The organism is Streptomyces sp. NPDC039462, assembly GCF_055639375.1.
Window position 1 is genome coordinate 2,559,634 of record NZ_JBVKAO010000001.1, and the last position, 56,086, is coordinate 2,615,719.

The following is a 56,086-nucleotide window of genomic DNA, read 5'->3' on the forward strand; positions in this document are numbered from 1 at the left end:
CGACAGGACCATGACCACCACATCCGAGCCGGAGCACGAGCACGCCGACGAGAGCCTGAACGCGCTCATCAGCGAGCGGCGACAGGTGACGAACCTCGCCTACCGGCTGCTGGGCTCCCTGACCGACGCCGAGGACGTCGTGCAAGAGACCTACGTACGCTGGTACGCCATGTCCCAGCAGCAGCGGGACGAGGTCGAGTCGGTCGGCGGCTGGCTGACGACGGTCGCCAGCCGCATCTGCCTGGACATCCTCCGCTCGGCCCGGGTCCGGCGTGAGCGCTACACGGGCGACTGGCTACCCGAGCCGCTGCCCGACCTCACCGAGAGGGGCACGGGGCTGACCGAGGGGGCGACCGTCGACCCTGCCGATCGCGTCACGCTCGACGAGTCGGTCAGCATGGCCTTCCTGGTCGTCCTGGACTCGATGACCCCGGCCGAACGGGTCGCGTTCGTCCTCCACGACGTCTTCCGCTACCCCTTCGCCGACATAGCCGAGATCCTCGGCCGCACGCCGGTGGCCTGCCGTCACCTGGCCTCCTCGGCCCGCCGCCGGATCCGAGCCGCGCAGCCTCCCGCCGCCCCGGTCACCCAACAGGCAGGCCTGGTCCGGGCGTTCAAGCAGGCATGGCAGGCGCAGGACATCAAAGCGCTCGTCGCCCTGCTCGACCCCGACGTCAAGGCGATCGCCGACACCGGCGGCCTGGCCAGCACCTCCGGCCCCGCCGAGGACGCCGAGCACATCGCGCTCGGCTTCATCGACGTCGCCCGCAGGCTGTCCGGCCTGACGATCCTGGAGCGCATGGTCAACGGCAGGCCCGGCCTGGTGGCGCAGCGGGACGGAGTCACCGTGACGGTGGTGGCGTTCGACGGCACGGGTGACCGGATCACGCACATCTGGGCGATACGCAACCCGCACAAGCTGCGTCTGTGGGCGGCTCAGTCGCCGCAGGATTGACTGAGGTCCGGCTCCGCCACACCCCGCGGACTGGCTCCGCCGCACCCCGCGGACTAGAGCCAGCCGGCCCGCACGCTGGTCACCGCTCCCGAATCCATGCCGCCCCCCGGAAGGCCGAGGTCACCGGCCCATACCCGCTCCAGCATCCGGCGGACGGTGTCCACGATCTCAGGGGCAGCGGTGCGGAGGCCGTCTGCATCGACCGGCGAGATCTCGTCCGGGGAGATGCCGGCCTCATCCAGCAGGCTGGAGAGGTCGGTGAGCTTCCCGGTCAGCCACGCCAGCGGTTCGTCGGACAGCTCCTCGACGAAGGTCCGCGGGCCGGGTTCCCAGCCGACGATGTCGGGGTGGTGGTGTGTGCGGTCGAATGTGTTCGGGGCGGCGTTCGCGTCTTGGAGGAGATCCACCCGCCACAGGGGGCGACCGATCGTGATGGGGCGTGCCGAGTACATGGAACCCGGCAACTCACCACTCTCGAAGACTCTCAACTCCAGCCGCACCCCGCGCTCGGGGGACTCCTGTCCGCGCAGCGGGTTGGGGTTCAGAAAGTAGAGGTCACTCACCACGACGCCGACCCGCTCAAAGGCCAATGCGTACAGCACGCCAACCCCCAGGGCTCCTCGTGTGACAGGCGAGTCCTGTCCTGCCGAGCCTACGGAAGCCCAACCCCGCCACACGCTCCAGAACCGGCCAACGACACGACGGGGTCACGGGGCGTCACGTAGTGCCCGTTTGAGGTCGATCTGCCTTATGTCTTCCTTCCACAAAGCGTGCCGTCGCTGCGCCGGGACAGCGAGAAGAATCTCCTCGTGGTCCCATAGGCGGAGCATTGCCTCTTTCCTGAGGAGGGAGCGCCGTTCCGACGAGAGGTTGCCGAGGCGGGCGATGAAGCGGTTGAGATCATCGACGAGCCGCAAGGCCTCCACCGCCTCGTGTGCCTCGAAGTTCTCCGCCACCTCACTCTGCACTTTCGCGACATGCTTCGTGATGCTGTCCGCAGGCAGGTCGATGACCTTGTCCGGGTCGTGATAGTCGGGCCCGCCGAACGTCCAGCCCGCCGTCCCGGTGCCGCTCGGACGGGCATGGATATCTCGTTTCCACTGCAGGACAGTCCGATTCCCTTTACTGCTGTTGCAACTCCGGCACGCCGGAACGATGTTGCTGACGTCGTCCCGCCCGCCACTGTCCATGGGAATCACGTGGTCTATACCTTCGGCCAACCCCCAGGAGCAGTAGGTGCAGCCTCCTGCGTTGGCTTCAAGGGCAGCTGCCCGGGCGGCACGGGAGAGCGATCCGCTTGCGCTGGGTTCCATGGCGCGCAGTATGACCGCTACCACTGACAGTCACTGTCGGCCTTCACGCTCTGCGTGGCGGACAGGAACGGCACGGACGGGATCAGTAGTGGCCTTCGCAGGGTTCGCTCAGCGTTCCGTCTTCTCCCACGGTTTGACCCCGAGCTTTCCGGTGGTTCCGAGGTCGAGGTTCGGGGTCACCGTCACCGGGGCGGCACCCGTCTTGGCTCGAACCCGGACATGGGGCACGTTCACCGGTGTGCCGAGCTCGGTGGTGTTGCGCCAGACCAGGCTCGCGGTCGCCGACTCGCCGGGCTTGAGCGTGACGGGGCGAGGCTCCTTGTCGGGCCCCGCGCCGGTGGTGATCTCGCTGCTGCCGTCGAGGATCTCGATGCCGTCGACGGGCTTGAGGCTGTCGTCCAGGAGCTCCAGCAGCGGGTAGCCCTCGACGGTGTAGTCGCGCGTGCCGCAGTTGTCGAGGTGCAGGCCCACGACGCGCAGTCCCATGGCCGCGTCGCCCTTGTCGGCGGTGACCCGGATCCCGGAGGTGGGGCACGTGCCCGATTCGGGCGGCGCCTCGCTCGCGGGGATCTTGGCGACTTCGAGCACCTTGGCCTGCGCCACTCGCGGCGTGGTGGGCGGCAGTTCCCCGGCCTGGACCGTGCCCCGCACGGTCTTCCCGGGGCGGACATCGCGCACGGTCACGGTCTGGTTGGTCACGGCCCCGCCATCACTGCTCAGGAAGGTGAAGGTGACCGAGTAGGTCAGAGTTTCGACGCTCTTGTTGGTGACCTCGTAACCGGCGCTGACCCCCGAGTCCGTCGCGAGGCTGTCGGCGGAGACCGAGTAGCTGCGGGTGGGCGAGGGGGAAGCCGACGGGAGGGTCAGCGAGGTGATACGTACGCCGTCCTTGCCCGGATCGTCGACCTGCGTACGGGACGGAGGCTCGGCCTCGACCGCGCCGCCGTCCGCGTGCTCCGTTCCGCAGGCCGTGAGCAGCAGAGCGGTCGCGGCGAGAGCCGACAGGAGGGCGGGGGTGCGGGTGCGAGCCGGGCGGAGGGGGGCGGGTATGGGCATCCGGTCATCTGATCAGGGTGCGAATGCTACGCATGTGATGGAGGCCATAGTTCCAGTCACAGGGGTGTCACAAGTTCGGCCTCGCCCACGCCATGCCCCACGACGGGATCAGACGGTGAGGACGAGCTTGCCCTGGAGGTGACCGCTGTCGAGCAGCCGGTGCGCGTCGGCGACGCGCTCGAACGGGAACGTCTCCTGCACGTGGACGCGGAGCCCGCCTTGTTCGACGAGTCGCACGAGACCTCGCAGGGCGACCGGATCCTGGTCGACCGCGATGCCGCTGAAGCGCATGCCGGCCGCCTCGTACCTGGCGATGAGCGCCGAGTCCTCCTCGGCCACCGCCGTCACCAGGTGACCGCCCGGGCGGAGCACCGCGAGTGACCGCTCGACGGTGTCGCCCCCGATCGTGTCGAGCACGAGGTCGACGTCGCGAACCGCCTCGGTGAAGTCGACCGCCGTGTAGTCGATCACCTCGTCGGCGCCGAGCCCCTCGACGAACCTCCGCTTGCTCCGACCGGCGGTGGTGACCACATGCGCGCCGAGCGCCTTCGCGATCTGGATCGCGACGTGGCCGACCCCGCCGCCACCGCCGTGGACCAGGACGCGGTCGCCCTCCCCCACGCCGCCGAGGTCGACGAGACCCTGCCACGCCGTCAGCCCGACGATCGGCAGCGCCGCCGCCTCGACGTGCGAGAGCGACGCCGGCTTGCGTGCCAGGTGCAGCGCCGGCGCCGACACGGCCTCGGCGTACCCGCTCGCCGCCCGCGGGAACAACGGCATCCCGAACACCTCGTCGCCGGGTTTGAACCGCCAGGTCTGCGGCGCCTGATCGACCACGCCGCTGATGTCCCAGCCGAGGATGAACGGCGGCCGGCCGATCAGCGGAAACTCGCCGGCGCGCAGGCGTGCCTCCAGCGGGTTCAGTCCGATCGCCTTGACGCGGACGAGAACCTCGGTCGGGAGGGGCCGGGGCTCGGGCGCGTCCACGACGGTGAGCACCTCGGGACCGCCGAGCGACTGCTGGGTGATGACGCGCATGGTTCGCATGACTCTCCTGGCTCGCATGACTCTGCTGGCTGTGGAAGGGGGGAGAGACTCAGGCTAGATTTCCGAAAGGAACCAGCAGGTACCTTTGGCGCCATGAGCGGTTTCCGTCCCGGTGACCCCTTTCTCGCCGACTGCCCGGCGCGTCTGGCGGTCGAGCTGATCGCCGACAAGTGGACGGTGGTCGTGCTCGCGGGCCTCAGCAGGGGGCCGGTGCGCCATGGCGAGTTGATCGAGTTGATCGGCGGCATCTCCCGCAAGGTGCTCACCCAGACGCTCCGACGGCTCGAGGCGCACGGACTCGTCCGCCGCCAGGCCTACGCCGAGGCGCCGCCCCGCGTCGAGTACGAACTCACCCCGCTTGGCGCGACGTTGATCGAACCGATCCACGTGCTGACCGAGTGGGCGAGGGCGAACGGCGACGCGGTGCTCGACGCGCTCGACACCGATCCCGGGCCGGTCACCCACAGCGACTGAGGCAGGCCCCCGCCCTTCATGACAGGGCGCCCCAGCGAGGCCTCGCAGCCCGTTTCGGCCCGAGCATGGGCGGCGTAGGATGATCGAACTGCCGCGCGGTTGATCACCGTGTGCGCGGCGTCCACGCGGCCGCCGCCCCTCTGCCGTGGAAGGTGTACGGACCCCGATACCCCTGCGGCTCGGAGCATGTGACGGAGGCGAATGTGCTGATCACTGTCGCGGACGTGGAAGCCGCAGCCGAGCAGATCACCGGGCACGTCATACGGACCCCGACGGTGCCGAGCCCCGGCCTTTCCGCTCTCCTGGGCGCGCATGTCACCGTGAAACTGGAACTCCTGCAGCGCACCGGCTCCTTCAAGGCACGCGGCGCGACGGCAAAGCTCCTCACCCTCACCGAGGCTGAGCGCGCCGCCGGGGTCGTAGCCGTGAGCGGGGGCAACCACGCCATCGCGACCGCGGTCATGGCCGGAGCGTTGGACATCAAGGCGACCGTCGTCATGCCACGGTCCGCCCCCGGCCACGCCGTGGACGTCGCCGAGGCTGCCGGGGCGAGCGTCATCCTCGCCGACACCATGGACGGCGCGTTCTCCCTCGTGGACGAGCTCCAGGCCAAGGGGCTCACCCTGGTCCATCCCTTCGACGACCCCGTCGTCATCGCTGCCCAGGGCACGGTCGGCCTGGAGTTCGCGGAGGATGCCGGGGAGATCACCGACGTACTCGTCAGCATCGGCGGCGGGGGACTGATCTCCGGGGTCGCCACCGCGCTGCACGCGCGCCGCCCCGGTGTACGGATCTGGGGCGTGGAGACCGAAGGCGCGGGGGCCATGTCGGAGGCCCTGGCCTTCGGCGGGCCGGTGCGGGCCGAACTGTCCTCGATCGTCTCGACGTTGAGTGCCCCCAGCGCCTCACAGCTCACCTACGAACACGTCTCGGCGCTGGTCACCGACGTCCTCACGGTGACCGACGCCGAGGCAGTGCAGGGCACCCTCGACCTGGCCGACCACGCGAAGGTCTGGGCCGAGCCGGCCGCCGGATGTCTGCTGCCCGCGGCACGCCAGGTCCTGGAGCGCGTCGGTGAGGGTGCCGGGCTAGGCTTGGTGGTCTGCGGCGGCAATGCGACGACCGCCGATGTGACCGCCTGGGCCGACCGATTCGGACTGCGCTGACCCGCTGTCGGGCTCCCCTTGAAGGTGTGTCCTTCGTCCTTCCTTCACGTGGCCCTATGGGGTGATCTCGGGGTTTCTGGCCAGGATGTCCTCGGTGGTCTGCCAGAGCCGGGGCAGAAAGCGGCTGACTTCTTCGGCCCGGCGGAGGATGTCCTGGGTGGAGCTGATGCCGAGGTCGGCGACGGCTGCCTGGAACGGTGGCGCGAGGGACGCGTGGAGTCGGGGAGCGTCGGCGGCCAGGACGGTGTGGCAGCGGGCGAAGGTTGCGATGATCCAGAAGACCGCCTCGCGGTGGTCACCGGCATCGATGAGGGCCTGACTTCCGTCGATGGCGATCGGCCGTGCGGCGGGGGTGATGTCGCTGCTGAAGAAGAACGGCGTCTTCGCCACCCGGGCGGTGGCGTCGAACGTCGCGGCGAGTTCGTGCAGATGGTGCTGGACGCGATGGGGGGACAGGTGTGAACAGCCGAGGAGGTCCAGGAGAGCCGGGTAGAGGTCGAGGTGGCCGTACGCGGCGAGGACCTCGCGCGCGGCCGGGTAGCGCAGGCGGACGGTGGGGTTCCGCAGGGCAGCGGTGAGAAGCACGTGGCAGGTCACGCCCGTGGGGAACAACCAGGCGGCCACCTGCTCGTGGAACGGTGCCGAGGTGTCGATCGCCGCGAGCCGGGATTCGACCCGGTGGCGGGCACCCTGGCACCGGCGGCGAACCCAGGGCAGGGCGGCGAACCGGGGCGAGATGTGTGCGTGCAGCCTCTGCAAATGGCCTGTGGGGTCATCGATGACCGTGTCGGTGCGGAAGCTGCCGGCCAGATAGTAGGACGCGAGGACCGCGTCGGGTGAGGCGAGCTCGGCCCAGGGCAGGTAACTGACTTCCAGCAGGGCACCCTGGTGGCGCAGCTTCCCCGGCTTGACCGGCGGTCTGTCGGCGGCGGTGACGACCGAGATGTCGACGTCGGACGAGGGCGCCAACTCGGCATCGTCCGGTAGCCCGACGGTCGAGCCGCTGAAGTACGCGCCCCGATAACCGGCATCGGTCCGGGCATACCGGGCGACCCACTGACCTGCGGCGAAACGTGCCGCCCCGACGTTCACAGACACATTCCCCCTACCGGCGAGGCCACGACCACATCCGGCCAACCTAACAACGGCGTGGCGTCGGTTTCCGGGCAATCGAAATGCCCCGTTGAACGCACTACCGCACCCCGCCGTATGAACTCAGTGACACCCGGCGGCCTAGGTCAGGCCGCCCTCGCTGCGCGTTCCGGCTCGTCGAGTGAAGGGAATCCGAGGACCCATGCCTCCTGAGATCGTCAGTCGTCAAGGCGCCCTGGCCGGAGAGCGGTTCCGGATCGGCACGAAGCCCCTCACGTTCGGCCGCAAGCCGGCGAACGACGTGGTGATCCGCGACGTGAGCATCTCGCGGTTCCACGCCGAGGTGCGCCGTGAAGGGCACGGCTTCATGCTGTACGACCTGGGAAGCAGCAACGGCACGTACGTCAACGGAGAACGCGCCACCTCCCACGTGCTGCAGCCCGGCGACCTGATCACCATCGGCAAGGAAACGTTCCGCTTCGAGGCGGCGGATCCGATGGAAACCATCATCGACCTCTCCGTGCTCCAGGCGCTCACACCTCCCCCTGCCGAGCAGCCGGTGCCGGTGCTCAAGGTCACGGTGTCGGGCGGCGGCCCCGTCGGGCTGGCCTTCGCCCTGCTGCTCGAATCCCTTATGGGCCCCCGGGTCGCCATCACGGTCTACGACGGTCGCTGGACCCGGGCCGGAGACAGGGTCGTATGGAAGGACGCGAAGCAGGGCAACGTCCGGCGGCAGCAGGTCGTCACGGTCCAGAGCCGCCAGTATCTGGGCCTTCCCCAAGAGGTCCGGACGAGGCTGTTCAGGGACGGCGCGTACAGCGAGATGTGGCCGGCGGGCCCGGACTCGATCGATGGGCACAACCCGAGGAACATCCGTATCGCCTACGTCGAGGACACCCTCCTCGAAATGGCCAACGAGAAGCCGGACCGCATCCGCCTCGTCCCGGAGCGGTTCGACGCGCTCCAGCACGAGCAGACCGCGTCCGCAGATCACGTGCTCGCCATCTGCGAAGGCGGCCGTTCCCGGACACGCGAGCACTTCGCCGAGAAGTTCGGGCAGGCCGACAAGTCCATCTACTCCCTGGAAGGCGCACATCTCCAGGACGTCGTGCTCGGCCTGAAGGTGAAGTCGCGGCTTCCGGATCCGATGTCCGTGCTGCTGACCGTGGCGCAGAACCGCTTCCTCCTCAACTCCCTGCGCGGTGAGGGCTTTCTCAACATGCGGCTGACCGACGAGGAGGCGAAGGAAGTCGTGGGGATCGACCCCGTCCGGCGGGTGTTCGAGGAGTGCGTCGCCTCACGCCCGTGCGTGATGAACCGGAGCGAGGACGGCGACTTCTGCTGCGACACCCACAGCACCCTCTTCCTGCCCGCCCTGGTCAAAGGCTCGGCGCTGTGGAAGAGGGTCAAGGAGGGCTTGGCACTCTTCGCCGTCCCCGAGTCGGACCTGACCGCCGTCACCGCGTTCCGGCTCGACATGGTCCAGCGGCCCCGGTTCACCGCACGGCTGTATCCCAGGACATCCACCGGCCCCGGCACCTACGGGTTCCTGCTCGGGGACGCCGCCAACGCCATCCACTTCTGGCCGGGACGCGGCCTCAACAGCGGCTGGGGATCGGTCATCTCGCTCGCCCGGTCCCTCAGCGGCACCTGGCGGGGGCGCCCGTTCCGCGACGCGGACTTCGTCCGCCACGAGGCGGCCATGTCGATGCTCCAGTACCGGCACAAGAGCCGCGCCTGGAACTCCATGATCACCACGGATGAGCACGGAGTGACGCGGGCCATCAAGGACAAGATCCAGGAGAGCATCTCGGAGTCCCTGGAGCAGGGGCGTGACCTGGACCGGGAGGCCGACCTCGGAGCACTCATGACGCAACTCCGCACGATTCGCGCCCGCTTGGCGCCCCGGGTCCCCGGCATGCCGGACGACGCGACACTCCTGAAGCACCTGGACACGTTGCACAGCCGGACCCTGTACACCTTGGTCCGCAGCGGTGCGTGGGACACACAGATCGTGGGCGGCGAGGAGGTCGACATCGACATCTTCTACCCGGCGGAGCGGCTGGACTCGTCCCCGGAGCGGTCGGTCTCTCCCTCCGGATGCGCCCACGATTCCGAACGTATGGCCGAGCCGGGCCCGCCGGAACCCGGCCCGCCGCTCCGGATCAGCACCCAGAGGGTGTGAACGTGAGCCGCATGCGTACCCGGCCAGGCGCGTCCGATCAGGGCCACGCCGTGGTGAGTGGTTCAGGGCGTGAGCAGAGTGCGCAGGTCGATGACGCGATAGTCCCGGGCGGTGATCGCGTCGAGGATACGGGGCAGGGCCTGGGCGTCGATGACCTCGGTGCGGCCCTGCGACGCGCCGACGTGCATCTGCAGGATCGCTCCCGGCCGCAGGGCGTCCAGCGCCCTTTTCACCGCGCGGTCCACCGTCATCCCGCCTTCGGTCCCCTTCCATCCGTTGGTGTCGGCGGTGTACTCGATGTCTGCGAACCCGAGAGCGTTGACTTCCCTGATGTGAGCGGGACTGGTCTCGCCGTACGGGAACCGGAAGAACGGCGTCACCGCCCGGCCCGCCCCGGCCGCGCGAAGCGCCGCGTCCGCCGCCACCACTTCGTGCTGTCGTCCCGCCTTGCCCAGGTCCTTGAAGTAGGGGTGGCTGAAGGAGTGGTTGCCCAGCCCGTGGCCGGCCGCCGCGATCTTCCTCACCACCGTGGGGTGGCGCTCGGCGAAGTCGCCGGTCAGAAAGAACGTGGCGGCCGCGCGACGGCGGGCGAGCTCTCCGAGGATGCTGTCCAGGCCGGCGTCGTTCCAGGCCGCGTTGAACGTCACGGCGACCACCCGATCGCGCGTACGGATCACCCGGTTCTCCGAACCGAACAACGCTCGCAGTCCCTTGCCGTCCGCGGTCGCCGCCGGATGCGGCGTGACGGCCTCGGCCGGCCGGGCCGCCGGACTCTGCGCGAGGGTCGACAGCAGGACGGCGGACAGTCCGACGACTGTCCCGAGCAGGCGCCGGGCGAGAGGGCGGCGATCCCTGATCACGGATGGTGAGTGCATGTCCCAGCCATCGGCCAACCACGCCCCGCCCTTGAGCGCGTTCTCAGGCGGGGCAGCGGCTCCGGATCGGCTCCTCGTGCTCGGCGCGGTTGCTCGGCGTAGTTGCTCAGCGCAGTTGCTCGGCCAGGCCGACGATGATGCCCTCCGGGCCGCGGACGTAACAGAGCAGATGGCTGTCCTCGAACCGGGCGATCTCTCCGACGAGGTCGGCGCCGTGCGGGCGCAGGCGGGCAACGGTGTCCTCGAGGTCGTCGACGGCGAACATCACGCGGTGCGTGCCCAGGATGTTGTGCGGCTGGTTTCGCGGCCCGACGCTGATCGCCGCGGGGTTGCGGTACTTCGCCAGTTCGAGCCGGCTGTGACCGTCGGGGGTCTTCAACATCGCGATGTCACAGCGGACGCCGTCGAGTCCGGTGCACTGGTCGGCGAAGAGGCCCTCGACCTCCGTCCTGCCCTCCAGCTCCATGCCCAGTTCCCCGAAGAACGCGATGGCGGCGTCCATGTCCTCGACGACGATGCCGACGTTGTCCATCCGCTGAATCGCCATGCTGGTTTCTCCTTGTTCCTCGTACGGCCGGTGGAGAGGCGTATCGCCGGAGAGTAGCGCCTGGGAGAAGCCCCCCGGGGAGAGCGAGTCGACGACTACGCTTCCCGTGTGGGCAGCACGGAGATCTGGGACAGGTTGACGTGTCGCGGGCGTCCGACGGCGAAGGCGATGAGTTCGGCCACGTCGTCCCCGGAGGGGATGCCCTCGATGGAGCCCACGGCCTCCTGGACGGCGGCGCTGATGGCCGGGTCGTCGATGTGGTCGCGCAACTCCGTGTCGACGGCGCCGGGTTCGATGTTCGTCACGCGTACGTCGGCGGGGCTGAGCCGGGCCCGCAGATTGCGGGAGAGGTGGCTGAAGGCGGCCTTGGAGGCGGCGTACCCCGCGAAGCCGGGCAGGACGGACTGGGCGGCCGCGGAGGAGATGTTGACCAGGTCCGCGTGGCCCCGCTCGGCCGCTGCCGCGAGCAGGTCAGGGACGAACACCTCCACGACGGCGAACGCGCCGGTGACGTTCACATCGATCATCCGCCGCCAGTTGGTGCCGACGGACCCGTCCCCGTCCAGGACGTCGGGCAGGGCGAGGCCGGCGTTGTTGACGACGAGATCGACGCGGCCGAGGCGGGCGTGGATGCCGGCGGCGGCCGCGGTGAGTGAAGCGGGATCGGTCACGTCGGTCGGCAGGGCGAGGGCGGTGCCGCCCGCCGCCTCGATCCGGGCCACGTGCTCTTCCAGGCGGTCGGCGCGCCGGGCCAGCAGGGCGACGCGCGCGCCCTGCGCGGCCAGCTGGCGCGCGGTCGCCTCACCGATACCGCTGGAGGCTCCGGTCACGACGGCCACCCGGCCCGTGAGGGGGCGGGCGGGGGAGGCGGCCTGCTCGGTGGCCTCGGTGGTCTGGGCGGTGACGGTCATGGTGGTCTCCAGGAAGTGCTGAGTGCTAAGTGCTGGGTGCTGGGTGCGTGTGCACACCGCGTTCGGTGCGAGGCCCTTAGGCGCCTTGCGGTGCCTTGCAGGGCCCTGCGGTGCCTCGCGGTACCGACTCTGAAGGAGATCCACGCGCCCACCCAGGGCTCCGCTCGACCCTGGGTCTGGCAGAACCACCCTGTGACGGACACTTGATCCATGGACTTCCGCACCGAGCTCTCCGCGTTCCTCCGTTCCCGCCGCGCCCGGCTGCGACCGGATGACCTCGGCGTACGCCCGTTCGGCGGCCGCCGACGCGTCCCCGGCCTGCGTCGGGAGGAACTGGCGGACCTGGCAGGGGTGAGCGTCGACTACTACATACGGCTCGAACAGGGCCGCACCCACAACGTCTCCGACGCCGTCCTGGACGCCGTCGCCAGGGCCTTGCGCCTGGACGAAGCCGAACGCGCGCACCTGGGCCACCTCACCCGCGCCCTGCGCCACCCGGCCTCCACGCCCCCCGACCCGCAGCCGGTCAGGACAGGCGTGCAGGTGCTGCTCACGGCGCTCGGCGAGGTGCCCGCGTACGTACTGGGACGCCGACTGGACATCCTGGCCTCCAACCGGTCGGCCCGGGCGCTGTTCACCGACTTCGACGCCCTGCCGCCCGGGCAGCGCAACGCCGCCTGGCTGATCTTCCTCGACCCGGCCGTGCGCGGCCTGTACCCGGGCCGGGAGGTGTGGGAGGAGACCGCGCGCGGCACTGTCGCGGCCCTGCGCATGGACCTGGGCCGGCACTCCTGCGACGACCGGCTGTGCGACCTGCTCGGCGAACTGTCCGTGCGCAGCGAGGACTTCCGCGCTCTGTGGGCCGAGCACCACGTCGGCGAGCACGCCCACGGCATCGAGCGCCTGCGCCATCCCGCGGCCGGTGAGCTGACCCTGCGCCGCGAGACGCTGCGCCTGCCCGACGAGGGCGACCAGTGTCTGGTCACGTACGCGGCCGAACAGGACACCCCGTCCCACGCGGCCCTCGCCGCCCTCGTGGCGCCTCAGCGCTGCGGTGCCGGGAACGCCACGGGGCTGCGCAGGCCGGAGCGGCCGACCGCGCGTACGCCGAAGAAGACGTTGTCCTTGGACAGGTCGACGGTGTGACGGGTGGCGTCGCCGACGTCGATCACATGGGTCCAGTCGGTGTCGGTCGTCTCGCGCCACACGACTTCGTACCCGGTGAGATCGGCCTCGGTGCCGCGCTCCCACACCAGCTCGGTCTCGTTGGTCAGCGCGGCGGTGAGGATCTTCGCGCCGCGCGGGGTGCCGGGGGCCTGGGCGAGGCTCCACAGGGCGGCGGCGTTGACGCGGGCGACGCGCGCGACGAACGGGAAGTCGCAGAACTCCGGCAGGTCCCCGTACTGCTTGCCGTCCTCCACGCGGACGTCCTGGTGCTGGTGGGCGAAGTCCTCGGCGGGCTCGGTGAACCGGGCGGCGGGGTAGGCGCGTTCGAGGAAGGGGATGTGGTCTCCGCCGCGCAGGTAGCGGTCGCGGCGGTACACGACGCGCACCCGCATCCCGGTCGCGTCGTTCGCGGCCACGTCCTTGACGAAGCGGGCGAGCTGGCGGGCCGGCGAGTCGTTCTCGCCGCCCACCGAACGTCTGACGGCGGCCTCCTCCGGTGTCTCTGAGGAGGGCACGCCCTCCGCGAAGAGGCGGATCGTCCGCGGGTCGCGGGTGCCGTCGTCGGCGGTGGAGCTGCCGACGATGTCGTTGGTGAACATCCCCTGGACGTCGGCCTTGCGCTGCTTGAACTGCTCCGCCATGTGCGCCGCGCCGAACAGCCCCTGTTCCTCGCCCGCGACGGCCGCGAAGACGAGCGTCGCGCCGACGCGTCGGGTCGCCATGACGCGTGCGAGCTCCATGACGACCGCGACCCCGGAGGCATCGTCGTCGGCTCCGGGCGCGTCGCTCGTGAAGTCCATGACGTCACTGGCGCGCGAGTCGTAGTGCCCGGAGACGACGTACAGGCGGTCGGGGGACGCCGAACCGCGCAGGGTGGCCACGACGTTGGTGATGCGCGTCGGAGCGGGGACGCGCGGGCCCGGTTCCTGGACGTACGACTGGAGCTCGACGGTCATCCGCCCGCCTGAGCGCCGCGCGTGGCGCCGCAGCTCGGCGAGGATCCAGTCGCGGGCGGCGCCGATGCCGCGTACGGGGTCGTCCTGCGAGGACAGCGTGTGCCGGGTCCCGAACGCGGCGAGCCGCCGCACCGTCGCCTCGATGCGCCGGTGGTCGATCTCCCGCAGGATCGCGCGCAGTTCACGTGGCGGTTCCTGGGCCGTGAGTCCGCTGCCGTCACGCGCGGCGGCGGGGCCCGTCTGCAGGCCGACGGCTCCGGCCGTGGTGGCGGCCGCGGCCGCGGCCAGGACGGTACGCCGGGAAGTGCCCGTCTGCTGCGACATGCGGCCCATGGTCATGGACATTCCAACGAGCCGCAAGGGTGCGTTCTCGTCCGGCTCTTCCTCATCCGGTACGAGCCGTGTTCACCGAATCCGGTACGAGCCGTGTTCACCGATGGGCGGCCAGCACTGCCGCGAGGCCCTCTTGCAGATCCTTGACGAAATACCCGGGAACCTCCAGCGACGGGAAATGTCCCCCTTTCTCGGGCTCCCTCCATCGGACGATCTGCCGGTACCGCTCCTGCGCCCAGGGGCGCGGACACTTCTCGACGTCGCTGGGATACATGGTGAGTGCTGTCGGGACGTCGACACGGAGTTCGGGGTCCAGCGAATTGTGGCTCTCGTAATAGATGCGGGCCGCCGACGCACCGGTCCGCGTCAGCCAGTACAGGGTGACGTTGTCGAGAACGGTGTCCATGGAAATCGTCTCGAACGGACTGTCTTCGGTGTCCGTCCATTCGGCGAACTTGTCGAGGATCCAGGCCAGCAGACCGACCGGTGAGTCGACGAGTGAGTAGCCGATGGTCTGCGGCCGGGTCGCCTGCTGCTTCGCGTACGCCGCGCGATGGCGCCAGAAATCGCGGGTGTCCTCGGCCCACGCGCGCTCGACCGCCGTCAGCCCGTCCGTCGTCGCCCCGGGCGGCGCCTCCGCGAACGTACTGTGGATGCCGAGAACGTGCGCCGGGAACCTGCCGCCGAGAACCGTGGTGATATTGCCTCCCCAGTCGCCGCCGTGGGCCGCGAACCTGCTGTAGCCGAGCCTTCCCATCAGTTCCACCCAGGCGGCCGCGATCTTCTCGGTTCCCCACCCCGTGCTGGTCGGCTTGTCGCTGTAACTAAATCCTGGCAGCGACGGAACCACGACGTGGAAAGCCGGCGCGTCCGCGTCCTGCGGATCCGCCAACTCTTCCACTGCGTCGACGAAACGGACAATGCTGTCCGGCCAGCCGTGCGTCAGGAGCAGAGGAGTGGCATCCGCGCGCGCGGACCGGCGGTGCAGAAAGTGAATTCCCAGGTCGTCAATGGTCGTACGGAACTGACCGATGCGGTTGAGGCGCTCTTCGAACGGCCGCCAGTCGTATCCAGTGCGCCAGTAGTTCACGACATCGACGAGGTCGGTGAGCGGAACACCCTGTTCCCATCGGCGAGGGCCGGGCGCGGCGCCATGGACCGTCTCGGCCTCCGGTAGGCGCGCCGCGGCCAGTCGCGCGCGGAGATCGTCGAGTTCGGCGTCGGTTGCGTGGGTTTCAAATGCTTGTACGTCGCTGGTCGGACGGGGCATGAGACCTCCTGGCCATCGCGGAACCGGCTACGATCTATCGCGAACCGGCTATGACGGTTCTAGCAGGACTCCGAGCCGCGCTGCAACCGGCTAAGGTGGTTCCATGTGTGTCGCGTTCCCTGACTTCCGCCTCGGCAATGTGCTGGCGACCAGCTTCACCGGGACTCTGTCGGAGCGTCATGGCGACGCTGTGGAGCGCATTCCAACGCCAGACCGGCTCGTCGACTGGCTGGCGGTGAGCGGCCTCGCCGTGGACTCCTGCACCCCTGCCCAGCTCGACCTCGCCCGGGAGCTGAGGGAGTCGATTCACGCCGCCGCGACTGCGGCCGCGCTCCAGGACGCTCTCCCCGCTCCTGCTGTCCACGTCATCAATGACCGCAGCACCCAGGGGCGTGCCGCGGCGATCCTGACGCCCGAGGGCAAGCGGCGTTGGCAGCTCGGCTCGGCTTCCCGCGTGGAGGATGCCCTCAGCGTGATCGCCGCCGACGCGGTGAGCATCATCGCGGGCGAGCGAGACGGAAGGCTGGCTCTGTGTGCATCGCCGACCTGCCGAGCCGCCTTCTTCGACACCAGCCGAAGTCGCACCCGCAGATGGTGCGACATGAACACGTGCGGGAATCGTCAGAAGAAGGCGCGCTTCAACGCCAACCAGCGCAAGAAGCCCGGCTCGGCTGACTGATCATCATCTGCGGCGCGGGGGAGCCTCTCTGCTCGCGGCTCCAGTCTTCGGCCCGCTGACTACTGCTGTCCGCAGCGTTGGCCTGTTCGCAAGTTCGCGGTGGCGGCGGCAATCACGGTGCTCAGTCTGTCCCGCGCGTCCACCAGAGCGCCGATCCGGCCGTCGATGCGATCCCGTTCCGCCGAAAGCCGGTCGAGCAGCTCGGGCGTGGCCTCACCGTTCACGACGCACGGCAACAGATCCGCGATCGACTTGCTCGGCAGCCCGGCCGCGTACAACTGCTGGATCAGCCGGACACGGTCGACCGCGCTGTCCGGGAACTGCCGCTGGCCGCTGGGGCTGCGTCGTGAGGTGAGCAGATTCTGTTCCTCGTAGTAGCGCAGCGCCCGGACGCTGACGCCTGTTCTGGTGGCGAGTTCACCGATACGCATCATGTCTCTCCGATGTGAGCCGGGCCACTCTGCTTGCCTCTGACGTCAACGTCAGGTTTTAGCGTATCCCGTGACGGCTCACCTCCTCCGTGAAGGCGAGGAGCAAGGCCGTGCCCCCCTGCCCCGCCTGCCCCCCCTGTGCGGACAGCATCGCCATCGGAAACGCGAAGGAAGACCCGCCCATGCCGGCATCAGACGCGGTGGCCACGAACGCCGCCATCACTGCCCCCGCCCTCACCTCTGCCTCCGTACTCCTCCCCGCCCCCGTCGTCTCGGTGAAGCCAGTGATGCTGGAAGTGCCGGGCCGCGGTGAGGACTTGCGGGTAAGGATTTCCGCGCCGACAACCGGGAGCGAACTCCCGGTCGTCGTCTTCTCACACGGCTTCGGGTCGTCATCGGACGGCTACGGTCCTCTGGTCGACTTCTGGGCTGCTCACGGTTTCGTGGTGATTCAGCCCACCCATCTCGACTCCAGGACCGTGGGTCTTGCCCAGGACGATCCCCGCACACCGCGGATCTGGCGTCTCCGTGTCGAAGACGTGAAGCGCATCCTTGACCGGCTCGATCTGCTGGAGGCCGCCGTTCCCGGTCTCGGCGGACGCCTGGATCGAAGCCGCATCGCCGCGGCCGGACACTCCTTCGGCGGTCAGACGGCGGGCAACCTGCTGGGTCTGCGCGTCCTCGATCCGGTGAGCCAGAAGGTGGAAGACCTGTCCGACCCGCGGATCAAGGCGGGCGTGCTGCTCGCCACGGCCGGTAGGGGCGGAGCCGACCTGACACCCTTCGCGGCCGAGAACCTCCCGTGGTTGAAGGGGCCGGACTTCACGCGCATGACCACGCCGACCCTCGTGGTCGCGGGGGACAGGGACGACCTGCGGGTGTCCGTCCGAGGGCCGGAGTGGCTCACCGACCCCTACCACCTGAGCCCGGGACGCAAGAGCCTCCTCACTCTCTTCGGGGTGGAGCACTCCCTCGGCGGAATCACCGGCTACGAAGTCCGGGAGACGACGGACGAGAATCCCGAGCGCGTGGCCCTGATCCAACGGGTCACCTGGGCCTACCTCCGCCACGCACTCGGTATCGAGGACGCCGACTGGACGGCAGCGCAGAAGGCGTTGTCGGAGAGCGCCGCCCCCATGGGGCGCATCGAATCCAAGTGCGGACGTCCACTCAGGTGAGGAGTTGCGCGAGCCGGGCCATCTCGGCGGGCGGGTCGACCACGGGCTGGATGAGGAGTTCGTCGACGCCGGCCTGTTCCAGGGCGGTGATGCGGGTGAGGAGGTCGTCGCGGGTGCCGACCAGGGCCAGGGCGTTCATCAGCGAGGGCAGAACCAGGTCCCGGTCCTGCGGCGCGATGCGGCCGAGGTAGTCGGGGTAGAGCTTGATGTGCCGGTCCGGCGCGGTGGGGGTAGTGCCGCGCCGGTCGAGGAGCCGTCGCACCGCATCGCGTTCCTCGGGGCCGAGTTGCTCGAAGAACGGGGATGCGTCGGCGGCTGTGTCGGCGGCGAAGGCCAGCAGCGACAGGACGAGGTGACCCGTCGCGTCCCGGGCCGCGTCGCCGTCGGGATCCTCGTCCTCGTCGAGCAGGTGGAGCGAGGTGAGCACGTAGGACTTCGCCCGGGACTCCATGGGGGAGTGCGTGGGGGAGTCGGGGTCGCGGCGCGCGTCCTGGGCGGCGTGGCGGCGGGTTTCGTGCAGCGCGTGCCAGGCGGTGGGGTCCAGCATGCCGACGGAGATGAGGCCGGTGCCGCGGCGGCCGGCGACGGCGGCGGCCTTCGGACCGAGCAGCGCGGCCACGACGAACTCGATCGGGTCCGCGGTGTTCACCTGCGCCCCGGCGTGCAGGAACCGGATGTCGCGGATCCGGTCACCTTCGCGGTACTCGGTCGAACGTCCGGCGCACAGGTCCTGCAGTGCAGCGGTGAATCGCTCCAGCCTGGCCGTCGTGGTCGGCCGCATGCCCAGGGTGCGCCGGGCGGTGTTCCCGGTGCCGACGCCGCAGCTGATCCGGCCCGGTGCCAGGGCGTTGAGGCTGGCGAGCCCGCTCGCGGCGGCCGGGGCCGAGCGCAGCGCCGGTGAGGTCACGCAGATGCCGAGCCTGATGCGGCTGGTGGCCTTCGCACACAGGCTCAGGGCGACGAAGGGGTCGCCGTGGACCATCGGGGTGTCGTTGACCCAGAAACTGTGCAGGCCCAACTCCTCGGCCCGCACGGCGAGTTCCTCCACACCGGGCCGCGCGGCGACAACGACGCCTGCACGCATCAAACCTCCAAGGCATGAGGATCGACTCGAACCTGCTCAGCATGGCAGGTCCCGGCGCGGAGCCGCTGTGGAATCGCGTCATCTTGTGGCCCGGCACGCTCGCACTGGGGTATCGAAAACCGGCCAGGTCTGCCTTCACCGCTTCGACCCGGCAGGTGACCGCACCCCGAGTTCGTCGTAGGTTCAGACGTCCGGCGTCCCAGTCCCGCTCGAAAGGAACGCTGTGAACGTGCCACCGCCCTCCCGCCGCGCTGTCGGCTACCTGGTGAGCGCGGTGCTCACCATCGCCGGCGTCGGCGTCGTCTTGATCACCGTGTTCGGTGGCAGCACCACGCCCGACCCCGAGTCGTCCCGAGCGCCCACCGCCCACTCGGCCAAACCCACCAGCAAGACGGAGAGCGGCCCGAGCGCCGCCCCGACACCGGCGAAGAGCTGCCTGTTGTACGACTTCGAGTGCCAGGCCGAAGGCGGCTCCGCCGCCGTCCCCCGGCAGCCTCCGGTGCCGCCCGACAGCACGGTCGGCACCAGCGGGAACGACCGTCTGACCGGCGACACGGACTGACCCGGCTCGGCCGGCACGTCGGCTCTGGGCACCACTGCCGCCAGGACGGGTCTCTGTTACACACCTGTGCCAATTCGTCCTGCAACGAACCATGGGTCTGGCCTGTCTAGCAGGTGGAGTCCGACCCGCGGACAAATGACGCATGCCGCGTGACGAATGAGGAGTGGACAGCAGTGGGGGACATACGCAGATCAGGAGCCGTGGCTCTGGGGATCACCATGCTGGTGGCCCCGCTCACGGTGGCGGTGGGCACCGGCAGCGCTCAGGCCGCATCGTGCTCGACGCAGACCGGGCCGTACCAGAAGCAGGTCGAGAAGTTCCTCGGCCGCCCGGTGGACGGCAAGCAGTCGCCGGCCGACTGCAAGGCCATCAAGGCCTTCCAGACGAAACACAAGATCAGCCCGAACGCCGGGTACGCGGGCAGCGTCACCTGGGGCGTCATGAACCTCATGAACAAGCAGAAGGCGGTGGGCGACAACCCCAACAAGGCGGGCAAGTGCCCGACCGACAAGGGGCGCATCGCCTGTGTCGACCTGACGCTGCAGCTCAGCTGGATCCAGGACGGCAAGAACCTCAAGTACGGTCCGGTCCCGGTGCGCACCGGCCGCAACGGCCACGAGACCCGCACGGGCCTGAAGAAGGTCTACTGGCGGAACATCGACCACGTGTCGAGCATCTACCACGTGCCGATGCCCTACAGCCAGTTCTTCGACGGCGGCCAGGCATTCCACTCCGTCGGCATCAGCGTCTGGTCCCCGCCGGGCTCCCACGGCTGCGTCAACATGACGAAGAAGGACGCAGTGAAGTACTGGAACATGCTGCGCAAGGGCGACGACGTCTTCGTCTACGGTCGCAAGCCGGGCACCTGATCCGCGGCAGCGACACAGGGCTCACGGCTCAGGACGGAACGACGGCATAGCTGAGGTCCTGGGCCGTGAGCGAAGTGGGCGCCAAACGCAGCCACATCGTGCCTCGTTCGCTCGGATCGTCATACAGATAGCTCACGAACCGCGCATCCCACAGGGCTTCGTCCGCTCCCAGATAGCGGGCCAGTTTGCGACGCCCCCGCGGCACGTCGAACGGCACCAGCGCAGCCTGCCCCCGGGCGATCACCTGTTGGACACGTCCCGTCACGAGATCGCACTCGTCCACCACGAGCGCCACGCTCGGGTCGTTCTTCACGCGGTCGAACAGGCGGGTCCACGGGCCTGTCAGCACCCAGAACGCGCCGTCCTCCCACAGGAACCAGACCGGGCGCACGGTGGGGCCGTCGGTGGCGATACGAGCGGTGAGCGGCCGCTGCAGGAACGTATCCACGTCGAAGCTACGAGATGTCACGTCGCCAATCCTGGAGTGCCGCGCGCTTCTTGCCCACCGACCTGCGACCTAGGACCTCGTCAGCGGTCGGACGCGGCGTCGGCTGCTTTGGCGGCCCGCTCGATCTTCGCTCGATGCGCCTCCCAGAAGGCCATGTCGCCCTGCTGGGCCGCGTATTCGGCTGTTGTCCCTGTCGAGCCGTCGAGCTGTTCACGCAGGATGTCCGCGTGTCCGGCGTGCCGGCTGGTCTCGGTGAGCATGTGGACCAGGATGTTGAACAACCGCACATCGGGGCGCGGCCACCAGGGAACGTGACCGGGGGAGTCGATGGCGAGGCCGGTGATCGTCGCGTCCGAGTGCTCCCAAACCCGACGGTAGCGGCCGGTGATCTCCTCGCGCGTCTCGTGTTCGGTGGCCCACATGTCGGTGCCGCGCTCGGCGTCGTCGTCCCATCGGGGCAGCGGCTCGGGGAACGGCCGGTCGAGGAGCGGCGACGGGTCGATGCACGGGCGATGTAGACCGTGACGCGGCGCCGGTGACATGCCGGCGCCGCGTGCGCGTGCCGGCGCTATCGGCGAACGACCGAGCGAATCCAGGAGAGTTGCTGGGACACCTCCCCGGCCTCGGCGCTCTTCTCCCGGTCGGAGCCGTTGAAGACGCCGATGAGGGTTTCGGTGCCGCGCGGGCCGACGGTCATCACCGGGCCTCCGGAGTCGCCCCCGGCGGGAATCCCGGACACCTTCTTCATGCAGAAGTCGGGGCCGCCCGGCGCGGTGTGCCCTGCGCACAGGGGGTCGTTGGGCCGGACGACCTTCAGGTCCGACTGCTTGAGGACGGGAGACTGGCAGGCGCTCTCGTCCGTGGTGCAGGTGGCACCCCAGCCGTACACCCGCACGGCCTGCCCGCGGTGGACGCCGACCGTGGCCAGGCGCGCCGTGGGGATGTTCATCGGCGGCACCTTGACGAGCATCATGTCGGCGTGCGCGCTGCCCACGCGCTTGCCGCGGATGGGGCGCACCGTGGTGCCCCTCCGCATGTCGAGCTTGCCCACCCGGAAGGAGATCCGCTTGTCGGCGACCGGCTGGGCCTGCTCGTAGAAGCAGTGCGAGGCGGTGAGGATCCACTGGCGGGCGACCGCGGTTCCTGTGCACGCCGGTTTGCCGTCAACGAGCATGCGTACCGCCCACGGACCGTAGGTGCTCTTCGATCCGCCGATGACGGCGAAGGCCGGAGGGGACGACATGATCGAGCCCGTGACCAACACCAGGGCGGTCAGCAGCAGTACACGAAAGCGACGCATTGTGCAGAACAACTCCTCTCAGAGGGGTACAGCCGTACAGGTAGTGAGAGCCCCTCCTGAGCAAAAGCGTTCCGCGCGAGCCCTGCGACCTCAGGACATCAGGGCATCAGGGCAGCGGAGGGGTGGCCCCGGGCCCTCCCGTGCTGAGAGAGCTGTCGCAGCGCGACGCCGTCCACGTACCGGTCACCACACTGTCCACCGCTGTTCATGAGCCGCCGGGCAACTCCGTTCTCAGGCCTCCTGTCTAACCGGGTGACTAGAAGCACCACCGCACACGTACATCCTGAAAGGGTCACTTCCGCATGCGCATTCACCGGACCATCGCCGCCACCGCCACCCTCGCCCTGACTCTCGGTACGGCAGCCTTAGCGGCGTCGACCGCCCAAGCCGCTGCCCCGTCCGCCGCTCGGGCCACCGCCTCCGTCGTCGTCGCGGACGGCGAGCTCTGGTACAAGGCGGCGCCCGGTCAGCAGAACACGGTGACGGTCGACGAAGAGATCGACCACCGCGGCGAGCACGACTCCTACTACGTCCTCACCTTCCACGACCGGTACGACATCGCCATCTCCGCCGACGCGGCGGAGTGGGACGAGTGCGTGTACCCCGAGGAAGGCGACCGCACCGCCGTGCGCTGCGCGGTCAAGATCCCGGAGAACTCGGACGACTCCGACAGCTATGACATCGACCTCGGCGACATGGACGACACCGCGACCCTCGAGCCGGACAGCCAAGCCTGGGCCGGGATCTACGGCGGCAAGGGCAACGATGTCATCAAGGCGTCGGAGTCCGCGCTCCTGCACGGCGGCGACGGAGACGACCGCCTCGACGGCGGTGGCGGCCCGATGGGCTTCGGCCCGTGGGGCGACGCCGGGAACGACACCCTCACCCGCTGCAGCCAGGACTGCTTCGGCGGCCCCGGCAACGACTCCCTGACCGGCACCGGCGAGGAGAACACACTGCACGGCGAGGACGGCAACGACGTCCTGCACGGCAAGGGCGGCGCCGACGTCCTCTACGGCGGCAAGGGCAACGACAAGCTGTACGGCGAGGCGGGCGACGACACGCTGTGGGGCAACAGCGGCGACGACGTCCTGTGGGGCGGCACGGGCACCGACAAGCTGTCAGGCGGGCCGGGCCGCAACGAACTCCACCAGGACTGAACCGCACCCCGAGCCAGGATTCCGGCCACTCATAAAACGCGGGTTGCTCCTCGACCCTGACACACCACCGCCCCGGGTGAACAACTCCCCGGGGCGGTACGCGCGTTGCCGGTGCCGCTGGCGTGCACCACCTGTTCGCATTGCGTATGTCGACCATCGCTCAACGGACCATATTCAGCCAACATCCAGCCCAAATGCTGACATGTACCTGGCTCGAATGGCACGCTTCCCCGCAACACGCTGCACGTACAGCAACACGCTGCACGCCCGCATCGCGTCTTTTTCTGCCTCGGGCGGCCCTCCATGCCTCCCGGGCCCCCACAGATGGAGCCTGCGTGACCTCTCACATATCCCGTAAGCGTTCGACACTGACGATCGCCACCGCCGTCGCTGCCGGAGCGCTGCTCACCGCCGGACTGACCACCGGCGCCTCCGCTCAGCCGGACAACGACGCCGAGCCGTCCGGCTCCCCCGTCGCCTTGTCGGCCACGGCCCGCGCGGACCTCCTCCAGGACGCGAACGCCGACAGATCGGCGACCGCCGACAAGATCGGCCTGGGTGCCAAGGAGAAGCTGGTCGTCCGTGACGTCGTCAAGGACGCCGACGGTACGACCCACACCCGCTACGAGCGCACCTACGACGGCCTGCCCGTCCTCGGCGGTGACCTCGTCGTGCACGCCGCCAAGAGCGGCAAGGTGAAGAGCGTCACCAAGGCGACCGAGGCCACCGTGAAGGTCGCCTCCACGGATGCGAAGTTGGGCAAGTCCTCGGTCGCGAAATCCGCCGAGTCGACCGCCGCCAAGGCGAAGACCGCCAAGGCCGATGCGCAGGCGCCTCGCAAGGTGATCTGGGCCGCGTCCGGCAAGCCCGTCCTGGCGTACGAGACCGTCGTCACCGGCGTGCAGAAGGACGGCACGCCCAGCCGGCTGCACGTCATCACGGACGCCGCGACCGGCAAGAAGCTGTACCAGTACCAGGCCATCGAGAACGGCACCGGCAACAGCCAGTACAGCGGCAAGGTGAAGGTCGGCTCCAAGAAGGTCGCGAGCGGCTATGAGCTGACCGACAAGGCCCGCGGCGGCCACCGCACCTACGACCTGAAGCACGCGGAGAGCGGCGCCGGCAAGCTCTTCAAGGACGCCAACGACGTCTGGGGCAACGGCAAGCCCTCGAACGCGCAGACCGCCGCCGTCGACGCCGCCTACGGTGCCCAGCTCACCTGGGACTACTACAAGGCCGTGCACGGCCGCAAGGGCATCAACGGCGACGGCAAGGGCGCGAGGTCGCGGGTCCACTTCGGCAACAACTACGTCAACGCGTTCTGGGACGACAGCTGCTTCTGCATGACGTACGGCGACGGCGAGGGCAACAAGAAGCCCCTCACCTCGATCGACGTCGCGGCGCACGAGATGACGCACGGCGTCACCTCGGCGACCGGCAACATGGAGTACAGCGGTGAGTCCGGCGGCCTCAACGAGGCCACCTCCGACATCTTCGCGACCGCCGTGGAGTTCAAGGCCAAGAACCCCAAGGACGTCGGTGACTACCTCATCGGCGAGAAGATCGACATCAACGGCGACGGCACCCCGCTGCGGTACATGGACAAGCCGAGCAAGGACGGCGGCTCCCTGGACAAGTGGAGCACCAACGCCGGGAACGTCGACGTCCACTACTCCTCGGGCATCGCCAACCACTTCTTCTACCTGCTGTCCGAGGGCAGCGGCAAGAAGCGGATCAACGGCGTCGAGTACAACTCGCCGACCGCGGACGGTTCCAAGGTGCTGGGCATCGGACGCGGCAAGGCCGAGAAGATCTGGTACAAGGCCCTGACGACGTACTTCACCTCGACCACCGACTACAAGGCGGCCCGTAAGGGCACGCTGAAGGCGGCGAAGGACCTGTACGGCTCCAACTCCACGGAGTACAAGCGCGTGGCCGCCGCCTGGACCGGCGTCAACGTCAAGTAACTCCTGACTAGGTCAAGTGAGGGGCGGCGTCCGCAACGGACGCCGCCCCTTTTGGCCTGCCGTTCACGCGCCGTAGGCCGAGCCGTCGGCCGACTGTCGTTACGATCATGGCCAGGCGGGCACCGACCGATGCCCGCTCTCATGAAGCGCATCGAGCGCTCCAAAGGTGGGGGCAACACCTGATGACAAGAACCAAGTTCAGCCGTACCGCGACGGTGGCCGTGACCAGTGCGGTGTTCGCCGCGCTCGGTGCGACGACGGCCGTGGCCGAGCCCGGGAGCGGCTCGCAGACCGACCCGGCGCCGGTGCGTGCCGCCCTCGACCGCACCGTCGCCGCGGGCGCCCCCGGCGCCTTCGCCGTCGTGCACGACCGCGACGACGCGGGCCGGGACCTGCGCGTCGCCGTCGGCAAGTCGAATCTGAACGGCACGGCGATGAAGACCGACCGGCGGTTCCGGGTGGGCAGCAACACCAAGATGTTCACGTCCGTCCTCGTGCTGCGCCTCGCCGAGCAGGGACGCATCGACCTGGACAAGCCGCTGCGCGACTACCTCCCGGCCGGCACCCTGCCGGCGGACTGGGACATGACGGGACGCCAGGTCCTCCAGCACCGCTCCGGGATCTTCGACCACACGAACGACCTCCTGGAGCAGCCCGGCGAGGAGACCACCAGCGCCTTCGAGCAGCGCATCCGCAACACCGTCTACCGGCCCGCCGATCTGGTGGCGCTTTCGGTGAAGCACGGCAAGCAGTTCACGCCGGGATCGCGCTACTCGTACTCGAACACCAACTACGTCCTGCTCGGCATGGCCGTCGAGCACGTCACCGGCACGTCCTACGCGCAGGCCCTGCGCAAGCAGATCATCGAGCCGCTCGGCCTGCGCAAGACGTCCTACGTGGTTCCCCGCAAGACCATCACAGGGGCGCACGTCACCGGCTACCTGACGAACGACGACCGCACCAAGCCGCTCCTGGACTCCACCGAGCAGAACGGCTCCTGGGTGGGCTCCGCCGGTGCCGTCATCTCCTCGGCAGCCGACCTGGACACCTTCCTGTCGGCGCTGCTCGCGGGCGGCGCCGGTGGTCTGGTCTCAGACGAGTCGGTACGGCAGATGACGACCGCGCTGCCCACTCCGACGGCGAAGGTCTCCTACGGCCTCGGGCTCCGCGAGATCACCCTGTCCTGCGGGAAGGTGTACGGCCACGGCGGCATCGTCCAGGGCTACCAGACCCAGTCCTTCGCCACCCGCGACGGCCGCCGCACGGTGGTGGCCTTTGCCAACGCCTCCAACAACAGCGGAGTCACCCAGGCCCTGACCAACACCCTCGAACCGGCCTTCTGCGGCACCAAGCCCCCTGCTGCCGCGAAGTTCAAGCGCTCGCCCGCCCCGGCTCCCGCTTCCGTTCCGGTGGTCGACGACACCCGGTTCTGACCCCGGCTCGGCCGTGTGCCGAACCCGGTGACCCGTCTGGCCGGCCGCGCCGGCAAGCCGCGCGCAGCCAGCCGGACGACGAGCTGGGCCTGCAGCCGAGGACGCCCACCGCCGCCGGGGAGACCTGCCCGAAGAAGTAACCCCGGCACGCCGTCGGCTCCCAGGCCGCCCTTCCTTCTCGGAGGGGCGGCCTGTCTGACTTACTCACACCACCCGTACGCAGCGTCCGGGGTCTCGTGCGCCGTCGCCTCACTCGCGCCGCGCTCGAATCGAGCGACTGGACAGTCCGCGCGAAGGGCACCTGAGCGGCCGTTCGGATGCGCATAGTTGCACATGTTGCAACCAACCATGGCGTGACCGGCAGTTCGGACAGTTTTCTCAATGAAGCTATTGCGTCACCCCTGACCCGCTGGGCTAATGTCGTGATCGATCATCGTTCGATGCGTCTTCAACTTCCCTTGCGACAAGACCAGTTGGTGGAGTGTGGCCATGAGAAGGACAAACAAGGCAAACGGCTCGGATGGGGCGAACCAGGGCGGAGCGCTGGGTCGAAGATCCCTTCTGACCGGCGCCGCCGCGGTCGCCGGGGGAGCGGCTCTGACCGCCGCCCCGCCCGCGGCTGCCCAGACATCCGCGCGCCCCGGGGGCGTTGCCGCGGCCGCCGTCGCCACCGGCCCGCAGACCGCCCCCGGCACGCCCGACTACATCACCGTCGCCCCGGGTGACGCCCGCTTCCCCGACCTGGTGCGCGGCATCAACCAGCGCTGGGTCGCCAAGCCCGACTACGTCCGCCTGGTCACCACCACCGCCCAGGCCGTGCGGGCCGTCCAGGACGCGGTCGCCGCGGGCAAGCGGCTGACCGTGCGCAGCGGCGGCCACTGCTACGAGGACTTCGTCTTCAACAAGGACGTCCAGGTTGTCATCGACATGTCCGGGATGACCCAGGTCTACTACGACAGCGGCAGGAACGCCTTCGCCGTCGAGGGCGGTGCCTCAAACCTCCAGATATACGAGACGCTCTACAAGCTGTACGGCGTCACGCTCCCGGCGGGCTCCTGCGCCTCCGTCGGCGCCGGCGGTCACATATCCGGCGGCGGTTACGGCCTGCTCTCCCGTCTGCACGGCCTGACCGTCGACCACCTCTACGGCGTCGAGGTCGTCACGGTGGACAAGAACGGCACGGCCAAGGCCGTCGTCGCCACCCGCGACTCCACCGACACCGCGCTCAAGGACCTGTGGTGGGCCCACACCGGCGGCGGTGGCGGCAACTTCGGCCTGATCACCCGCTACTGGCTGCGCACCCCCGGCGCCACCGGCACCGACCCCACCAAACTGCTGCCGAAGCCGCCGTCCGAGGTCTTCGTGCACGCCACGGCCTTCCCCTGGAAGGACATGACCGAGGCGTCCTTCACCCGGCTCCTCCAGAACTGGGGCACCTGGCACGAGCGGAACAGCGCGCCGGACTCCAAGTACAACTCCCTGTTCGGCCTGCTGAAGCTGAACCAGCGCGCCAACGCCGAACGGTCGGAGATCGTCCTGCTCACGCAGATGGACGCCACCGTCCCCGACGCCCAGGCCCTCCTGGACGACTACCTGGCCGCGGTCTCCGCGGGCGTGGGCGTCACCCGCCGGGCGATGACCCAGCGGTCCGGTGAGCACGCGGCCATGCCGCAGTTCGCCAAGCCGCGCACGCTGCCCTGGTACATCGCCACCGACTACCTCAGCGGCGGCAACCCCACGCTGTACGGCAAGTACAAGTCGGCGTACGCCCGCAAGGGCTTCTCCGCCACCCAGATCAAGGCGATGTACAAGCACCTGACGCGCACCGACTACAGCAACGGCGACGCACTGCTCCAGGTCGACTCGTACGGCGGCCGCATCAACAGCGTCAAGCCCGGCGACACCGCGGTGCCGCAGCGCGACTCGGTGCTCAAGCTCCAGTACCAGACCTACTGGACCGACCCGGCCGACGAGGCCAAGCACCTGGCCTGGATCCGCGACTTCTACAAGGACGTGTACGCGGAGACCGGCGGCGTTCCGGTGCCGAACGACATCAACGACGGCTGCTACGTGAACTACCCCGACAAGGACCTCGGCGACGCCGCCTGGAACACCTCGTCGACCGCGTGGAACAGCCTCTACTACAAGGACAACTACGCCCGCCTGCAGAAGGCGAAGGCGGCCTGGGACCCGAAGGACATCTTCCGGCACGCCCAGTCGGTCCGCCTGCCGTAACCCGACACACGACCCTGTGACCACCGCTCCTCATCGAGGGCGGTGGTCACAGGCGGTCCGGCCGCTCCCGCAGCGCGCGGGTGCCCGGAGCGCAGCTGCTCCTCAGCTCGTCGAGTTCGGAGGCCGTCAACTGCTTCTCGGCCGAGCCGCGGCGGCCGGCGTCGAGCCGGGCACACGCGCCGTCCAGCCACTGCGGGGACGGCTCGACGCCGACGAACGCGGCGAGGCGGGTGAGTTCCTCGCGCGGCGCGTCGATGAGGTCCTCGTAGGCGAGCGTCATGCGCCGGTCGTGCGGCAGGTCGTCGAGGAATCGGACCCCTTGGGTGATGAGCTCGGACCACAGGGTGCCGAAACGGCGCAGGGGAATGTCGCGGTCTCGTACGAGCGTCGGGTCGAAGCGGTCGTCGAGCAGCGGTGCGAGTTCCGGGGGCAGGGCCCGCACCTGCTCGGCCGTCAGGTCGGCGAAGCTCTCGACCCCCGTCCGTTCGCGGATCTCACGCAGCAAGGCGATCACGCGGTACCCGGGATGGCGGCTCATGGACAGGGCGCAGTCCGGCCCGTCCCGGAAAAGGTGCACGAATTTCGCGTACGGGAAGGCCGCGCGCAGCCCCGGTGCCCAGCCCGTCGAGTAGCCGGAACGCTCCACGACGTGGGAGCGGCCGAATCGTGCGCCGAGCCACGCGAAGAGCGCCTCATGGTGTGCGGCGGCGGTGCGGTCGGGCCAGCCGAGGACTGCCGCACGGATCTCGTCGAGCAGGCCGTCGGGGTCGTCGGTGAGGTGGGGCAGAACCATGAGGGAGAGCGCAGGGATGCCCGTGGTCTCGGCCGCGTACCGCCCCGAGCGGCGGGTGTAGAGGAATTCCGGCATCAGCACCCCGCTGCGGATCATGTTCGCGAAGTACGGGGTGGGCCGGAAGAGGGCCTCCCAGAACTCCGCTCCCGACACGGAGCCCGCAGGGAAAGCCGCGTCCCCGACCGAGGCCATGTATTCGTTCAGGCTGAGCACGTCGGGGTGGCTGTTCAGGATGCCCGACAGCGCGGTGGAGCCGCTTCGGCCCGTTCCGATGACGAAGGTCAGACTGCGCAAGGTCACTTCCCGTCCGGGTCCGGTTCTTCGAATGTGTAGCCGTACAGCAGGATCAGTTTGACCGTCTCCAGGGCCAGCAGACGATCCGTCTCCTGCTCCTCGTGCGTCAGGTCGGCGTAGGGCACCAGCAGCGGATGCGTGCGTCTGCGGTCGCTGCGGCGACGGCCGTGACGCCAGCCCTCCGCCAGCCGCTGCCGCGCCCAGTTGTCGTGCGCGTGCTCCGCGAGGACCTCGACCAGCGCGTGCAGGCTCTCGGGGACCTCCACGCCGTCGGTCGTGGCCGCGCCCGGTGCCCAACTCGCGTTCTGTGAGCGGTCTTTCCTACGCCCGCGGAAGTTCATCCGGCCCTCCTCGGCGGGCTCGGCCACGCCCGTCGGATCGCTTCGACGAGCAGCGTGGCGGTGGCATCGGAAGCGTACGCCCTCCACAGTTTGTCCTGGTCCGGACGGTGCGAACCGGTCCCTGCCCCGGCCCTTTCCGTACCCGCCACCCCGCACACCAGCGAGACGGGGACATGGGTGCGACCGGCGCGACGGACGTGGGTGACGGCTCCCGCCGCGTCGGAGCCGTCGAGCTCCACCGCGGCCAGGTCGGGCCACGTGTCGAGCAGCGGACGCAGTGCCGGGTCCGCGCTCCCATCGACGGGGGAGTCACCTGAGGCGACGGCGCCGACGAGGATGCCGGGCCCGCCCTCCCGAGGTGGCGCGGCGGGCGGCTGTTCAAAAATGCGTGCGGCCCAGGAGGCGTGGTTGAGGTGCATGCTCTCACCCAGGGCCATGATCCCCTCGTGGGCCAGATGGCTGCGGTCGGTGCGCGGCAGACAGGCCTGGTCGAGTTCGTCGAGGGTGTAGCCGTGGACGCGGCTGGAGATCACGACATCGCCCGGGGCCAGGTTCGCTTCGAGGCCGCAGCAGACACCGACGAAGACCACCGCCTCCGGCCGCCACTCCTCGATCGTGGCGGCGAACGCGCCCCCCACACCGTCCGGACCGCCACAGGGCTCGGCCAGCACCAGTTCGTACGCGGTACTGCGGCCGACCGCCTCGACCCCGGCGCGCAGCCAGGTGTGGCCCGCACCACGCCGCACGGACTCCACCCGCGCACCGGTGGTCTCCACATGCCGGCGCAGCGCCTGATGCGCCTCGGGCAGGAGGCTGATGACGGCGATGTCGGCGTGCCGCCCGGCCGCAGCGCCGCCCGGTGCCGGTGAGCGCCCGGGATCCAGGCGCTCCCGGAGCCTGCGGCGCTCGACGAACTCACGGTCGACGTCCCGGCCGATGGCGGCGACCTGTTCGTCGCGCCCCAGCAGGTCGACGGACCGCCCCTGGAAGCTGACCTGCCCGGCGACCCCGGCCTCCAGGAAGTACGGCAGGATCACCAACTGGCCGTCCGCGCGCAGGCGTTCGGCGATGCGGTACTCCTCCCGGCAGTACTTGCTGTCCCAGTAACGCTGGCTGATCAGCGGGACGAAGACGCGGCACGCGGCGACGTTCGCCGACAGCTGGCTGTGCCAGTCCGCGCCGAGCTCGATGGAGTTGCGGCGCAGATAGTGGAAGTAGGGGAGGTTGTGCAGTTCGAAAGCCCGGCACACCTGTTGTGCAAGGGAGTTGTCCTCGAAGGCGTTGCTGAGGAAGACGCTGCCCTCGGCGCGGCCCAGGCTGCGGAAGTAGCCGATGCCTTCCTCGTACGTCTCGAACTCGAGGCGTGGCCGGTAGAAGCGGTCCACGAGATCCTGGAGCCGGCCGCCGAGCTGTTCGGGGCGGGACCAGTACACGGCGATGCGGTCGGCCTGCTCGACGGCTCGCAGGGCGGCGCCGCTCAGCAGTGGGGACGGGCGGGGCACGTAACTCCCGTCCGGCGGCTCGTGGATGAGCTTGAGTGTGGGGACGAACCGGCCGTGCAGCAGCGGGAAGACCCAGTCCGCAGCGCGCGGCGAGGCCACGTCGAGGATGACGAAGTCGCAGGCGTCGACCGCGAGCAGGAACTCGAACACGTCCTGGAAGTCCAGCGGGATCTCCCGTGACGCGTATCCCGCGTGGGCGATCGAGTCCCGGATGTGCGGCAGGGCGGCGCGGTACGCCGCATCGTCCGGCAGGATCAGCCCGACCGTGCCGATCAGCCCCTTGGCCGTATGCCCTTCCGGACCGCTTCGTGCGGCCAACCGCGCGATGGCGGGGCGCAGTTCCTCCGGACCCGGCAGCCGGCGCCGGTTGAAGACGACGCGCTGCTCATCGGCGACGGGGAAGAAGCCGGCCGAGACGCCGTTCTCCATGAAGACCAGGCGGGGCTTCTTCGCCTGCAGGGCCAGATCGTGCTCGTGGACCATGAACGGCGAGGCCCGGTAACGCCGCTCCTCCTCGCGGCGGGTCACCACGCCCACCAGGCAGGCGCTCTGCCGCATCAGCAGTTCGAGATGGGTCGGGGACAACGGATTCGTCTTCGGGTCGACGGCGAACGTGAAGCCCTCGTCCCAGAAGACGTCCCAGAAGTATTCGTTCAGCTCCCGGTCCTCCGCCCAGTAGCTGTGGCTGAAATAGGCGGGGATACGCGCCTGCTGGCGGATACGGCTACTGCCGGACATGTTCCTTTCCCTCCCCGTTTCCGCCGTGGAGTACACCATGGCGGACGGACATGGGCGGACGGAGCCGTGGGCGTCGCGGACCGCTCACGCCCCGCTGTCGTACGGCGCCGCACGGCGCCGCACGGCTAGACTGGAGCATGCCTTCGTCGCACGAGCCGCGTCCGCTCATTGCCGTGATCGGCAGCGTGGACCCGAGCCGTACGTTCGCCCACCCGCTCGTCGCGGCACACCTCACTCCCAAGGCCTGCCGCAGCCTGGGCGCGGAGCTCGCCCGCGCGGGATGCGACGTGGCGGTCTTCTCCAGCAGCCCGGAATACATCGAGACCGATGTCGTACGCGGCTACGCGGACGCCTGCACCGAGCGGCTCCCCGGCCGGGTGGCCGCGTACCCGCCGCGCCACCGCGACGTGGACTTCGGTCTGTCGCCGCGCGCGCATGTGCGGGTGGAGATCCTGCGGGACACCAGCGGTGAGTGGGAAGTCGCCTTCTACCGCACGCTCTTGGTGTGCGACGGAGTCCTGCTGATGGGCGGCGGCCAGTCCACCAGGGTGGCGGGGATCGTCGCCCTGTCGCAGCGGCTGCCGCTGGTGTCGGTCGCGGCCTTCGGCGGCGGGGCGGGCCAGGTGTGGGTCAACTTCGACCGGGTGCGCAACGACGCGGACGACGCCGACATCCGCCTCATGGGCGACAACTGGACCCCGGACTCCGCCGCCAGGCTCGTCGCCTGCCTGCAGCGCCAGCGCGAGCGGAAACTGCGGCGCCTCGCGGAGGCCGAGAGCGAACAGCACGCGGCCACACGGCGTGCGGCGACCGGGCTGGCCGCGGCGGCCGTGTGCCTGGTCACGGCGCTGACGGGCCTGGTCACGGCCAGCCCGCCACGCCCGGCCCGCGCACAGGACCTGGTGGTCCTGGTGGGCGCCCCGCTCGTCGCCGCGGCGGCGGGCGCGATCATCCGCAATTCCTTCGAGGGCGACGCGCGGTGGGGCCGGGCGTCGGTGCGGGGACTGGGTGCGGGCCTGGTCTCGGTCCTGCTGTACTTCGCCTCCCAGCTCCTGAGCGTGCCCACGCTCCTCGACGCCCTCGACGTACGCCGTCTGCTGTTCTTCACCATCCCGCTCGGCTTCACGGCGGGTTTCACCTTCGACCTCGTCTTCGAACGACTTCGCGAGGGCACGGTGGGCCCACCGTCTCCACCGCCCCCGGACCCGATGGCGCCGGGGACGGCGGCGCCTGGGCAGGGGGCGTCCGGGGCGAGGGAGTGAGCGGGCCCGGCTGCCCGGGACAGACCGGGGGGGCTGGGTGAGGCCTACCTCTCCCAGCCCACCGTTTCCGGCAGCGGGTTGAGGAAAATGGTCGCGCCCACGTTCGACAGGCCCTTCTTGACGCTGTACGTCGACGGGCCGCTGTACATCGGGAGCCGGGCGTAGTCCTGGAAGGCCTTCTGCTCGGCCTTGTTCGCCGCCGCTGCCTGCTTGTCCGGATCGGCGATGTCCGCCGTGGCGCGGATCTCCTCGTCCAGCGCCGGGGACCCGGCTCCCGTGAGGTTCGAGTCACGGTCGGAGCAGTACATCTCGCACAGATAGCGGGCCCCGTAGGGGTCCATGGAGCGGTTGCCCGAGAGGAACAGGTCGAACTTCCGCTCGCTGAGGATGCTGGAGAAGTCCGCGTCGTCGGCCTTCTTGACGGTGAGGCGTACGCCGACCGGCTTCAACATCGCGGTCAGGGCGCCGGCGGTGGCCTTGCCCAGCGGGTCGTCGCCCAGCAGCGTGTAGCCGACCTCCAGTTTCTTGCCGCCCTTTTCCCGGATCCCGTCGCTCCCCGGCTTCCAGCCCGCCGCGTCGAGGTCCTTCTTCGCCTGCTCGGGCCCGTACTTCAGGACGGCCGAGACGTTGTCCTCGTACCCCTTCTGGAAGCTGTAGAGCAGCCCCGAGCCGGGCAGCGGCTCCTTGTAGTCCAGCCCCTGGAACTGGATCTTCGCGATCTGGCTGCGGTCGATGCTCTCCTGGATCGCCTTGCGCACCGCCTTGTCCCCGAGAGCCGACGACTTGGTGTTGAAGTAGAGCGAGTACACGAACGGGCTGCCTCCGCTCCGGATCTCGGTGCCCTTGAGTCCCTTCACCTGCTTCAGACTCTCGGCGTCGACCGCGGAGACGTAGTCGAGCTGACCGTTCTTGAACGCGTTGACCGCCGCGGTCGACTCCAGGTTCACGTAGACACGCTTGTCGAGCTTGCCCTTCCTGCCCCACCACTTCGGGTTGCGGACGAAGGTGATGTTGCCCGAGTGGGTGTCCCACTTGCCGACCGTGTACGGGCCCGCGCCCCACTCGGGATGCGCCTTCTTCACGTACGCCTTGTTGAAGTTGTCGACCTTCGCGGCCTTCGGATGCAGGAACGTGGTGAACAGGCTCGGCCAGGAGGCGTTGACCCCCTTGAAGGTGACGACGGCCTGCTTGTCGTCCTTACCCCGCGCGACCCCGGTGATCTGGTCGTAGCCGTCCGTGGCCGAGGCCGCGTAGTCCTTGTCGGAACCGTTGTTGGCCTTCCACGTGGCTCTGATCGCGGTCCAGTCGATCGGTGTTCCGTCGTTGAAAGTGGCCTTCTTGTTGATCGTCAGGACGACCTTCTGGTTGCCGCCCTTCACGGACACCTTCACATCGCTGAAGTAGTCCGGGTTGTACCGCACTTCACCGGTCGGCGAGAAGGTGATCGCGTTCGCGTTGTACCAGGCCCACACCCGGGTCGCCGTCAGGGTGCTGTTGACGTTGAACGGGTTGCCCTGCTCGTCGAACGTCCCCGCCGTCGTGTAGGTGCCGCCGTCCTTGAGCTTGTCGTACGCCGTCGGGTTGTAGTCGGCGGCTCCCGACGCGGCGGACGGGGTGCCCTTCCCCGCCGAGCCCGCGGCGCCGTCACCGGACGAGGACTGGCACGCGGTGGCGGTGACGGAGATGGCTGCTATGAGGGCGACGGGCAGGGTCAGTCTTGCGCGCATGGGAAAGCGTCCTTGTGTTGAAGGTGGGGTGGGAGATGGAGGGGAGTAGGGGGGAGTGGGTGCCGCTCACGCGGCGTGGCAGGCGTACGCGTGGCCCGGCTGCCCCGGTACCGGCGTGGGCGCGGGGCGCTCCGTGCGGCACCGCTCCCGGACCCCGTCGTCGGCGAGGCGGTACAACGGGCAGCGGTCGATGAACACGCAGCCGCGCGGCAGGTCCGTGGCGCTGGGCTGCTCGCCCTTGAGGACGATCCGCTCGCGGGTGCGCTCGCGCTCGGGGTCGGGGACGGGGATCGCCGACAGCAGCGCCCGCGTGTAGGGGTGCTTCGGGTCGGAGAAGAGCGTCTCCGTGTCGCCGGTCTCGACGATGTGCCCCAGGTACATCACCGCGATGCGGTCGCAGATGTAGCGGACCACGGCGAGGTCGTGCGCGACCATGAGATAGGCGAGGCCCAGCTCGCGCTTGAGCCTGCCGAGCAGGTTGATCACCCCGGCCTGGACCGATACGTCCAGGGCGGAGAGCGGCTCGTCGAGGGCGAGCAGTCTCGGGTCCGTGGCCAGCGCGCGGGCGATGCCGACGCGTTGGCGCTGGCCGCCCGAGAGCGCGGCGGGGAAGCGGTCGCTCACCGCGGGGTCGAGGCCGACGAGCGTCAGCAGTTCGTGGACGCGGGAGCGGATCGCGTCGCGGTCGCGGCCGACGACCCGCAGGGGTTCGGCGAGCAGCTCGTGGACGGGCAGGCGCGGGTCCAGCGCGCCCAGCGGGTCCTGCATGACGATCTGCACGTCGTGCCGCAGGGTGCGAGCGCGCCCGGTCGCGGAAGGAGTGTCCGACGTACCGGCATCCGTTGCGGTCGTCGCGCCGACCTCCCTCCCCGCGATCTCGATCCGGCCGCCCTCCGGCCGTCTGAGCCGCAGGATCTCCATCAACGTCGTCGTCTTGCCGCTGCCCGACTCGCCCACCAGGCCCAGCGTCTCCCCGGCACGCAGTTCGAAGCTGACGCCGTTGACCGCGTGCAGCGTGCCGACCCGGCGTTTGACGAACGCGCCCTTGGTGACGGGGAAGGTCTTGACGAGGTCCTCGACGCGCAGCACCACATCGCCGAGCTCGGCGCTCGCCGTGCGCGCCCGCCGGTCGACGGGTGCGACACCTCCGGCCGGGTCCAGGGTCCCGTCGGCCACCTCGGCCGCGCGCAGGCACGCCACGTCCCCGTGCCCCGTCACGTGACGCAGCTCGGGCTCCTCGGCGCGGCAAGCGTCGAGCGCGAGTGCGCACCGGCTCGCGAAAGGGCAGCCGTGAGACAGACGCGCGAGGGCGGGCGGCTCTCCGCCGATCGGGACGAGAGGGCGGCGCACCCCGCCGTCCACGGTCGGCACCGCTGCGAGGAGCCGCGCGGTGTACGGCATCGTCGGCCGGCGGAAGAGGGAGCGCACGTCCGTCTTCTCCACGAAGCGGCCCGCGTACATGACGGCGACGTCGTCCGCGTGGCCGGCCACGACGCCGAGGTCGTGGGTGATGAGGACGAGCCCGGCGCCGGTCTCCTGCTGCGCGACCCGCAGGACGTCGAGGATCTGCGCCTGCACGGTGACGTCGAGTGCGGTGGTGGGCTCGTCGGCCACGAGGACGCTCGGCCGGTTGGCGATCGCCAGGGCGATGACCACACGCTGGCGCATGCCGCCGGAGAACTCATGGGGGAAGGCCGAGGCGCGGGTGCGGGGGTCGGGGATGCCGACGAGGTCGAGCAGTTCGACGGCTTGCTTCCAGGCCGCCTTCTTGGACAGGTCCTGGTGGACCCGGAGTGCGTCGGAGAGCAGTCTGCCCACGGAGAAGATGGGGGTGAGCGCGGACAGAGGGTCCTGGAAGACCATGCCGATGGATTTCCCCCGTACCCGAGACAGCGCCCGGTCGTCGAGGCCGACCAGGTCCTGACCGCCGAGCAGCACCTGACCGTGCAGCTCGGCGGTGGGCGGCAGCAGGCCCATGACGCCCATCGCGGTGGCCGACTTGCCCGAGCCGGACTCGCCGACGATGCCGAGGGTGCGGCCCGGCAGCAGATCGAAGCTGACGCCGCGCACCACCTCGACGGATCCCGCCTCGGAGGGGAAGGAGATGCGCAGGTCGCGCACGGAGAGTACGGGGGCGGTGCCGGTGGGGGAGGCCTTGCCGTCGCGCAGAGGGGTGGTGAGTGTCATCGTCGGCCTCCCGCCGCGCCGGTCACAGAGGTGGGGTCGAGGGCGTCGCGCAGCCCATCGCCGATGAACGTCATCGACACGGTGAGCAGGACGACGAGGGCCGCGGGGAAAGCGAAGAGCCACGGGGCGCTGGTGACGGTGGTCGCCCCGTCGGCGAGCATCGTGCCGAGGGAGACGTCCGGGGTCTGGACACCGAAGCCGAGGAACGACAGCGCGGTTTCGCTGAGTACGGTCGCGACGACGCCGAGCGTCAGGTTGACGATGAGCAGGGAGCCGAGGTTGGGGATGATGTGACGCAGGATGATGCGCAGCGGGCTCACCCCCATGAACTCCGCCGCCGTCACGTAGTCCCGCTCGCGCAGCGAGGTCGAGACGGACCAGATGACCCGCGCGGTCGACATCCAGCCGAACACGGTGAGGACGACGATGAGGACGCGCCAGTCACCGGCCAGCCGGTTGGAGACCAGGGCGAGGATGAGGAACGAGGGGACGATTAGCAGGAAGTGGATGACGGCGAGCGTCAGCCTCTCCACCCGGCCGCCGAAGTACGCGGCGCCGGAGCCGATGACCGCGGCGACGACGACCGTCAGGACGGACACGCTCACGGCGATCACGAGCGAGCGCCGCAGTCCGTGCACCGCACTGGCGTAGATGTCGTTGCCGCCCTGGTTGGTGCCGAACCAGTGCACGTCGCTCGGCGGCTGGGTGAGGGCGGTGAAGTCGGCGTCGGTGTGGGTGTAGGACGTGAACAGGCCCCCGAAGACGCTGAACAGCACGAGCAGCCCGAAGATCACGACGCCGGCGACGGCGAGGCGGTTGCGCAGGAAGCGCCGCAGATAGAGCCGGCCGCGCCCGAGCTCCGCGTGCGGCCGGGCCGTATCGGCCCGGGGCGGGACGGCATCGGTCACTGTCGCCATGTCAGTTCACCCGCACTCTCGGGTCGAGGAAGACGGTGGCGATGTCCGCGAGGATCGCGCCGATCGCGGTGAGCACCGCAGCGAAGGCGGCGGTCGCGACCGTGCCGTGCACGTCGTTCTTGCTGATGGTCTGGATGAAGTAGCGGCCCATGCCGTTCCAGCCGAAGATCGTCTCGGTGATGATGGCTCCGGTGAAGATGGCGGGCACGCTGAACGCCACGGAGGCCGCGGTCGGGATCAGCGCGGCGCGCAGCGCGTGCCTGCGGACGGCCTGGCCGCGGGTCAGGCCGGTGGCCTGGGCCGTGCGCACGAAGTCGGCATTGATCGTGTCGAGCAGCAGCGAACGCTGCGTCAGGTGGTAGCCCACGTAACCCATCAGCGTCAGGGTGAGCGTCGGCAGGATCAGATGGAGGAGACGGTCACCGATCGTCGGGATCAGTCCCTCGACGTTGGGGGAGCTCTCCCCGGCGACGTAGAGGAAGCCGAGGCCGGCGTGCTGGTTGAGCCAGATGGCGACGAAGACGACGGCGAGTGCGGCGACGGACGTCGGGACGTTGAACACCGCGATGGAGACGGCCTGTGCGACGCGGTCGGCCAGGCCGTACTGGCGTGCGGCGGTGTAGACGGCGAGCGCGACACCGATCACGACGGACAGGATGGTCGCCGTGACGACCAACTGGGCGCTGACCAGCGCGCGGTGGCCCACCTCGCCGTTGACGGAGACGCCGGTGGGCGACCTCCCCCAGTCGAAGTCGAGGGTCACGGAGGTGAGCCAGTTCCACCACCGGTGCACCAACGGCTCACCGGGGTCGAGGTTGTACGGGGCGAGGGCACGCGAGATCTGTGCCTCGCTGCGGGCGGGGCGCAGCTCTTTGAAGTTCGACCGGGGGTCCAGAAACCAACTGGACAGGAAATAGGTCGCGTTGGTCGCGACCACGATCATCAAGAGCCAGCCACCCGCCTTGCGCACTACATAGCGCATGGGGCGGCCCACCCCCTCACCACATGCGTGGGGTGCGCCGGTACGGCGTCGGAGAGACAGGTCGAGTGCATGGGTGGTGGAGCTTTCTGCGGGCGAACGGGTACGGAACGGGGCCGCGAAGGGGCGAATGTCAGCTTGGTCCGTACTAGGTGGTCACACCAGGTTGTGACCGGTCCCGCCATGAGCTCGCAACGTTGTCGTTGAGCCCGCAACATTGCTGTACGGCTCGCAATGCGGCCGCAACAAAATGATCTTCCCTTCGGGGGCTGCGCCCGGCTCCGATCGGCAGCGCAACTGCGTGGAAGTCGTGAAGAGTTCGCCCTGGATCTTCAGGATTCGGTCACGAGAGCGGAAAACTCTGAGGCTCGCTCGGATCTTTCGAACAGACCGGGCGCCGACCATGATGGGAGACCGATCAACGATGTTCAGTCTGGTACGGAGCAGAGCGCGGACGGCCGCGCTCGCCCTCTCGGCCGTCGCGGCCCTCGCCTTCGGCACGACCGCCACGACGGGCGCGGCAGCGGCCCCCGCTCCCGCCCCTGCCCCCGTCCCCGCTGCCGCGAAGCAGGGACCGACCTCGGTGGCGTACGTCGAGGTGAACAACAACAGCATGCGCAACGTCGGCAAGTACACCCTCGCCAACGGCGGTGACAACGTTTTCGACGTCGCCGTGATCTTCGCAGCGAACATCAACTACGACACGGGTACGAAGTCGGCGTACCTGCACTTCAACGAGAACGTCCAGCGCGTCCTCGACAACGCCGACACCGAGATACGGCCGCTGCAGGAGAAGGGCATCAAGGTCGTCCTCTCGGTGCTCGGCAACCACCAGGGCGCCGGCTTCGCCAACTTCCCCTCGCAGAAGGCGGCCTCCGCGTTCGCGAAGCAGCTGTCGAACGCCGTGACCAAGTACGGCCTCGACGGCATCGACTTCGACGACGAGTACGCCGAGTACGGCAAGAACGGCACCGGCCAGCCCAACGCCAGCTCGTTCGTGCACCTGGTGACGGCGCTGCGCGCGAACATGCCGGACAAGATCATCAGTCTCTACAACATCGGTCCGGCCGCCTCGCGCCTCTCTTACGGCGGCGTCGACATCTCGTCCAAGTTCGACTACGCCTGGAACCCGTACTACGGCACCTGGCAGGTTCCGCGCATCGCCCTGCCCAAGTCGAAGCTGTCGCCGGCGGCCGTAGAGATCGGCGGGACCTCGCAGAGCACATCCGCCGCCCTCGCCCGCCGCACCGTCGCGGAGGGCTACGGCGTCTACCTGACGTACAACCTTGACGGCTCCGACCGCAGTGCCGATGTATCCGCGTTCACCAGGGAGCTGTACGGCAGTAACGCCGTCTACACGCCGTAGGAGGACCGCGCGCTCCGCGCTTTAGACAACGATGTCGGGGCGCGGTCGTGCGGCCCTGGGGGGCGCCCCGCTTCACGTCGAGCGGGACGCCCCCCCGGTTTAGCCGAGGGCTCGGTGAAGTCCGGTCAGCGCAGGGTGCGTACGAAGACGTCTCCGATGAGGTTGGTGTCGTCGGGGACCAGACCGGGGTGGTAGGAGCTGAAGACGGCCGTCGACTCGTCCGTGCTCAGTGCCGCCCGGGCCACGGTGACGGGCCTGCCGTCCTGGCCGGGTGAGAGCAACTCCTCGTGGCCGGTGCGCGGATCGCGCAGGATCAGGCCCAGCGTCGTGCCGTTCACGTCGGCCGTGTTGAGGAGCAGCTTCGAGCCGTCCGCCGACAGATCCGACACCTGCGTGAGATCGGTGGGGGAGTGGCCGTCGTACCGCTGCAGTGTGCCGGTGCTCAGGTCACGGACGAACGCGTTCCAGGACGTGCCGGTGTCGCCGTTGGGGTCGGTGCCCGGGACCAGGTTGGTGGCCACCGAGTTGAAGCCCACCTTGGATCCGTCGGCGCTCAGCACCGGAGCAAGCGCCGACCTGTCGGCCGCCGCCCCGTTGTGGGTGACATCGGCCTGCACGGTCCGCCCGGTCACGCGGTCGTACACCAGAATGTCCGCCTGGTCGTCGTCGGACGGCCCCGAGTAGCCGACCCGGTAGGCCACCTTGCGGCCGTCGGCGCTCATGGAGATGTCCTGGCAATCGCGGTTCGTGGAGGGGCCGGCCCGCCACAGCTGCTGGGTCCGGCGGTCCAGGAGCAGGATCCGGCAACGGGACATGCCGTTCTCATCGGCAGCGGTCTTGGCCACGAAGGCGACATACCGCCCGTCCGCGCTGAGCGGGGCCGCGCCGAAGGTCGCGCGGTAGCCGCCGTCCAGCGCGGGCGCGACGGGCTCGATGCGCCCGGTGCGCAGGTCCATGGCATGGACGGAGTACTTCTGGGTCGTGGCCGAGTACGACGTGAACGTCAGGTGTTGCCCCGAATCGGACACCCGGGGCAACATCGTCGACTCGCCCGGCAGCTCCACGCGCTTGAGGGGCGTGTCAGGAGCCGTTCGGTAGAAGACGTTGTTGGGCATGACGGTGCCGGGCACCAGGTTGGTCGCCGACGACATGAAGGCGACGACGCGTCCGTCCGCGCTGACGGTCGGATCCACCGAATGATGGTTGCCACCGGTGCCGTCGGGCGCCACGCTGATCCGTTCGGTGCGCGGGGCCCGGTCGTCGCTCGCCGCCCCCGCGGGCCAGGCGAGACAGGTGACGGCGGCCGCCAGGGCGGCGGTCATGGAGATACGTAAAGAAGGTCTCATCAGGTGGTCCCCCTTCGGCCGAGGGGGCCGCAGCCACCCCGCGTGCCTCTCTGGTGCCTCTCCCGGCAACGCCCCGGCACGGTCTGTGCGGAGGCTCACGCGATGAAAGCGCGGAGTGCGCCGTGGGTCAATGCATGCGAGGACGACTTGCGATGGTGCGATGCCTCGGTCTGTGGCGACGACCTTCCCTCCGCGTGGCACTCAGTGCCATAGTGCAGGGATGAACTCTCCCATCGAATCCGGGACGTCGCAGGCTTGGGTGGCACTGGGTGCCGATGCATCGCTGGTCGGGCGGGTGTCCTACGGCGGCCCCTCCGGCGGACTGCCGGCGCGGTTGCCGGTCATGGAGCTGGCACGGGCCACCGTCGCGGTGTGCTCGCTCGCGGCTGCCGAGCTCGCCTCCGTACGTACAGGGCGCCCCGTGCCACGTGTGCGGGTCGATGACGAGGCGGTCGCGACGGCGTTCCTCAGCGACCGGTTGGTGCGGGTCGACGGGCGGGCGTGGTCGACCTTCTCGCCGCTGTCCCGGTTCTGGCGGGCGACCGACGGCTGGGTTCGTACGCATGCCAACTACCCGCACCACCGGGCCCGGTTGCTCGCCGCTCTCGGAGTGCGGGAGGGCACCGGCGAGGACGCGACGGACACGGTGGACGTGGTGGGCCGGACGATCGCTGGACTTTCCGCGCTGGAGGTGGAGGAGGCGGTGTACGCGGCCGGCGGCCTCGCCGTCGCGGCACGCAGCCCCGAGGAGTGGGCCAAGAGCGAGCAGGGGATCGCCGTCGCGCGGCAGCCGCTGCTGACGATGGCGCGCATCGGTGACGCTCCGGACCGGATGCTCGGTGGGGCCGCACTCCCGTGCGAGGGGCTGCGTGTCCTGGATCTGACCCGAGTGCTGGCCGGACCGGTCGCCACCCGGACGCTGGCGCTGCTCGGCGCGGACGTGCTGCGGATCGACGCCCCCCAGCTGCCGGAGAGTCAGGAAGCCCACAACGACACAGGGATGGGGAAACGCTCGGCCACCCTGGACCTGGGACAGCCCACCGACCACAGGCGCTTCGAGGAGCTGCTCGACGAGGCGGACGTGGTGGTCACCGGCTATCGGCCGGGCGCGATGGAACAGTTCGGGCTGACGCCTGAGGCGCTCGCCGAGCGCCGGCCGGGCCTCGTGATAGCCCAGCTCTCCGCGTGGGGGCGTTACGGTCCGCGGCACGAGCGGCGCGGTTTCGACAGCCTCGTCCAGGTGGCCACCGGCATCGCCGAACTGGAGGGCTCGCCGGAATCGCCCGGCGTGCTGCCCGCCCAGGCGCTCGACCACGGCACCGGCTATCTGCTCGCGGCCGGCGTACTGCGCGCGCTCACCGAGCAGCACCGCACGGGCGGCACCCGGCTGATCCGCCTGGCCCTGACACAGACCGCGCACTGGCTGGTCCACGATCTGGCGCCCGCAGCAACTGCGGCACCCACGGCACCCGCAGCGCCTGCTCCGGGCGAGGGCGATGACGGCTTCGACGCAGAACACTGGCTGACCGAGACCGACAGCCCCATGGGCAGACTGCGACACGCGCTGCCGCCGCTGTGGTACGAGGGAGGCCCGGTGAACTGGCGACGTCCGTCTGGCCTGTGGGGGACGGACGCCCCGGCCTGGAGCGCCGCCTGACGGCAGGTACGACGGCAGCGACGACGAGAGTGAGACGAGAACGAGTGTCACGTCCACGGGAACTCAGGCCTCCACAGCCGGTCGTCGCTCCGTGCCACTGTCGCCGCGCAGCCGCCGGCGCAGCGCCGCGAGCCTCGGATAGCGCTCGCTGTGCTCCGCCGAGCGGCGGTCCAGCTCCTGCAAGAGGCGCTCGGTGCGCTTGTCGAGGTCCAGCTCATCGAGGATCCGGTCGACCTCGGCGAGCAGCGCGCCGTGCAGCTGCCACTGCCTGGGATGCTCCTGCACGTCTTCCAGCAGCATCTCGGCGACCCGGTCACGGGTGACTCGGCTCGCGGCCAAGGCGGCGGTCAGCCGCTCCTCGGCCTGCTCCGCATTGGCGGCCACCTGAGTGGTGATCAGCCGGGCGAAGCTCTCGATGGCCTCGGCCAACTGCTCGAACAGCTCCTGGAGGCCGGCCGACACGTCCGGCGGGAACAGTGACTCCTCCGTACGGAACTTCGCCAGGTCGGTGAGGCTCCGGGTCAGCACCCGCAGTACCACCGCACAGATCTCCAGGGTGTCGAGCCCCGTCCGTAGCACCACTCGGGACAGCAGCCCTTCCCGTACGCGCGGGTTCATCCGCAGGCTTTCCTCCGCCTGCCGCAGCGAGGCGTCGACCTCCACGATGTCGTGGTCGAGGCGCCGCGCCTCGTGCAGCCGGGCGGCCGCGTGCGGGAAGGGGAGGTGGCCCTCGGCGATCTCCGCACCCATGGTGCGGAACATGTTGCCCATGCCGCGCGCAAGCCCGTCGATGGAAGCCCCCGCCGACTGCGTCCACACCGGAGGAGCGAACAGCAGGTTGAACATCAGGCCCACCCCGGCGCCGATCAGTGTCTCCAGCACCCGGTGCCAGGCGGCCGACGTGGCCTGGGAAACCCCCAGGACCAACATCGCGCTGATCGCCACCTCCGGCACGAACTCGTTCACTCGCACGAAACGGCCGATGATCAGCGAGGTGAAGATCGTCAGGCCCAGGCTCCACCAGGTGAGTCCCACCAGGGTGGTGAAGCCGATGGCGATGAGGACACCCACGACGACGGAGTTCACGCGCCGGATGCCGGTGGTGAGGGTCGCGTACAGGGTGACCTGGACGACCAGGAGTGCGGTGAGCGGGGCCGTCAGGGGAGCGGGTTGCGCGGGCAGAACCATCAGGGCGACGACGAAGGAGATGACGGCGGCGGCAGTGGAGCGCAGCGTCTGCACCGCGACGGGCTCGGTGGTCCGCCGCACCAGTTTGATCACAGGGGCTGATACGTCCGGCATCTCCTTCACGTGCCCGATCATGAGCCTCTCACCACACTTCAGCACCAGGAACCCCTCGGACGCCGTTCTGCACCACCAGTCACTGGCACGTCCGTGGGCCGTGTGGGCAGGGCGGGTATCGAGAGCCCGGCCGTCCTCAGGCCGTGCGGGCGCGGAGCCGGCGCAGCATGCGCGGGTCTTCGAAACCGACCGAGCGGGCGGCGGCGTCGATGGTCGCGCCGTGGCTGATCAGGTGTTGGGCGCGTTCGAGGCGGAGGGTCTGCTGGTAGCGCAGCGGGGTCAGCCCGGTGGCGCGGCTGAAGAGGCGGGTGAGGGTGCGTTCGCTGACGCCGACGGCCGATGCCAGGGCGGGGAGCGGGAGCGATTGGTCGAAGCGGGCGTCGATGAGGTCCTGGGCGCGGTGCACGGTGTCGTCGAGATGGGACCGGTGCCGGAGCATCGCGCTGGACTGCGGCTCATGGCCGTTGCGGCGAGCGTAGACGACCATGTCGCGGGCCACCTGCGCCGCGACGGCAGGGCCGTGCCGGGTGGCGACCAGGTGCAGGGCCAGATCGATGCCGCTGGCGATGCCGGCCGAGGTGATCACCCGGTCGTCGGCGGTGAACAGGACGTCGCGGACGACCACCGCCCCGGGGTGGCGCAGGGCCAGCTCGTCCTGCACGTCGTGGTGGGTGGTGCAGTGGCGGCCGTGGAGGAGGCCGGCCTGGCCGAGCGCCTCGGCTCCGCTGCAGACGCTGGCCACGGTCCCGCCCATGGCGTGGTGGTCCCGGAGGACCTGCAAGGAGGCGGCGCCGATGGCCGGTGCATCGGCCAGGGCGGCTGTCCGCCAGCCGGGCACCACGATGTGATCCTCGGGCCCGAGCTCGGGCCAGTCGAGTTCCGCCACCAGCGGCAGCCCCTGGGCGGTGGAGACCCGGGGCTGCTCGGCGACGTACGAGAGCGTGTAGGAATGCCCGAAGCCGGCGGCCGTGGAGAAGACCTGCGCGGGTCCTGCCAGGTCCAGGAGGTGGACGCCGGGCACGAGGAAGAAGACGATGTGACTCACGATTCGGTCATCATGACGGAAGTCCCGCGGCGGCCTCCAGCCGGTCGACCGTCGTGATGGTGGCGAAGCGTCCGGCGAGGGCGTACTCGGTGCGTCTGATGACCTCTTCGGCGGGCAGCGTGCGGGGATCGGCCAGCAGTTCGGCGATGCTCTGGTCGGCGGGAGCGTCGCGGTGGGGGATGGGGTTGGTCGCGGTCGCGTCGATGGCGACGGTGACCCGGTAGCCGAGGTCGCCGGCCACACGGGTGGTGGTTTCCACGCACTGCTCGGTGCGGATGCCGCACATGATGAGTTCGCGGATGCCGCGCTCGGTGAGGAGTTGCTGCAGGTTGGTGGTGGTGAAGGCGTTGTGCGAGGTCTTGTGGATCAGCGGCTCCCCGTCCGCTCTTTCCAGCTCCTCCATCAGCCGTACATGGCCGAGGGCCGGGTCGAAGACATCGCCGGTGCCGGGCTCGGAGTGCAGCACCCACACCACCAGGTCCCCGGCTCGGCGGGCGAGCCGGACCAGTCGGTTCACCTGATCGGTGATCTTCAGGTCGGAGGTGGTCGCCCAGAGTGGGCGGGCGCGGAAGGACTCCTGGACATCGATGACGATCAGTGCTCGGTTCATGCCCCAAGCCTGAGCCGCCGGACGGGGCGGCAACAGGCCGCATCGGGTCCCGAAGCGGACCGATTCGGTCAGCGTGTGCAGCCCTGCGTGTGCAGCCCCATATGCGCAGCATCCGGGCGCCCGCCACCCCTGGGGGTGACGGGCGCCCGGATGTCGTACGCGTGTCGCGGCGGTGTCAGCGGACCGTCACCGTGAAGACGGGCGACAGGGTGGAGCCGCTCTGCATGCGCAGCTCGTTCTTGCCCTTGAGGCCGAGCTTGACGCGCAGGGTGTATGCGCCGGACTTGTTGACGGTCGTGGAGGCGGGCAGCGTCTTCCACGTGCCGCGCTGCTTCTGCTGCAGGCCGACCGTGGCGCCCGCCTTGATGCCGGTGGCCTTGCCGCTGACGCGCAGCTCCTGCCATGCCTTTACGGAGGTCGCCGAGGGCTTGGCGGTCAGCGCGGGCTTCACCGCGGCGGTGGGGCTGTTCTTCTGGGTACCGAGGCTCTTGCCGGTCTTGACGTCCCAGATGGCGTACGGCGTGCCGCCGCCCTGCGTCTTGCTGTACAGGCGCTTGCCGTCGGAGCTCAGGTGCAGGTAGATGCCGTCGTTGACCGTCTGGCCCGGCTTGAGGGCCTTGCCGTTGTAGTACGGCTTGCCATCCTTGACCGGGATGGTGACGCCGGCACCGATGTCGATCTTCACGGGCTTGGCGGCGACGCTCCGCACCGCGGCGGGCCGCTCCGTGGCGGGCGCGCTCGCCAGCGCGGCTGCCGCCGGGGCCAGGAGCGCCGTACCGGCGAGGACCGAAACGGTGGCAGTACGCAGGGCGCTGCGGCGGTGGGTGGTGTTACGCATAGCGTGGTTCCCCTTCACGGTCATGGATCTGTTCGCACGCACGGCACGGCTCCGCTGGTCGGGCGGCGCCGCACCGGGAGCTGTCCTGTTTGCCCTCGCCGTCCGTGCTGTGCGGTGAGTGCTTAATCAACCTAGTTCAACCGTCATGGCGGTTATCCGCAGTTCATGTAACAGCACCCCATAGATCACCACACGGTCTGCCATCGCGGCGGCGCCGGAGCGAACAAGCGGGGTTCGGTCTCGGTGACGTGGTCCGGCGTCATCGGACGAGTGGCTTCACCCACCGGCAGGCGTTTCTGGCGCTGGTGAGGGGTGGTCCGCCGCGGTGCGCTCTCCGCGTAGGTGCGGCGCGTATGCGTTCAGTTGCGCCCAGATGGAGTCGGCGCGCAGCGGGAGGTTCGTGCAGCGGATGCCGGTGGCGTCGCGGAGGGCGTTGGCCAGGGCGGGGGCGACGGGGTTGAAGGCGGCTTCGCTCGCGGGTTTGGCCGCCTGGAGTCCGCCGGGGGAGGACGCGGGCACGAAGTGGACGTCAGTGTGGGGGACATCGGCGGCATGGGGGATCGGATAGGTGCGCAGTTCCTGTGTGATGACGCGGCCGTGCCGGTCGGTTCGCAGTTCTTCCATCAGCGTGGTGCCGATGCCCTGGGCGACGGCGCCTTCGATCTGGCCGCGCAGTTGCCGGGCATCCAGGACGGTCCCGGCATCGCTGGCGTGGACGGAGTGCAGGAGGGTGACCAGGCCGGTGTCCGGGTCGACGGCCAGGCGAATCCACTGGGCGTTGGAGGCCAGCCCGGGGGCGCCGCTGTTGGCGTGACGGGAGGCCGTGGCGGTGAGTTCTTGGCCGGCCTCGCACACAATTCGGTACAGCACGGGCAGGGGCAGGAGGCGGCCGTCGCAGTCGACAGCGTCCTGGCGGAGGCGACCGTTTTCCGGGGCGGTGTCGGTGTGGGCGGCTGCGGCTTCGAGCACGGCCGTGTGCAGGCGGTGGCAAGCGTCGTGGACGGCGCGGGCGGCGAGGGTGGAGCCGGTGGAGACGAAGCCCCCGGTGTCATGGGCGAGCAGGTCGGTGTCGCCCTGCCGGACATGGATCCGGTCGACGGTGGTGGCCAGTGCGGCGGCGGCAATCCGGCGGTGCACGGTCGTTGCCTGGCTGCCGAACTCCGGCGCGCCGGTGCACAGGTCGTAGGTGCCGTCTGCGCGGAGGGTTGCAGTGGCCTGGGCGACGTGGCCGTCGGAAGGGAGGGTGTGGGTGACGGTGACGGCCATGCCTTCCCCTACCAGCCAGGACGGGTCCGGAAGCGCAGGGGATACGGCCTTGTGTCGGGCGCGGGCGGCTTCGATGATGTCGAGGCAGCCGGTGATGCCGTGGTCGCCGACGGGGGGCGTGCCGTCGGCCGCCACAGCCGGTGCGGACTGTCCGGAGCGCAGGTAAGCCTTGCGTCGCAGGGCCAGAGGATCGAGGCCGGCGGTGCGGGCGAGTTCGTCGAGGGCGGACTCGACGGCGAAGGCGACCTGGCCGATGCCGTAGCCGCGGAAAGCGCCCGCCGGCACGCTGTGCGTGTACAGCGCCCAGCCGTCAACCACGATGTTCGCACAGTGGTAGAGGCTGAGGGTTTCGGTGCAGGCGCGGCGCAGGACGGCGGGGCCGTGGTTGCCGTAGGCGCCGGTATCGCACAGGACGTGCAGCCCCAGGGCGGTGAGTGTGCCGTCCCGACGGGCAGCGATCCTCACCCGGATCTTGAAGGGGTGACGGGTCGTGGCCGTGAACTCCTCGGCCCGGGTGTACTCCAACTGGACCGGCCGTCCTATGCGCAGAGTGGCGAGGACGGCGATGTCCTCGGTGAGCATCTCCTGCTTCCCGCCGAACGCGCCGCCCAGCCGCGCGGCCGTCACCTGCACGCGCTCCAGCGGCAGGCCGAAAACAGCGCCCAGAAGCCGACGGGTCAGGTGGGGGGCCTGGGTGGCGGTATGGACACGGAGCCGCCCCGTGCTGTCTTCCCAGGCGCGGGTGGCGTGGGTTTCCAGCGCGCAATGCTGTACCCGGTGCGTGTGGAACGTCCCCTCGTAGGAATGGTCCGCCTCGGCCAGTGCGGCATCGAAGTCGCCGGTGGCGGTGTGCAGTTCGTCGACGATGTTGCCGCCGGGGTGTACGTGGGGGGCGTCGGGCGACAGAGCGTGGTCCGTGTCGGTGACAGCGGGCAGGATCCGATAGGTGACGCGCACACGGCGGCAGCCCTCGTCGGCTGCGGCTTCGCTGTCGGCCACCACCGCGGCCACGCGCTGGCCGACATGGCGCACGACATCGTCCAGGACGCGGGTGTCGGCCGGGTCTTCGTCGGCGTGTTCGTGCAGCGCGGTGGAGAAGCGGATCGGGGGCGCGTCGTGGTGGGTCAGGACGGTGTGGACGCCCGGCACGGCGAGGGCATCGGCGGAATCGATGGCGGTGATGAGGGCGTGCTGGTGCGGGGAGCGGACCAGCTTGACGTGCAACAGCCCCACAGGGCCCGGGTGGTCGAGGGTGAAGCGGGCCTTGCCGGTGACAACGCCTTCAGTGTCGGTCAACCCGGCGGCAGAAGTGTCTCCTGCCGCGGTGGTGGCCGACTCGTCCGCGGGTTGGCCTTGCTGCGTTGACTGGATGGCTTCCTCGATACGCCGGTAGCCCGTGCAGCGACACAGGTTGCCCTTGAGGGTTTCGGATAGTCCGATGGTCTGATTGTCATCCCTGACGGCAGTGGTCATGACGAACCCCGGGGCGCAGTAACCGCACTGGAAGGCTTGGGTGGCGGCGAAGGCCTGCTGCACGAGGTGCAGGGGGCCTCCCTCGGTCAGGCCCTCCACCGTCGTCACCACCCGCCCCGAAGCACGCACAGCCGGATAGAGGCAGCTGTGTACGGCCATGCCGTCCACATGCACGGTGCAGGCGCCGCAGTCCCCGCTGTCGCACCCCTTCTTGACCCCGAAGCAGCCGCGCTCACGCAGATATGTGCGCAGGCACTGACCTGGGGCCGGGGGCTCGGATACGAGCCGGCCGTTGAGCCTGATGGGACGGTCCATGTCAGTGCTCCGCCCCGAGTTCGCGCCGCACTTCGTCGGCCAAGTGAACGATGAGGTGACGGCGCCATGCCGGGGCGCCGTGGACATCGTCCACGATCAGCGTTGGGTCGACGGCCTGCTCGATCGCCGCGTGCAGCTCGGCCGCCGTGGGCAGCCGGTGGAAGGACACTTGCACGGGGCGTGTGGTCGCCGCGGTGAGCGTGACAGTGAAACGCCCGTGTTCGAGGGCCGATGTCGCGATCACCAGCGCTGCCGAGTGCCCGCCGGGGCGCAGACTCACGCGGCGGAACGCCATCCGCTGGACCAGGCCTGTGGCCGGCAGCCGAAGACAGCGCAGCATTTCACCACGCCTCAGACGCGTCCGGCCGTAACCGGTCACGAAATCGCGCACCGGCAACTGGCGCTCGCGGCCATCGGCGGCACGCAGCACGCACACGCCGTGCAAGGCGGCCGCCATCGACACCATCGGCGCGGCCGGCAGTGCCAGACACACGTTGCCGCCCACCGTGGCCGTGTTCCACACCTTGAAAGACGAGGAGAACGCCCGGCAGCAATCCGCCATCAGGGCGCGTGCAGCAGGCCACGGCCCGTTCGGTCGTACGGCGAAGGACAGCAGTTCAGCTACCGTGCACGTCGCAGCGAGCTCCAGACCGGCCTCATCGGCCGCCAGCGGTTCCCAGCCCATCCGGCTCAGATCCCACAGACGGCGGATCCCGGGCCGAGGTGCGGAGAACAGCCAGGTGCCGCCGCCCAGCCACGCGTCCCCGGTCTCCCATCGCACGCCACTGCGCGCGTCGAGCACCGCGCCGACCTCCACAAGATCCATACCCGTCCGCTCCTCCCGCCGACCTCACAGCCGTCCGCTCCCGCCGACCAGCGAACCGGCTGCTGCACGCGCTCGCGTTTGTGCCAACTTCCAACCTGTCAGTTGCGTAACGCCGCGTCCTGGTGGAGACCGGATCGACCCGGCTCGTGGGAAATGCGCGTCGCTGGGGATGTGTGCGGCGGCCCAGCAATTGCGCGCTCGTCCCCGCGACAGCCGTGAACCACCTCCGCTCCGGCGCAGCAAGGCAACAACCCACACGGAACTCGACCAGATCCGCGGGACCGTCACCGGCAGGCAGGGTCAGCGCAACACGAACCAGCCGCTGAAAGGGTGATCTGCCGCATCGCGGCCGGGTCGTTGAACAGGCACGAGGTGATCAGGGCGTGATGATCGCTTCCCGGGGCGTCGGCTCAGAACGAAACAGGTATCGCGTGATCATCACCATCGTCGTAGCGGCCCTGGCTCTGATCGGCGGGCTGACCGCCCACTGGGTGCTGCGCCGCCGCTTGGAGGAAACGGAAACCCCCTCCCTGACGATTCGGGACTTCGTTCTACCCCTTCAGACCCTGACCGTTTTCGTCCTCGCCTTCGTACTGGTGACCGCTTCCACGTCCAACGGCAAAGCGGACGAGGCCGCCCGGAAAGAGGCGGGCGTGGTGGATCACATTTTCGAAGTCGCCGATTACGCCCCCGCTTCGCAGCGCCAGCGGTTGCAGGCCGATGTCGTCTGCTATGCCCGCGCCGTACGCGCCTATGAATGGCCGGCCATGGCCGACGGCCGCGGCGCACAGGAACCCAGTACTTGGACCACTGACTTCCGTGCAGCCCTGAAGCAGATGGGCACCGAGGCCTCCGCATTCAACATGCTGGTCTCCGCGGACAAGGAACGCTCAGAGGCCCGCCAGACCCGCATCGCCGAGTCCACTCCGGCCATCCCCAGCGCCGTGTACTGGCTCACCCTCGCCGCGCTGGCCTTCCTCGTGGTCGCCCTGGCCCTGTGCCTCCCACGCAAGAACGTCCTGCTCGTCACCAGTGGCCTGATCGTCCTCACCGCCCTGCTCACGACTGTCCTGCTCGTCATCCGGGACGTGGAGCGGCCCTTCAGCGGCGCCATCCAGATCTCTCCCACCGCCCTCAACGGCGTCGCCGAAGACATCACCGACGACTACACCACCGCCTATGGCAACGGCCGCCTGCCCTGTACCGACAAGGGCGTCAAGAAGAACGACTAGGAGTAGCTGCGCTTACAGCCGTCTTCTCAAGCAGGGTGGTGCTGGGAAGAAACGTACGACCACAGGGGTGATCATCACACCAGCCGTCTTCAGTGGTTGTCCTGGGCGGCCGATGAGGGATCTGTGCCCGTGACTTTTCCGGGCAACGGACTCCCGATCGGCAAAGAGGAACCATGACTCTCAACACACGTCGCGCCGTGGGCATTGCGGCCCCGTTCATCTTGGCGCTGGCAGCCTTGGCCGCACCGGCGCATGCCGCCACCGAACCCCGCCACGGCGGGCCCAACTGCCGGGCCATCGACTCCTTCGCCCCCAACAAGAACGAGGAGCACACCGTCGCCCTCGCCGACGGCCGCGCCTACGCCGGAGCCTGGGACAAGAAGGCCAAGAACATCGTGTGGCAGGAGCTGTCCGACAACAAGGGCTACCCCGCACGCGCCTGCGACATCACCCTCAGCGAGCAGGGCCAGACCGTCTGGATCAAGGCCATCACCACCGACGGGCATGTGCACGAGACCTCATGCGTCAGCCCGGGCAAGAAGCTGATCTGCAACAAGCCCTGGACCCGCCTCAGGTGAGAAGCTCATCTCGAACTGCGCCTGATTAGCGGTGTGGGTGTACTCCGCGGCGGGGGCGCGAGGCGAGTGTGCACGATGCCCTCGCTGCCCTGCCGACGGGGAGGAACGCTGACGCAGGCTGGAGTAGAAGCGGCTGCAGATGCGGATGCTGCCACCGCGGTTAGCTCCTCTGCCATGGTGCCGTGGTCTCGGCGATCGACCTGGAGTCGTTAGGGGCGAGGTGGCTCACGACATGGCGCCGGACCGGGCCGCTCGAAGGTGATCGCGGTCGTTCGAAGTCTCGGGGGTGTGCACGGCATAGCCGTGAGAGTCTCCGCTTAACGCCGTTTCCCGACGGGTGTCCGCCGCGTTGGCGGTATGGAAGGCCGCGATGAGGAACGCCAGGCGCGGCCAGGACGCTCACGGAAGGGGCCGCAGCGTGAGTAGCGAGCAAGAGACCCAGTTCCCGAACGACATGCCTCTCGTTCAAATGGAACGCGCCGAAGACACGGCTGAGGACACAGTGGAGTACGCGGCAGCCGATGGTACGGAAGGAGGGCTGACGTACGCCGTCGGTCCGCCGCCGTTCGTACCGTTCGCCACCGGCTACCAGGTCCCGGACTTCGCCGCAGTCAAGGGCATCCCCCAGGGCGCCAAGTGGCGTGACGTCGACCCCCAAGTGGCGATGGTACGCACCGGAAACGCCTTCCAACTGGCCAAGAACGCGGCACCGCAGTACTTCAACGACGCGGCCTTCAACCGCCAGGTGTGGGCGCACGAGGCCCACGCGAAGAAGACGGACCACTGGTTTGAGAACGAACTGCTGCAACACCTCGACGACTTCGTCAACCTGGTGGGTGCCGACCGGTGCATGTTCGTGGGAGAGGCCGATCTCGACTTCCCCTGGCTGAGGTCGACGGACAGCGTGCAAGGACCAGCTTCCTTGAGCTACACGGTCTCCCACACCGTCACGCAGACCAAGTCGACCACATCGGGGTGGTCTGCCGGTGGATCCTTGGGGATCACTCTCGGCAAGGACCCCGTGAAAGTCTCCGGAACCGCGACCTTCCAGTACTCCTACAGCACGACCAACACCACCAGTTGGGCAGACGGCGACTCCACCAGCAGCACCCATCAGATCCCGGCTGGAAAGTCCGGCCGCATCGACATCTACTCTCTCGCCGGTCGCTACCACGGCTTCTTCTACATCTCGCTCCTCGGAATCCGGGGCATACGAGGTGGCCCGGGGCATGGCATCCAGTGGCGGGGCCGCAGGATGGTGCTCCCCTTCGACCTGATCGCCATTCCGATGGTCCAGGTGATGGTGAAGATTCCTGACTGCCCATCCCCACTGTGGCGCCAGCTGCGGCTCTGGGACGACGGCCAGCCCGCACCGCGCCAGACGCAGTAGGGCTCTGCCAGCACCTGATAGCACGGCCGGAGGGCCGGGCCGGGTAGCTTCGCCAGGCTTGAGGCCGGATCGGCATGCCGGCAAACGAACGGCTGTTGCGTCCGCGCACTGTGCGGTCCACGGGGAAGAGACGCCAGTTGTCCTCGTCGGTGTCGAAGGCGACGAGGTACCACAGGCCACCGGAGTCGACCAGGTGGCACGGCTCGACGCGGTGCCGTTCGTCTACCAGCACACGCCGTAGCACCCGTGGCCGACACCGTGGGGATCATGCCGCGCTCACATGACCTGACTCGGCAGGGCCGCCGCACCCCCGTGGCGGCGGCCATGTCCCGGCTCAGCGCAGCCGTGTTGCGGCGTACGCCTCGATGGCGGCCCGCTGGTATGCGGCCAGTCCCGGCGCGATCGACTCGTACACCGCGTGCCAGTGCTCGTTCTCCACGCAGGACCGCCCGATCGCGCGGTACTCCTCAGCGGTGGCTGCCCGGATCCGGGCGAGCGTCCGGTACTGGGTCTCGATCTCGGCCTGCACCGCGTCGGCGTCAGCGGGCAGGCCGGCAGCCAACAGTTCGGCCAGCCGGATCATCTGCGCCGTGCGCTCGCGCTCGTCGGCCTCGATCTCGGCCTCGCTCAACGCCGAGGTGTGCCGTTCGATGGCCCCGACCAGCTCCGGGAAACCGCGCAGGGCCTTCATGCACTCGGCAGATCGGACGCCTTCGAACAGGTTCTCCGGCCGGCTGATGCTGATCATGTCTGTGCCGTCCTTCCTGGACTGCTCCAGTTCGGTGATCGTGCGGGCGACGGTGCCTGCCAGGACATTCAGCCGGTCGCGCTCGGCGAGCAGCCGACGGCGATGACCCCGCAGAGCCTCCAACTCGTCGACCTGCGCGGCCAGTACCCGGCCGATTTCAGGTAGCCCCAGGTCCAGCGCTCGCATCACAAGGATCTGCTGCAGCCGCAGCAGTTGGCGCTCCTCGTAGTAGCGGTGGCCGTTGGCCCCGATCCAGGCCGGCGGCAGCAAGCCGATCTCGTCATAGTGCCGCAGTGTCCGGGCCGTCACACCCGACATCCGGGCGACCTCCGCGATCGGCCAGGCCATCGCCGCCTCCCTCACAATGCTTCACCGAGCCGGAATTTCCGGCTCTCCTCAGGACGGTAGAGGCTTCCGCTGCGGCAACTTCAAGCCCAGGTCCTAGAGGGCGTTGAGGAGCCACTGCCCTTCCGGGGGTGCTCGCTGAGTTCCTGCTGTTCCTGCAGCTTTCGCCGGAGCATCCCAACCGCCGGAGCATCCCAACGGTGCGCACGGCAACGGTCCACACGGTTGGTTCAACTCGAAGAGCCAGGGACCGAGGTGGGGTTGGCTGTTTGAGGGAGATGCGAGTCTGTTTTGAGGCGGAGGGCTGACCGTGGGG

The 56,086-nt window shown here is 69.4% G+C and carries 49 protein-coding genes; 18 read left to right on the forward strand and 31 right to left on the reverse strand.

Features of this window, described 5'->3' with window-relative positions; all coding sequences use genetic code 11:
• Positions 1–10 precede the first annotated feature (10 nt).
• A complete protein-coding gene (gene sigJ / locus ACZ7LU_RS10555) occupies positions 11–955 on the forward strand; it encodes an RNA polymerase sigma factor SigJ (protein ID WP_468084945.1) in 945 nt (314 codons plus the stop codon).
• Between the two features lie 53 nt (positions 956–1,008).
• On the opposite strand, the gene ACZ7LU_RS10560 is transcribed toward sigJ, so the two are convergent.
• The 4 genes from ACZ7LU_RS10560 to ACZ7LU_RS10575 form a co-directional block, all read right to left on the reverse strand.
• Positions 1,009–1,557 carry a hypothetical protein gene (locus ACZ7LU_RS10560; RefSeq protein ID WP_398311553.1) on the reverse strand — a complete coding sequence of 183 codons (549 nt, stop codon included), beginning with the start codon at positions 1,555–1,557 and terminating at the stop codon, positions 1,009–1,011.
• Positions 1,558–1,662: 105 nt separating this feature from the next.
• Complete coding sequence (locus ACZ7LU_RS10565) at positions 1,663–2,268, reverse strand: HNH endonuclease signature motif containing protein (RefSeq protein ID WP_471916409.1); 606 nt, start codon at positions 2,266–2,268, stop codon at positions 1,663–1,665.
• Positions 2,269–2,376: 108 nt separating this feature from the next.
• The gene (locus tag ACZ7LU_RS10570; protein WP_471916410.1) at positions 2,377–3,324 is read right to left on the reverse strand and encodes a DUF4232 domain-containing protein; all 948 of its coding nucleotides are present in this window, start codon (positions 3,322–3,324) and stop codon (positions 2,377–2,379) included.
• Positions 3,325–3,432: 108 nt separating this feature from the next.
• Positions 3,433–4,362, reverse strand: coding sequence for an NADP-dependent oxidoreductase (locus tag ACZ7LU_RS10575; protein WP_471916530.1), 930 nt, complete (start codon positions 4,360–4,362; stop codon positions 3,433–3,435).
• Between the two features lie 102 nt (positions 4,363–4,464).
• Between ACZ7LU_RS10575 and ACZ7LU_RS10580 the strand changes: the two genes are divergently transcribed.
• Both ACZ7LU_RS10580 and ACZ7LU_RS10585 read left to right on the forward strand, forming a co-directional pair.
• Positions 4,465–4,845 (forward strand): winged helix-turn-helix transcriptional regulator, encoded by a 381-nt coding sequence (locus tag ACZ7LU_RS10580; protein WP_471916411.1) that lies wholly within the window; start codon positions 4,465–4,467, stop codon positions 4,843–4,845.
• 206 nt (positions 4,846–5,051) lie between these two features.
• Positions 5,052–6,011, forward strand: coding sequence for a threonine/serine dehydratase (locus ACZ7LU_RS10585; protein ID WP_471916531.1), 960 nt, complete (start codon positions 5,052–5,054; stop codon positions 6,009–6,011).
• Positions 6,012–6,065: 54 nt separating this feature from the next.
• Here the strand turns inward: ACZ7LU_RS10585 and ACZ7LU_RS10590 are convergent, their stop codons facing one another.
• A complete protein-coding gene (locus tag ACZ7LU_RS10590) occupies positions 6,066–7,103 on the reverse strand; it encodes a hypothetical protein (RefSeq protein ID WP_471916532.1) in 1,038 nt (345 codons plus the stop codon).
• A 202-nt stretch (positions 7,104–7,305) separates the two neighbouring features.
• Here ACZ7LU_RS10590 and ACZ7LU_RS10595 point away from each other — a divergent pair, with 202 nt between their 5' ends.
• Positions 7,306–9,288, forward strand: a complete 1,983-nt coding sequence (locus ACZ7LU_RS10595) for an FHA domain-containing protein (protein ID WP_471916412.1) — start codon at positions 7,306–7,308, stop codon at positions 9,286–9,288.
• A gap of 62 nt (positions 9,289–9,350) precedes the next feature.
• On the opposite strand, the gene ACZ7LU_RS10600 is transcribed toward ACZ7LU_RS10595, so the two are convergent.
• From ACZ7LU_RS10600 to ACZ7LU_RS10610, 3 genes are all read right to left on the reverse strand, one after another.
• Complete coding sequence (locus ACZ7LU_RS10600) at positions 9,351–10,148, reverse strand: polysaccharide deacetylase family protein (RefSeq protein WP_471916413.1); 798 nt, start codon at positions 10,146–10,148, stop codon at positions 9,351–9,353.
• 121 nt (positions 10,149–10,269) lie between these two features.
• Positions 10,270–10,710 (reverse strand): VOC family protein, encoded by a 441-nt coding sequence (locus ACZ7LU_RS10605; RefSeq protein ID WP_471916414.1) that lies wholly within the window; start codon positions 10,708–10,710, stop codon positions 10,270–10,272.
• Between the two features lie 95 nt (positions 10,711–10,805).
• Positions 10,806–11,621, reverse strand: a complete 816-nt coding sequence (locus tag ACZ7LU_RS10610) for an SDR family oxidoreductase (RefSeq protein WP_471916415.1) — start codon at positions 11,619–11,621, stop codon at positions 10,806–10,808.
• Positions 11,622–11,831: 210 nt separating this feature from the next.
• On the opposite strand from ACZ7LU_RS10610, the gene ACZ7LU_RS10615 reads away from it, so the two are divergent.
• Positions 11,832–12,767 (forward strand): helix-turn-helix transcriptional regulator, encoded by a 936-nt coding sequence (locus ACZ7LU_RS10615; protein ID WP_471916416.1) that lies wholly within the window; start codon positions 11,832–11,834, stop codon positions 12,765–12,767.
• Here ACZ7LU_RS10615 and ACZ7LU_RS10620 read toward each other — a convergent pair.
• Entirely contained in the window at positions 12,665–14,068 is a 1,404-nt protein-coding gene (locus ACZ7LU_RS10620; RefSeq protein ID WP_471916417.1) for a M20/M25/M40 family metallo-hydrolase, read from the reverse strand. The two genes, ACZ7LU_RS10615 and ACZ7LU_RS10620, sit on opposite strands and share 103 nt — an antisense overlap.
• Before the next feature lie 106 nt (positions 14,069–14,174).
• The gene (locus ACZ7LU_RS10625) at positions 14,175–15,347 is read right to left on the reverse strand and encodes an epoxide hydrolase family protein (protein WP_471916418.1); all 1,173 of its coding nucleotides are present in this window, start codon (positions 15,345–15,347) and stop codon (positions 14,175–14,177) included.
• Positions 15,348–15,450: 103 nt separating this feature from the next.
• On the opposite strand from ACZ7LU_RS10625, the gene ACZ7LU_RS10630 reads away from it, so the two are divergent.
• A complete protein-coding gene (locus ACZ7LU_RS10630) occupies positions 15,451–16,026 on the forward strand; it encodes a CGNR zinc finger domain-containing protein (RefSeq protein WP_471916419.1) in 576 nt (191 codons plus the stop codon).
• Positions 16,027–16,085: 59 nt separating this feature from the next.
• Here ACZ7LU_RS10630 and ACZ7LU_RS10635 read toward each other — a convergent pair whose 3' ends face one another.
• Positions 16,086–16,457 (reverse strand): MerR family transcriptional regulator, encoded by a 372-nt coding sequence (locus tag ACZ7LU_RS10635; RefSeq protein ID WP_471916533.1) that lies wholly within the window; start codon positions 16,455–16,457, stop codon positions 16,086–16,088.
• Positions 16,458–16,744: 287 nt separating this feature from the next.
• Here ACZ7LU_RS10635 and ACZ7LU_RS10640 point away from each other — a divergent pair, with 287 nt between their 5' ends.
• Positions 16,745–17,635: an alpha/beta hydrolase family protein gene (locus ACZ7LU_RS10640; protein WP_471916534.1), complete on the forward strand. Its 891-nt coding sequence runs from the start codon at positions 16,745–16,747 to the stop codon at positions 17,633–17,635.
• On the opposite strand, the gene ACZ7LU_RS10645 is transcribed toward ACZ7LU_RS10640, so the two are convergent.
• Positions 17,628–18,719, reverse strand: a complete 1,092-nt coding sequence (locus ACZ7LU_RS10645; protein WP_471916420.1) for an LLM class flavin-dependent oxidoreductase — start codon at positions 18,717–18,719, stop codon at positions 17,628–17,630. The two genes, ACZ7LU_RS10640 and ACZ7LU_RS10645, sit on opposite strands and share 8 nt — an antisense overlap.
• Positions 18,720–18,948: 229 nt before the next feature.
• Here ACZ7LU_RS10645 and ACZ7LU_RS10650 point away from each other — a divergent pair, with 229 nt between their 5' ends.
• Positions 18,949–19,281: a hypothetical protein gene (locus ACZ7LU_RS10650; protein ID WP_471916421.1), complete on the forward strand. Its 333-nt coding sequence runs from the start codon at positions 18,949–18,951 to the stop codon at positions 19,279–19,281.
• A 173-nt stretch (positions 19,282–19,454) separates the two neighbouring features.
• The gene (locus ACZ7LU_RS10655; RefSeq protein WP_398311713.1) at positions 19,455–20,150 is read left to right on the forward strand and encodes a L,D-transpeptidase family protein; all 696 of its coding nucleotides are present in this window, start codon (positions 19,455–19,457) and stop codon (positions 20,148–20,150) included.
• A 28-nt stretch (positions 20,151–20,178) separates the two neighbouring features.
• Here the strand turns inward: ACZ7LU_RS10655 and ACZ7LU_RS10660 are convergent, their stop codons facing one another.
• From ACZ7LU_RS10660 to ACZ7LU_RS10670, 3 genes are all read right to left on the reverse strand, one after another.
• Positions 20,179–20,598 (reverse strand): pyridoxamine 5'-phosphate oxidase family protein, encoded by a 420-nt coding sequence (locus ACZ7LU_RS10660; protein WP_471916422.1) that lies wholly within the window; start codon positions 20,596–20,598, stop codon positions 20,179–20,181.
• Positions 20,599–20,678: 80 nt separating this feature from the next.
• Positions 20,679–21,194, reverse strand: coding sequence for a mycothiol transferase (locus ACZ7LU_RS10665; protein WP_471916535.1), 516 nt, complete (start codon positions 21,192–21,194; stop codon positions 20,679–20,681).
• Positions 21,167–21,898: a S1 family peptidase gene (locus ACZ7LU_RS10670; protein WP_471916423.1), complete on the reverse strand. Its 732-nt coding sequence runs from the start codon at positions 21,896–21,898 to the stop codon at positions 21,167–21,169. The genes ACZ7LU_RS10665 and ACZ7LU_RS10670 overlap by 28 nt, the downstream gene beginning before the upstream one ends.
• Positions 21,899–22,200: 302 nt before the next feature.
• Here ACZ7LU_RS10670 and ACZ7LU_RS10675 point away from each other — a divergent pair, with 302 nt between their 5' ends.
• From ACZ7LU_RS10675 to ACZ7LU_RS10690, 4 genes are all read left to right on the forward strand, one after another.
• Positions 22,201–23,058, forward strand: coding sequence for a calcium-binding protein (locus ACZ7LU_RS10675; protein ID WP_471916424.1), 858 nt, complete (start codon positions 22,201–22,203; stop codon positions 23,056–23,058).
• A gap of 335 nt (positions 23,059–23,393) precedes the next feature.
• Complete coding sequence (locus ACZ7LU_RS10680; protein WP_468718528.1) at positions 23,394–25,025, forward strand: M4 family metallopeptidase; 1,632 nt, start codon at positions 23,394–23,396, stop codon at positions 25,023–25,025.
• A 182-nt stretch (positions 25,026–25,207) separates the two neighbouring features.
• Positions 25,208–26,458, forward strand: coding sequence for a serine hydrolase domain-containing protein (locus tag ACZ7LU_RS10685; protein WP_468563902.1), 1,251 nt, complete (start codon positions 25,208–25,210; stop codon positions 26,456–26,458).
• Positions 26,459–26,947: 489 nt separating this feature from the next.
• Positions 26,948–28,693, forward strand: a complete 1,746-nt coding sequence (locus ACZ7LU_RS10690; RefSeq protein ID WP_471916425.1) for an FAD-binding oxidoreductase — start codon at positions 26,948–26,950, stop codon at positions 28,691–28,693.
• A 46-nt stretch (positions 28,694–28,739) separates the two neighbouring features.
• On the opposite strand, the gene ACZ7LU_RS10695 is transcribed toward ACZ7LU_RS10690, so the two are convergent.
• Genes ACZ7LU_RS10695 through ACZ7LU_RS10705 form a run of 3 tightly spaced genes read right to left on the reverse strand, consistent with a single transcriptional unit; the run spans position 28,740 to position 32,361 of the window.
• Complete coding sequence (locus ACZ7LU_RS10695) at positions 28,740–29,786, reverse strand: sulfotransferase (RefSeq protein WP_471916426.1); 1,047 nt, start codon at positions 29,784–29,786, stop codon at positions 28,740–28,742.
• The gene (locus ACZ7LU_RS10700; protein WP_471916427.1) at positions 29,783–30,121 is read right to left on the reverse strand and encodes a RyR domain-containing protein; all 339 of its coding nucleotides are present in this window, start codon (positions 30,119–30,121) and stop codon (positions 29,783–29,785) included. Before ACZ7LU_RS10700 ends, ACZ7LU_RS10695 begins: the two co-directional genes overlap by 4 nt.
• The gene (locus tag ACZ7LU_RS10705; RefSeq protein ID WP_471916428.1) at positions 30,118–32,361 is read right to left on the reverse strand and encodes a TIR domain-containing protein; all 2,244 of its coding nucleotides are present in this window, start codon (positions 32,359–32,361) and stop codon (positions 30,118–30,120) included. The genes ACZ7LU_RS10700 and ACZ7LU_RS10705 overlap by 4 nt, the downstream gene beginning before the upstream one ends.
• A gap of 137 nt (positions 32,362–32,498) precedes the next feature.
• Here ACZ7LU_RS10705 and ACZ7LU_RS10710 point away from each other — a divergent pair, with 137 nt between their 5' ends.
• Positions 32,499–33,623, forward strand: a complete 1,125-nt coding sequence (locus ACZ7LU_RS10710; RefSeq protein ID WP_471916429.1) for a hypothetical protein — start codon at positions 32,499–32,501, stop codon at positions 33,621–33,623.
• A gap of 44 nt (positions 33,624–33,667) precedes the next feature.
• On the opposite strand, the gene ACZ7LU_RS10715 is transcribed toward ACZ7LU_RS10710, so the two are convergent.
• The 4 genes from ACZ7LU_RS10715 to ACZ7LU_RS10730 form a co-directional block, all read right to left on the reverse strand.
• On the reverse strand, positions 33,668–35,350 hold the full coding sequence (locus ACZ7LU_RS10715) for an ABC transporter family substrate-binding protein (protein ID WP_471916430.1): 1,683 nt from the start codon (positions 35,348–35,350) through the stop codon (positions 33,668–33,670).
• Between the two features lie 66 nt (positions 35,351–35,416).
• Positions 35,417–37,537 carry a dipeptide ABC transporter ATP-binding protein gene (locus ACZ7LU_RS10720; protein WP_471916431.1) on the reverse strand — a complete coding sequence of 707 codons (2,121 nt, stop codon included), beginning with the start codon at positions 37,535–37,537 and terminating at the stop codon, positions 35,417–35,419.
• Complete coding sequence (locus ACZ7LU_RS10725) at positions 37,534–38,454, reverse strand: ABC transporter permease (protein ID WP_468563868.1); 921 nt, start codon at positions 38,452–38,454, stop codon at positions 37,534–37,536. The genes ACZ7LU_RS10720 and ACZ7LU_RS10725 overlap by 4 nt, the downstream gene beginning before the upstream one ends.
• A 1-nt stretch (position 38,455) precedes the next feature.
• Entirely contained in the window at positions 38,456–39,436 is a 981-nt protein-coding gene (locus tag ACZ7LU_RS10730) for an ABC transporter permease (RefSeq protein WP_471916432.1), read from the reverse strand.
• A 421-nt stretch (positions 39,437–39,857) separates the two neighbouring features.
• On the opposite strand from ACZ7LU_RS10730, the gene ACZ7LU_RS10735 reads away from it, so the two are divergent.
• The gene (locus ACZ7LU_RS10735) at positions 39,858–40,799 is read left to right on the forward strand and encodes an endo-beta-N-acetylglucosaminidase H (protein ID WP_471916433.1); all 942 of its coding nucleotides are present in this window, start codon (positions 39,858–39,860) and stop codon (positions 40,797–40,799) included.
• Between the two features lie 125 nt (positions 40,800–40,924).
• On the opposite strand, the gene ACZ7LU_RS10740 is transcribed toward ACZ7LU_RS10735, so the two are convergent.
• On the reverse strand, positions 40,925–42,121 hold the full coding sequence (locus tag ACZ7LU_RS10740) for a TolB family protein (RefSeq protein WP_471916434.1): 1,197 nt from the start codon (positions 42,119–42,121) through the stop codon (positions 40,925–40,927).
• Positions 42,122–42,365: 244 nt separating this feature from the next.
• On the opposite strand from ACZ7LU_RS10740, the gene ACZ7LU_RS10745 reads away from it, so the two are divergent.
• A complete protein-coding gene (locus ACZ7LU_RS10745) occupies positions 42,366–43,802 on the forward strand; it encodes a CoA transferase (RefSeq protein WP_471916435.1) in 1,437 nt (478 codons plus the stop codon).
• A gap of 63 nt (positions 43,803–43,865) precedes the next feature.
• Here ACZ7LU_RS10745 and ACZ7LU_RS10750 read toward each other — a convergent pair whose 3' ends face one another.
• The 6 genes from ACZ7LU_RS10750 to ACZ7LU_RS10775 form a co-directional block, all read right to left on the reverse strand.
• Complete coding sequence (locus ACZ7LU_RS10750) at positions 43,866–45,104, reverse strand: FUSC family protein (protein WP_468085037.1); 1,239 nt, start codon at positions 45,102–45,104, stop codon at positions 43,866–43,868.
• 136 nt (positions 45,105–45,240) lie between these two features.
• The gene (locus ACZ7LU_RS10755; RefSeq protein WP_471916436.1) at positions 45,241–46,149 is read right to left on the reverse strand and encodes a GlxA family transcriptional regulator; all 909 of its coding nucleotides are present in this window, start codon (positions 46,147–46,149) and stop codon (positions 45,241–45,243) included.
• 10 nt (positions 46,150–46,159) lie between these two features.
• A complete protein-coding gene (locus ACZ7LU_RS10760) occupies positions 46,160–46,759 on the reverse strand; it encodes an isochorismatase family protein (RefSeq protein WP_398311650.1) in 600 nt (199 codons plus the stop codon).
• Positions 46,760–46,934: 175 nt separating this feature from the next.
• Positions 46,935–47,597 carry a hypothetical protein gene (locus tag ACZ7LU_RS10765; protein WP_471916437.1) on the reverse strand — a complete coding sequence of 221 codons (663 nt, stop codon included), beginning with the start codon at positions 47,595–47,597 and terminating at the stop codon, positions 46,935–46,937.
• Positions 47,598–47,873: 276 nt separating this feature from the next.
• Positions 47,874–50,651 (reverse strand): molybdopterin-dependent oxidoreductase, encoded by a 2,778-nt coding sequence (locus ACZ7LU_RS10770; RefSeq protein WP_471916438.1) that lies wholly within the window; start codon positions 50,649–50,651, stop codon positions 47,874–47,876.
• Between the two features lies 1 nt (position 50,652).
• On the reverse strand, positions 50,653–51,477 hold the full coding sequence (locus ACZ7LU_RS10775) for an FAD binding domain-containing protein (protein ID WP_468315237.1): 825 nt from the start codon (positions 51,475–51,477) through the stop codon (positions 50,653–50,655).
• 431 nt (positions 51,478–51,908) lie between these two features.
• Here ACZ7LU_RS10775 and ACZ7LU_RS10780 point away from each other — a divergent pair, with 431 nt between their 5' ends.
• Both ACZ7LU_RS10780 and ACZ7LU_RS10785 read left to right on the forward strand, forming a co-directional pair.
• The gene (locus ACZ7LU_RS10780) at positions 51,909–52,709 is read left to right on the forward strand and encodes a bestrophin-like domain (protein ID WP_471916439.1); all 801 of its coding nucleotides are present in this window, start codon (positions 51,909–51,911) and stop codon (positions 52,707–52,709) included.
• A gap of 173 nt (positions 52,710–52,882) precedes the next feature.
• Positions 52,883–53,287, forward strand: a complete 405-nt coding sequence (locus tag ACZ7LU_RS10785; protein WP_468084997.1) for a hypothetical protein — start codon at positions 52,883–52,885, stop codon at positions 53,285–53,287.
• A gap of 1,001 nt (positions 53,288–54,288) precedes the next feature.
• Here the strand turns inward: ACZ7LU_RS10785 and ACZ7LU_RS10790 are convergent.
• Together ACZ7LU_RS10790 and ACZ7LU_RS10795 are read right to left on the reverse strand one after the other, a co-directional pair.
• Positions 54,289–54,921 (reverse strand): WYL domain-containing protein, encoded by a 633-nt coding sequence (locus tag ACZ7LU_RS10790; RefSeq protein ID WP_471916536.1) that lies wholly within the window; start codon positions 54,919–54,921, stop codon positions 54,289–54,291.
• Between the two features lie 90 nt (positions 54,922–55,011).
• Positions 55,012–55,773, reverse strand: a complete 762-nt coding sequence (locus ACZ7LU_RS10795) for a MerR family transcriptional regulator (RefSeq protein ID WP_471916440.1) — start codon at positions 55,771–55,773, stop codon at positions 55,012–55,014.
• Positions 55,774–56,086: the final 313 nt, after the last annotated feature.

What these genes read in the sequence shown, in the direction of transcription:
- sigJ (WP_468084945.1), top strand. Translation starts at nt 11, where the DNA reads ATGACCACCACATCCGAGCCGGAGCACGAGCACGCCGACGAGAGCCTG.
- ACZ7LU_RS10565 (WP_471916409.1), bottom strand. Translation starts at nt 2,268, where the DNA reads ATGGAACCCAGCGCAAGCGGATCGCTCTCCCGTGCCGCCCGGGCAGCT.
- ACZ7LU_RS10570 (WP_471916410.1), bottom strand. Translation starts at nt 3,324, where the DNA reads ATGCCCATACCCGCCCCCCTCCGCCCGGCTCGCACCCGCACCCCCGCC.
- ACZ7LU_RS10575 (WP_471916530.1), bottom strand. Translation starts at nt 4,362, where the DNA reads ATGCGCGTCATCACCCAGCAGTCGCTCGGCGGTCCCGAGGTGCTCACC.
- ACZ7LU_RS10580 (WP_471916411.1), top strand. Translation starts at nt 4,465, where the DNA reads ATGAGCGGTTTCCGTCCCGGTGACCCCTTTCTCGCCGACTGCCCGGCG.
- ACZ7LU_RS10595 (WP_471916412.1), top strand. Translation starts at nt 7,306, where the DNA reads ATGCCTCCTGAGATCGTCAGTCGTCAAGGCGCCCTGGCCGGAGAGCGG.
- ACZ7LU_RS10605 (WP_471916414.1), bottom strand. Translation starts at nt 10,710, where the DNA reads ATGGCGATTCAGCGGATGGACAACGTCGGCATCGTCGTCGAGGACATG.
- ACZ7LU_RS10610 (WP_471916415.1), bottom strand. Translation starts at nt 11,621, where the DNA reads ATGACCGTCACCGCCCAGACCACCGAGGCCACCGAGCAGGCCGCCTCC.
- ACZ7LU_RS10615 (WP_471916416.1), top strand. Translation starts at nt 11,832, where the DNA reads ATGGACTTCCGCACCGAGCTCTCCGCGTTCCTCCGTTCCCGCCGCGCC.
- ACZ7LU_RS10620 (WP_471916417.1), bottom strand. Translation starts at nt 14,068, where the DNA reads ATGTCGCAGCAGACGGGCACTTCCCGGCGTACCGTCCTGGCCGCGGCC.
- ACZ7LU_RS10625 (WP_471916418.1), bottom strand. Translation starts at nt 15,347, where the DNA reads ATGCCCCGTCCGACCAGCGACGTACAAGCATTTGAAACCCACGCAACC.
- ACZ7LU_RS10630 (WP_471916419.1), top strand. Translation starts at nt 15,451, where the DNA reads ATGTGTGTCGCGTTCCCTGACTTCCGCCTCGGCAATGTGCTGGCGACC.
- ACZ7LU_RS10635 (WP_471916533.1), bottom strand. Translation starts at nt 16,457, where the DNA reads ATGCGTATCGGTGAACTCGCCACCAGAACAGGCGTCAGCGTCCGGGCG.
- ACZ7LU_RS10640 (WP_471916534.1), top strand. Translation starts at nt 16,745, where the DNA reads ATGCTGGAAGTGCCGGGCCGCGGTGAGGACTTGCGGGTAAGGATTTCC.
- ACZ7LU_RS10645 (WP_471916420.1), bottom strand. Translation starts at nt 18,719, where the DNA reads ATGCGTGCAGGCGTCGTTGTCGCCGCGCGGCCCGGTGTGGAGGAACTC.
- ACZ7LU_RS10670 (WP_471916423.1), bottom strand. Translation starts at nt 21,898, where the DNA reads ATGCGTCGCTTTCGTGTACTGCTGCTGACCGCCCTGGTGTTGGTCACG.
- ACZ7LU_RS10675 (WP_471916424.1), top strand. Translation starts at nt 22,201, where the DNA reads ATGCGCATTCACCGGACCATCGCCGCCACCGCCACCCTCGCCCTGACT.
- ACZ7LU_RS10685 (WP_468563902.1), top strand. Translation starts at nt 25,208, where the DNA reads ATGACAAGAACCAAGTTCAGCCGTACCGCGACGGTGGCCGTGACCAGT.
- ACZ7LU_RS10690 (WP_471916425.1), top strand. Translation starts at nt 26,948, where the DNA reads ATGAGAAGGACAAACAAGGCAAACGGCTCGGATGGGGCGAACCAGGGC.
- ACZ7LU_RS10700 (WP_471916427.1), bottom strand. Translation starts at nt 30,121, where the DNA reads ATGAACTTCCGCGGGCGTAGGAAAGACCGCTCACAGAACGCGAGTTGG.
- ACZ7LU_RS10705 (WP_471916428.1), bottom strand. Translation starts at nt 32,361, where the DNA reads ATGTCCGGCAGTAGCCGTATCCGCCAGCAGGCGCGTATCCCCGCCTAT.
- ACZ7LU_RS10710 (WP_471916429.1), top strand. Translation starts at nt 32,499, where the DNA reads ATGCCTTCGTCGCACGAGCCGCGTCCGCTCATTGCCGTGATCGGCAGC.
- ACZ7LU_RS10715 (WP_471916430.1), bottom strand. Translation starts at nt 35,350, where the DNA reads ATGCGCGCAAGACTGACCCTGCCCGTCGCCCTCATAGCAGCCATCTCC.
- ACZ7LU_RS10720 (WP_471916431.1), bottom strand. Translation starts at nt 37,537, where the DNA reads ATGACACTCACCACCCCTCTGCGCGACGGCAAGGCCTCCCCCACCGGC.
- ACZ7LU_RS10725 (WP_468563868.1), bottom strand. Translation starts at nt 38,454, where the DNA reads ATGGCGACAGTGACCGATGCCGTCCCGCCCCGGGCCGATACGGCCCGG.
- ACZ7LU_RS10730 (WP_471916432.1), bottom strand. Translation starts at nt 39,436, where the DNA reads ATGCGCTATGTAGTGCGCAAGGCGGGTGGCTGGCTCTTGATGATCGTG.
- ACZ7LU_RS10735 (WP_471916433.1), top strand. Translation starts at nt 39,858, where the DNA reads ATGTTCAGTCTGGTACGGAGCAGAGCGCGGACGGCCGCGCTCGCCCTC.
- ACZ7LU_RS10740 (WP_471916434.1), bottom strand. Translation starts at nt 42,121, where the DNA reads ATGACCGCCGCCCTGGCGGCCGCCGTCACCTGTCTCGCCTGGCCCGCG.
- ACZ7LU_RS10745 (WP_471916435.1), top strand. Translation starts at nt 42,366, where the DNA reads ATGAACTCTCCCATCGAATCCGGGACGTCGCAGGCTTGGGTGGCACTG.
- ACZ7LU_RS10750 (WP_468085037.1), bottom strand. Translation starts at nt 45,104, where the DNA reads ATGCCGGACGTATCAGCCCCTGTGATCAAACTGGTGCGGCGGACCACC.
- ACZ7LU_RS10760 (WP_398311650.1), bottom strand. Translation starts at nt 46,759, where the DNA reads ATGAACCGAGCACTGATCGTCATCGATGTCCAGGAGTCCTTCCGCGCC.
- ACZ7LU_RS10765 (WP_471916437.1), bottom strand. Translation starts at nt 47,597, where the DNA reads ATGCGTAACACCACCCACCGCCGCAGCGCCCTGCGTACTGCCACCGTT.
- ACZ7LU_RS10770 (WP_471916438.1), bottom strand. Translation starts at nt 50,651, where the DNA reads ATGGACCGTCCCATCAGGCTCAACGGCCGGCTCGTATCCGAGCCCCCG.
- ACZ7LU_RS10775 (WP_468315237.1), bottom strand. Translation starts at nt 51,477, where the DNA reads ATGGATCTTGTGGAGGTCGGCGCGGTGCTCGACGCGCGCAGTGGCGTG.
- ACZ7LU_RS10785 (WP_468084997.1), top strand. Translation starts at nt 52,883, where the DNA reads ATGACTCTCAACACACGTCGCGCCGTGGGCATTGCGGCCCCGTTCATC.
- ACZ7LU_RS10795 (WP_471916440.1), bottom strand. Translation starts at nt 55,773, where the DNA reads ATGGCCTGGCCGATCGCGGAGGTCGCCCGGATGTCGGGTGTGACGGCC.